General features: G+C 69.4%; 47 protein-coding genes, 1 tRNA gene and 1 pseudogene (2 of these 49 only partly in view). 20 read left to right on the top strand and 29 right to left on the bottom strand.

Annotated features, from left to right (window positions below; translation table 11 throughout):
- Both G4D86_RS01880 and G4D86_RS01885 read right to left on the bottom strand, forming a co-directional pair.
- Positions 1-166, bottom strand: partial view of a TIR domain-containing protein gene (locus G4D86_RS01880; protein WP_163988719.1) — the start only. The gene continues 1145 nt to the left of window position 1, outside the view; only the first 166 of its 1311 coding nucleotides appear in the window; the start codon lies at positions 164-166; the stop codon falls past the left edge of the window.
- Between the two features lie 351 nt (positions 167-517).
- A complete protein-coding gene (locus tag G4D86_RS01885) occupies positions 518-2110 on the bottom strand; it encodes a S8 family serine peptidase (protein WP_163988721.1) in 1593 nt (530 codons plus the stop codon).
- A gap of 555 nt (positions 2111-2665) precedes the next feature.
- Between G4D86_RS01885 and G4D86_RS01890 the strand changes: the two genes are divergently transcribed.
- From G4D86_RS01890 to G4D86_RS01900, 3 genes are all read left to right on the top strand, one after another.
- A complete protein-coding gene (locus tag G4D86_RS01890; protein ID WP_163988723.1) occupies positions 2666-5767 on the top strand; it encodes a serine/threonine-protein kinase in 3102 nt (1033 codons plus the stop codon).
- A gap of 58 nt (positions 5768-5825) precedes the next feature.
- Positions 5826-6707, top strand: coding sequence for a sigma-70 family RNA polymerase sigma factor (locus G4D86_RS01895; protein ID WP_163988725.1), 882 nt, complete (start codon positions 5826-5828; stop codon positions 6705-6707).
- Between the two features lie 91 nt (positions 6708-6798).
- Positions 6799-8085 carry a matrixin family metalloprotease gene (locus tag G4D86_RS01900; RefSeq protein WP_163988727.1) on the top strand — a complete coding sequence of 429 codons (1287 nt, stop codon included), beginning with the start codon at positions 6799-6801 and terminating at the stop codon, positions 8083-8085.
- Between the two features lie 139 nt (positions 8086-8224).
- Here the strand turns inward: G4D86_RS01900 and G4D86_RS01905 are convergent, their stop codons facing one another.
- From G4D86_RS01905 to G4D86_RS01915, 3 genes are all read right to left on the bottom strand, one after another.
- Complete coding sequence (locus G4D86_RS01905; RefSeq protein WP_163988729.1) at positions 8225-9427, bottom strand: aminotransferase-like domain-containing protein; 1203 nt, start codon at positions 9425-9427, stop codon at positions 8225-8227.
- Positions 9428-9430: 3 nt separating this feature from the next.
- On the bottom strand, positions 9431-10492 hold the full coding sequence (gene hppD, locus G4D86_RS01910; protein WP_163988731.1) for a 4-hydroxyphenylpyruvate dioxygenase: 1062 nt from the start codon (positions 10490-10492) through the stop codon (positions 9431-9433).
- Between the two features lie 122 nt (positions 10493-10614).
- Positions 10615-11394 carry an alpha/beta hydrolase gene (locus G4D86_RS01915; RefSeq protein WP_205519429.1) on the bottom strand — a complete coding sequence of 260 codons (780 nt, stop codon included), beginning with the start codon at positions 11392-11394 and terminating at the stop codon, positions 10615-10617.
- 223 nt (positions 11395-11617) lie between these two features.
- Between G4D86_RS01915 and G4D86_RS01920 the strand changes: the two genes are divergently transcribed.
- Positions 11618-13207, top strand: coding sequence for an MBL fold metallo-hydrolase (locus G4D86_RS01920; RefSeq protein WP_163988732.1), 1590 nt, complete (start codon positions 11618-11620; stop codon positions 13205-13207).
- Between the two features lie 85 nt (positions 13208-13292).
- On the opposite strand, the gene cysC is transcribed toward G4D86_RS01920, so the two are convergent.
- Genes cysC through cysD form a run of 3 tightly spaced genes read right to left on the bottom strand, consistent with a single transcriptional unit; the run spans position 13293 to position 16024 of the window.
- Positions 13293-13850 (bottom strand): adenylyl-sulfate kinase, encoded by a 558-nt coding sequence (gene cysC, locus G4D86_RS01925; RefSeq protein ID WP_163988734.1) that lies wholly within the window; start codon positions 13848-13850, stop codon positions 13293-13295.
- A 12-nt stretch (positions 13851-13862) separates the two neighbouring features.
- On the bottom strand, positions 13863-15119 hold the full coding sequence (locus G4D86_RS01930) for a sulfate adenylyltransferase subunit 1 (RefSeq protein WP_163988736.1): 1257 nt from the start codon (positions 15117-15119) through the stop codon (positions 13863-13865).
- On the bottom strand, positions 15119-16024 hold the full coding sequence (gene cysD, locus G4D86_RS01935) for a sulfate adenylyltransferase subunit CysD (RefSeq protein WP_163988738.1): 906 nt from the start codon (positions 16022-16024) through the stop codon (positions 15119-15121). The genes G4D86_RS01930 and cysD overlap by 1 nt, the downstream gene beginning before the upstream one ends.
- 168 nt (positions 16025-16192) lie before the next feature.
- On the opposite strand from cysD, the gene G4D86_RS01940 reads away from it, so the two are divergent.
- The gene (locus tag G4D86_RS01940) at positions 16193-17005 is read left to right on the top strand and encodes a GNAT family N-acetyltransferase (RefSeq protein WP_163988740.1); all 813 of its coding nucleotides are present in this window, start codon (positions 16193-16195) and stop codon (positions 17003-17005) included.
- A gap of 36 nt (positions 17006-17041) precedes the next feature.
- Positions 17042-17827 carry a thioesterase II family protein gene (locus G4D86_RS01945; protein ID WP_163988742.1) on the top strand — a complete coding sequence of 262 codons (786 nt, stop codon included), beginning with the start codon at positions 17042-17044 and terminating at the stop codon, positions 17825-17827.
- A 7-nt stretch (positions 17828-17834) separates the two neighbouring features.
- On the opposite strand, the gene G4D86_RS01950 is transcribed toward G4D86_RS01945, so the two are convergent.
- Complete coding sequence (locus G4D86_RS01950) at positions 17835-18614, bottom strand: 4'-phosphopantetheinyl transferase family protein (protein WP_163988744.1); 780 nt, start codon at positions 18612-18614, stop codon at positions 17835-17837.
- Positions 18615-18700: 86 nt separating this feature from the next.
- On the opposite strand from G4D86_RS01950, the gene G4D86_RS01955 reads away from it, so the two are divergent.
- Entirely contained in the window at positions 18701-19915 is a 1215-nt protein-coding gene (locus G4D86_RS01955) for a phosphatase domain-containing protein (RefSeq protein WP_163988746.1), read from the top strand.
- Here the strand turns inward: G4D86_RS01955 and G4D86_RS01960 are convergent.
- Entirely contained in the window at positions 19884-22637 is a 2754-nt protein-coding gene (locus tag G4D86_RS01960) for a galactose oxidase-like domain-containing protein (RefSeq protein ID WP_163988748.1), read from the bottom strand. The two genes, G4D86_RS01955 and G4D86_RS01960, sit on opposite strands and share 32 nt — an antisense overlap.
- 275 nt (positions 22638-22912) lie before the next feature.
- Between G4D86_RS01960 and G4D86_RS01965 the strand changes: the two genes are divergently transcribed.
- The 4 genes from G4D86_RS01965 to G4D86_RS01980 all read left to right on the top strand — a co-directional run bounded on the left by G4D86_RS01965 (position 22913) and on the right by G4D86_RS01980 (position 27174).
- Positions 22913-24166 (top strand): glycosyltransferase family 2 protein, encoded by a 1254-nt coding sequence (locus G4D86_RS01965; protein ID WP_163988750.1) that lies wholly within the window; start codon positions 22913-22915, stop codon positions 24164-24166.
- Positions 24163-25263: a coiled-coil domain-containing protein gene (locus tag G4D86_RS01970; protein WP_163988752.1), complete on the top strand. Its 1101-nt coding sequence runs from the start codon at positions 24163-24165 to the stop codon at positions 25261-25263. The genes G4D86_RS01965 and G4D86_RS01970 overlap by 4 nt, the downstream gene beginning before the upstream one ends.
- 37 nt (positions 25264-25300) lie before the next feature.
- The gene (locus G4D86_RS01975; RefSeq protein ID WP_240359988.1) at positions 25301-26431 is read left to right on the top strand and encodes a hypothetical protein; all 1131 of its coding nucleotides are present in this window, start codon (positions 25301-25303) and stop codon (positions 26429-26431) included.
- A 173-nt stretch (positions 26432-26604) separates the two neighbouring features.
- A complete protein-coding gene (locus G4D86_RS01980) occupies positions 26605-27174 on the top strand; it encodes a hypothetical protein (RefSeq protein WP_163988756.1) in 570 nt (189 codons plus the stop codon).
- A gap of 53 nt (positions 27175-27227) precedes the next feature.
- Here G4D86_RS01980 and G4D86_RS01985 read toward each other — a convergent pair whose 3' ends face one another.
- On the bottom strand, positions 27228-28844 hold the full coding sequence (locus G4D86_RS01985; RefSeq protein ID WP_163988758.1) for a Rieske 2Fe-2S domain-containing protein: 1617 nt from the start codon (positions 28842-28844) through the stop codon (positions 27228-27230).
- Positions 28845-29091: 247 nt separating this feature from the next.
- On the bottom strand, positions 29092-30165 hold the full coding sequence (locus G4D86_RS01990) for a carbohydrate-binding protein (protein WP_163988760.1): 1074 nt from the start codon (positions 30163-30165) through the stop codon (positions 29092-29094).
- A 353-nt stretch (positions 30166-30518) separates the two neighbouring features.
- On the opposite strand from G4D86_RS01990, the gene G4D86_RS01995 reads away from it, so the two are divergent.
- On the top strand, positions 30519-31484 hold the full coding sequence (locus tag G4D86_RS01995; RefSeq protein ID WP_163988762.1) for a TerC family protein: 966 nt from the start codon (positions 30519-30521) through the stop codon (positions 31482-31484).
- Between the two features lie 18 nt (positions 31485-31502).
- Here G4D86_RS01995 and G4D86_RS02000 read toward each other — a convergent pair whose 3' ends face one another.
- The 7 genes from G4D86_RS02000 to G4D86_RS02030 all read right to left on the bottom strand — a co-directional run bounded on the left by G4D86_RS02000 (position 31503) and on the right by G4D86_RS02030 (position 38463).
- Complete coding sequence (locus G4D86_RS02000; RefSeq protein WP_240359989.1) at positions 31503-31802, bottom strand: hypothetical protein; 300 nt, start codon at positions 31800-31802, stop codon at positions 31503-31505.
- Positions 31803-31990: 188 nt separating this feature from the next.
- Positions 31991-32062 (bottom strand) — tRNA-Val (locus G4D86_RS02005).
- Between the two features lie 89 nt (positions 32063-32151).
- Entirely contained in the window at positions 32152-32421 is a 270-nt protein-coding gene (locus G4D86_RS02010; RefSeq protein WP_163988766.1) for a hypothetical protein, read from the bottom strand.
- Between the two features lie 15 nt (positions 32422-32436).
- On the bottom strand, positions 32437-32862 hold the full coding sequence (locus G4D86_RS02015; RefSeq protein WP_163988768.1) for an SCP2 sterol-binding domain-containing protein: 426 nt from the start codon (positions 32860-32862) through the stop codon (positions 32437-32439).
- Positions 32863-32872: 10 nt separating this feature from the next.
- Complete coding sequence (locus tag G4D86_RS02020; RefSeq protein WP_163988770.1) at positions 32873-34489, bottom strand: Hsp70 family protein; 1617 nt, start codon at positions 34487-34489, stop codon at positions 32873-32875.
- A 91-nt stretch (positions 34490-34580) separates the two neighbouring features.
- Positions 34581-36701, bottom strand: a complete 2121-nt coding sequence (locus tag G4D86_RS02025) for an ATP-dependent helicase (RefSeq protein WP_163988772.1) — start codon at positions 36699-36701, stop codon at positions 34581-34583.
- Positions 36702-36768: 67 nt separating this feature from the next.
- A complete protein-coding gene (locus G4D86_RS02030; RefSeq protein ID WP_163988774.1) occupies positions 36769-38463 on the bottom strand; it encodes a serine/threonine-protein kinase in 1695 nt (564 codons plus the stop codon).
- 136 nt (positions 38464-38599) lie between these two features.
- Between G4D86_RS02030 and G4D86_RS02035 the strand changes: the two genes are divergently transcribed.
- Entirely contained in the window at positions 38600-39463 is an 864-nt protein-coding gene (locus tag G4D86_RS02035; protein ID WP_163988776.1) for a CHAP domain-containing protein, read from the top strand.
- Between the two features lie 76 nt (positions 39464-39539).
- Here the strand turns inward: G4D86_RS02035 and G4D86_RS02040 are convergent, their stop codons facing one another.
- The 5 genes and pseudogenes from G4D86_RS02040 to G4D86_RS02055 form a co-directional block, all read right to left on the bottom strand.
- Complete coding sequence (locus tag G4D86_RS02040) at positions 39540-40724, bottom strand: glycosyltransferase family 2 protein (protein ID WP_163988778.1); 1185 nt, start codon at positions 40722-40724, stop codon at positions 39540-39542.
- A gap of 168 nt (positions 40725-40892) precedes the next feature.
- Complete coding sequence (locus G4D86_RS02045) at positions 40893-42968, bottom strand: hypothetical protein (protein WP_240359990.1); 2076 nt, start codon at positions 42966-42968, stop codon at positions 40893-40895.
- Between the two features lie 6 nt (positions 42969-42974).
- A pseudogene (locus G4D86_RS54215) lies at positions 42975-43073 on the bottom strand (zinc-ribbon domain-containing protein); the annotation flags it as partial.
- Positions 43074-43082: 9 nt separating this feature from the next.
- Positions 43083-43499 (bottom strand): ComEA family DNA-binding protein, encoded by a 417-nt coding sequence (locus G4D86_RS02050; RefSeq protein WP_163988782.1) that lies wholly within the window; start codon positions 43497-43499, stop codon positions 43083-43085.
- Between the two features lie 4 nt (positions 43500-43503).
- Entirely contained in the window at positions 43504-44781 is a 1278-nt protein-coding gene (locus G4D86_RS02055; RefSeq protein ID WP_163988783.1) for an aspartate kinase, read from the bottom strand.
- A 111-nt stretch (positions 44782-44892) separates the two neighbouring features.
- Here G4D86_RS02055 and hutH point away from each other — a divergent pair, with 111 nt between their 5' ends.
- Entirely contained in the window at positions 44893-46419 is a 1527-nt protein-coding gene (gene hutH, locus G4D86_RS02060; RefSeq protein ID WP_163988793.1) for a histidine ammonia-lyase, read from the top strand.
- 183 nt (positions 46420-46602) lie between these two features.
- Here hutH and G4D86_RS02065 read toward each other — a convergent pair whose 3' ends face one another.
- Complete coding sequence (locus tag G4D86_RS02065) at positions 46603-47004, bottom strand: hypothetical protein (RefSeq protein ID WP_163988796.1); 402 nt, start codon at positions 47002-47004, stop codon at positions 46603-46605.
- Positions 47005-47245: 241 nt separating this feature from the next.
- Here G4D86_RS02065 and G4D86_RS02070 point away from each other — a divergent pair, with 241 nt between their 5' ends.
- Positions 47246-47974, top strand: a complete 729-nt coding sequence (locus G4D86_RS02070) for a hypothetical protein (RefSeq protein WP_163988798.1) — start codon at positions 47246-47248, stop codon at positions 47972-47974.
- Between the two features lie 104 nt (positions 47975-48078).
- Here G4D86_RS02070 and G4D86_RS02075 read toward each other — a convergent pair whose 3' ends face one another.
- Together G4D86_RS02075 and G4D86_RS02080 are read right to left on the bottom strand one after the other, a co-directional pair.
- A complete protein-coding gene (locus tag G4D86_RS02075; RefSeq protein ID WP_163988800.1) occupies positions 48079-49338 on the bottom strand; it encodes a hypothetical protein in 1260 nt (419 codons plus the stop codon).
- A 68-nt stretch (positions 49339-49406) separates the two neighbouring features.
- Positions 49407-50201: a hypothetical protein gene (locus G4D86_RS02080; protein ID WP_163988802.1), complete on the bottom strand. Its 795-nt coding sequence runs from the start codon at positions 50199-50201 to the stop codon at positions 49407-49409.
- Between the two features lie 131 nt (positions 50202-50332).
- Between G4D86_RS02080 and G4D86_RS02085 the strand changes: the two genes are divergently transcribed.
- The gene (locus tag G4D86_RS02085; protein WP_163988804.1) at positions 50333-51580 is read left to right on the top strand and encodes a hypothetical protein; all 1248 of its coding nucleotides are present in this window, start codon (positions 50333-50335) and stop codon (positions 51578-51580) included.
- Between the two features lie 185 nt (positions 51581-51765).
- Entirely contained in the window at positions 51766-52614 is an 849-nt protein-coding gene (locus tag G4D86_RS02090) for a serine protease (protein WP_163988806.1), read from the top strand.
- A 58-nt stretch (positions 52615-52672) separates the two neighbouring features.
- Here the strand turns inward: G4D86_RS02090 and G4D86_RS02095 are convergent, their stop codons facing one another.
- Positions 52673-53077 (bottom strand): RidA family protein, encoded by a 405-nt coding sequence (locus G4D86_RS02095; RefSeq protein ID WP_163988808.1) that lies wholly within the window; start codon positions 53075-53077, stop codon positions 52673-52675.
- A 119-nt stretch (positions 53078-53196) separates the two neighbouring features.
- Between G4D86_RS02095 and G4D86_RS02100 the strand changes: the two genes are divergently transcribed.
- Both G4D86_RS02100 and G4D86_RS52050 read left to right on the top strand, forming a co-directional pair.
- A complete protein-coding gene (locus G4D86_RS02100) occupies positions 53197-54105 on the top strand; it encodes a LysR family transcriptional regulator (protein ID WP_163988810.1) in 909 nt (302 codons plus the stop codon).
- Between the two features lie 356 nt (positions 54106-54461).
- Complete coding sequence (locus G4D86_RS52050; protein WP_205519430.1) at positions 54462-54977, top strand: hypothetical protein; 516 nt, start codon at positions 54462-54464, stop codon at positions 54975-54977.
- Between the two features lie 173 nt (positions 54978-55150).
- Here G4D86_RS52050 and G4D86_RS02110 read toward each other — a convergent pair whose 3' ends face one another.
- The gene (locus G4D86_RS02110; RefSeq protein ID WP_240359991.1) at positions 55151-56086 is read right to left on the bottom strand and encodes an aldo/keto reductase; all 936 of its coding nucleotides are present in this window, start codon (positions 56084-56086) and stop codon (positions 55151-55153) included.
- A 167-nt stretch (positions 56087-56253) separates the two neighbouring features.
- On the opposite strand from G4D86_RS02110, the gene G4D86_RS02115 reads away from it, so the two are divergent.
- On the top strand, positions 56254-56486 hold the 5' end (the start) of the coding sequence (locus tag G4D86_RS02115; protein ID WP_163988814.1) for a helix-turn-helix domain-containing protein. 550 nt of this gene lie beyond the right edge of the window; only the first 233 of its 783 coding nucleotides appear in the window; the start codon lies at positions 56254-56256; its stop codon lies beyond the right edge, outside the window.

A 56486-nucleotide genomic window follows, 5' to 3' on the forward strand; every position in this document is an offset into this window, starting at 1 on the left:
TGAGCACGTCGTAGAGCACCATCGCCCAAGCGCGATCGGAAGAGCGGTAGCTGATGAAGACGTCGTAGGTGTTGCTGCCGCGCTCCGGCGGCTTGGGGGCGAACTGCAGCCATTGCTGCTGGTGCTGCGCCTGCTGCCGTCGGCGCTCGTCCATTGCGTCATTCATGATTCCTCCCCATCGCGTGCGAGCGCGTTCTACGCCCATCGAGCAACGAAGCCATCATGCCACAACGTGACGGAGCCGGTGTGGAGGCCAACCAGCATATGATTTGAAATGACCATGAGGTACGCGCACCTGTCGCCCGAGGCGAGGAAGCGCGCGGTGCAGGAGTTGGATCGACCTGTCCCCCAGCCGCGCGCCGCTCCGGGATAGGGACGCCAGAGGGACACACTGAATGCCCATGATCACACGAGGGCAAAGAAAAAGCCCAGCAACCCGTTGAGATTGCTGGGCTTCTGAATGCGGAGGCGGCGGGAATCGAAGCCGCCGCCTCCCGGGCTATCGCCGCCCTCGATGCTACCGGCAGGCGGTGTGGGACTCCCACAACCGGGTGCCATTCGCGCGGTTCATGACGAGGTTGCAGTCGTCCCGCATCTCCAGATAGGCCCCGGGATTCCCTCCGGTGCTCGTATACCAGAGCGGGCTGCCCGTGCCCGTGTACAGCACGAGGTTCCCGTCCGTCTGCATGATGAAGGTCGAAGTGCTCGTGCTCCACGTCTGTGTATTCCAGATCGCACCCAGCCGGTCATAGACCACCACGTTCCCGTCGGTCTGGTGGGTGACCCTGACATTGCCAGCGCAGGAATAGAGCGTCCGTCCGGGGATGAGTGCCTGGCCACTGCTCAGCTTGCCGCAGGCGGTGAGCGGCGTGGTGTGGACCATGCGGGTGGGAGAGCCGCTGCCTGCGCTGGTCACCTTGCCAGCCGGGGCGTTGTAGACGACCGCCGTGTGCACGGTGGCGGGCGAAGCGCTCGGGTTGCTCTCGAGGTACAGCGCCGCCACGCCGGCCACGTGCGGAGCGGCCTGCGACGTGCCGCTCATGAACACATGAGTGCCGTCGAGCGCAGCGGAGTCGACCCACATGCCCGGGGCGAAGAGATCCACGCAGGTGCCGAAGTTTGAGAAGGAGGCTCGGGCGTCCGTGTCATCGGTTGCGCCGACGGTGATGACTGCAGGGACGCGGCCCGGTGAGTAGTTGCACGCATCTTGATTCGAGTTTCCGGCGGCCACGACGTACACGACGCCCGCGGCGATGGAGTTGCGGACCGCATCGTCCAGCGCCGCATAAGAGGGCGAAGTCACGCTGATATTTGCCACCGCGGGCTTGATGTGGTTGGCCGTCACCCAGTCCACGCCCGCGATGAGGTATGAGTACAGGGTGATTTCATCGCAGCCGGCGACGCGCACGGAGTGAAGGCGCACGTTCTTGGCCACGCCCCACTTCTGGCCCCCCACCGTGCCGGCCACGTGCGTGCCATGCCCGTTGCAGTCGCCCATCCCGTATTGATCAGTGATGGCCGTGAAGTCCCCCGTGGCCCGGCCACCGAAGTCCGGATGACTCGTCATGATGCCCGAGTCGATGATGTACGCGTGCACACCGATGCCGGTCGTCGAGTAGCCGTAGGTGCCCCACCGCGGAAAGAACCGCTCGACATCATCGATGCGGTCCAGGCTCCAGGGGGCGTCGGTCTGCGTCCCGCTCAGCGAGGCCTTGCCATCCTCCACCACGTAGTCCACCTCGGACCTGGCGGCGAGGGCGCGCGCTCCCGCCTCGTGGGTCTGTGCCACGAAGCCCCGCAGCGCGTGCGAGTAGGTCCGGATGACTCTGGCGCCGTGCTGAAGAGCGAGTGCCTGGGCGGCCTCGGGCACACTGGCGTTGCCGAGCCTGTCGTCCTTCAGCACGACGATGTATTGCCCGGGGACGGCGTCGGCGGACTTCAGGAACTTGCCCGCGGCGACGGCGGCCTGGGGCACGGCCGTGTCCGGGGCCGGCTCTCGAGACTCGGCGGTCGGAGACTCGCTACCGCAAGCAGGCAGGACGGCGAGGCTGGCGGTGAGCAAACACCACTTCAAGTGGCTGTGTGGCACGTCAGAACATTGTCTTTTCATGTCATTGCTCCTGATGGTCATCCGAGCGCCCTGCCTCTTCTGGCAGGGTGCTGACATCGGGGCGGATCCCCAGGTCACGGAGCCGACGAGGCGCAAACTGATGCACAGAATTCGTGCGCGATCCGGTAGCGCTCTCGTACCGCCTGACTTTTCCACCCAGGGGGCACGAATTGCGAAACCAGGGCCACTGCACGTCTCGCGAGGTAAATCCACCCAAAGCGAGACACATGGCAGCGCTCCACCAGGTCCACTTCAACAGGGCTTCTTTTCCTCGCGTGCCACCCCGAGCTGGACCCCAGGTCCGCGACAGCGCCTCGCGCTTCGACGCGCGTCACGACAACGCGCGCGTCCACGGGCCACGGCTCCCCTGGGCCGACACCGGGGAAACGTCGTCCCACCAACACTCGTGTGATTGAGGTCCGAGGTCCGGGGTCCACCCTGCGGGCTCCGCCACCTGGCTGCGCCTGGGCCAGGGGTGTCCCGAACGCCCCTCTTCCCAGCCGTGTATTCCGATGACGTATGTTTCCCGGGATATGCAGCCCTAGGGCTGTTTCCATGACCCCATGTCCTGACGAGAACGAGCTTCTGGAGTGGGAGCAGGGGCGCCTGTCCGCGGGCGCAGTGGCGCAGTTGGAGGCACACCTGGACGGGTGCGCGGTGTGCTGCACGGTGGTGGCGGGACTCAAGGGACAGGGGACCCTGGACTCCCTGGCTACGCCCGCCCCGGGCGCTCCTCCGCAGGCTGGAGCGCACGTGGGGCGCTACGTGCTGCTGCGCCGCGTGGGCGAGGGCGGCATGGGGGTGGTCTTCGCCGCGTATGACCCGGACCTGGACCGGGAGGTGGCGCTCAAGCTGCTCAAGCCCGGGGCCGTGGCGGACGCGGAGGCTCGCGGGCGGCTGGTGCGCGAGGCCCAGGCGCTGGCCCGGCTCTCCCACCCCAACGTCGTCATCGTGCATGACGTGGGCCTGGACGGGGACACCGTCTTCCTCGCCATGGAGCTCGTGCGAGGAAGGACGCTGCGCCACTGGCTGGCGGAGGCGCAGCGGCCATGGCGTGAGGTGCTCGCGCGCTTCCTCCATGCGGGCCAGGGGCTCGCGGCCGCGCACGCCGTGGGGCTGGTGCACCGCGACTTCAAGCCGGACAACGTGCTGCTGGGCGACGACGGACAGGTGCGCGTCACCGACTTCGGCCTCGCACGCCTCGCCCCCGCCGAGCCGGGAACTGGCGACGGGCCCACCTCGGAGTCCCCGCCAAGGGAAAGCGACACCCTCGCAGGCGTGCGGCAGGGAACGCCCGCGTACATGTCCCCGGAGCAGTGGCGAGGCCAGCGTGCGGACGCGCGCAGCGACCAGTTCAGCTTCTGCGTCGCGCTGTACGAGGCCCTCTTCGGCCAGCGGCCCTTCGCGGGAGGCACGGCGGCGGAGCGCGCCCAGGCCCTGCGCGAAGGACGGCTCACGCCGCCCCCCCGTGGCTCGCGCGTGCCCGGCACCGTGCGCGACGCCGTGCTGCGCGGCCTGTCCGTGGAGCCGGCCTCGCGCCACCCTTCCCTGGACGCACTGCTGGCCCGGCTCGAGTCCGGCACGCGCGCGCGCCGCTGGCGCCTGGCGGCCGTGGCACTGGCCACGGGCGTGGCGGCCAGCACCGCCGTGGGCTTCGCACTGGCACGGGGTGACGCCGCGCAGGTGTGCACCGGTCTGGAGGCCCGACTGGAGGGTACCTGGGACGCGACGCACCGGGCCCGGCTGGAGCAGCGCTTCCATCAGGGCGCACTGCCGGCGCCCGAAGACGCCTTCGAGTCCACCGCGCGCGCGTTGGACGCCTATGCCCAGGCGTTGGTGGCCCAGGAGCGTCAGTCCTGCGAGGACACGCGCGTGCGGCAGGCACAGTCCGAGCAACTGATGGACCTGCGCGCCGCGTGCCTGGATGGCCGGCGCCGCGCGCTGCGCGTCCTGGTGGAGCTGCTGGAGGGAGGCGAGCGCGAGGCCCTCACCCGGGCGCCCGAGGCCGCGCGGCAGCTCCCCTCCCTGGCCGCGTGCGCGGACCGCGACGCGCTCGCCCGCGTGGAACCGCTGCCGCAGGCCGCGGAAGCGCGTGAGCAACTGGCGGCGCTGGGCCGGGAGCTGGACGGTCTGCGCGTGCAGGGCGCAGCCGGATTCCATGCGCGCGTCCTGCCCCCGCTCGAGGCCGTGGTGACATCCCTTCGCGGACTGGGACACCGGCCCACGCTGGCGCGCGCCCTGCTGCTGCTGGGCGAGCTGCGGGGCACGGCCGGGAGCTTCGCGCCGGCGCGCGAAGCGCTGGAGGAGGCGGTGCGCGTCGCGGAGGCCGGGCACGACGACGAGACGGCCGCCCACGCTTGGAACCGCCTCCTCTACACGGAAGTCGAGGGCATGGGCCTGGTGAAGGAGGCCGAGCGCACCGCGCGCATGGCGGAGGCGGCCCTGGAGCGACTGGGCCCCGAGGCCTCCCTGGAGGTGGCCGCGGAGCTGCACCGCGTCCGCAGCAACCTCCGCTACCGTCAGGGCGACTACGCACGGGCGCTCGACGACGCCAGCAAGTCCCTCGCGCTGCTGGAGCGGGCGCGCGGGCCGCGGGACGTGGCGCTCGCCGACGTGCTCATCGGCATGGGCCAGGCGCTCAACGCACTGGGGCGCTACGCCGAGGCAGAGCGGCACCATGCGCGCGCCCTCGCGCTGGTGGAAGCGGTGTACGGCCTCGAGCATCCGCTGCGCGCCGCGCACCTCAACAACGTGGCCACCGCGCTGCGGCTCCAGGGGAAGGTGGCCGAGGCGGTGGCGCGCTACGGCGAGGCCCTCGCGCTAGGCGAGCGCCTCCTCGGGGCAGAGCACTCCAGCACCAGCATGATCCGGGTGAACCTGGGCGACGCGCTCTCGCGACAGGGCCAGCTCGCGGAGGCGCTGCCCAACTACGAGCGCGCCCTGGCGAGCCTGCGCAAGGAAGGGAACGGCGGGCAGCTGCGGATGGCCAACGTGCTGCTGAGCCTGGGCAATGCCCGAGCGGACCTGGGCCAGCTCGCGCAGGCGGAGGCGGCCTACCGCGAGGCGCTCGCCATCCAGGTGGCACAGCTCGGCCCCCAGCACCCGGATGTGGCCCTGTCGCGCAACAACCTGGGCTTCGTGGCGATGGACGCGGGCCGCCTCGAGGAGGCGCGCGCCCACTTCGAAGCGGCGCGCGCGCTGTGGGAGACCACGCTCGGCCCCGGCCACCCGAAGGTGGCCAGCGCGCTGTACAACCTGGGGCACGTGGAGCTGCGCCTGCGCAGGGTGGGCCCGGCGCTCGTCCACCTGCGGCGGGCGCTGGAGGTGCGCGAGCAGGCGCTCGGGGCGGAGCACCCCCGGGTGGCGCAGACGCTCGGGCTGCTGGGCGAGGCACTGCTGGAGGGCGGCCAGTTGCGCGAGGCCCGCGAGCCGCTGGAGCGCGCGGTGGCGCTCTCCGCGCGCGTGGAGCTGGCTCCGCCCGAGCGGGCCCGCGCGCACTTCGCGCTCGCCCGCGTCCTCTGGCAGTCGCGCGCGGAGCGTCCCCGGGCGCTCGCCCTGGCGCGGGAGGCCCACGAGGCCTACGCACGCGGCGCACCCGCCTACGCGCCCCGGGCGCGCGAGGTGCAGGTCTGGCTGTCCGCGCACGGCCCCTCCTGAGCGGGGCACCGTGTCTCACTCCCGTCCGCGTAGGCGGGCTCGTCGGTGGAGGTGCTTCGTGTCGTCCGAGCAGATCGAGTCCTTCCTGTCACGGGCGCCGCGAGCGCTCGTCCCGGCGTTGCGGGCCCACGCGGGCCTGGAGGAAGCGCTCGCGGCCCTGGTGCGCGACGCGCGCGAGGCGTGGCCGCGGGTGGACATGGATGCAGGGGCCTTCCTGGCGCACGTGGCCGAGCGGCTGCCCCCCACGGGCGAGGCCGGCGAGGTGCTCGCGAGCCTGCGCGCGGGGGAGCTCTTCCTCGCCTTCGCCTGCGCGCGGGGAGATGCGCGGGCGCTCGAGGCGCTCGACGCGCACGTGCTGTCACAGGTGGGGTCGTGGCTGCCGCGCGAGGCGCCCTCTGTCGTGGACGAGCTGCGGCAGGTGTTGAGCCAGCGGCTGCTCATCCCGGTGGACGGGGCGGCGCCGAAGCTGGCCTCCTATTCCGGGCGCGGTCCGCTGGCGCAGTGGGTGCGGGCGGTGGCGTTGCGGCTCCACATCGACCAGCAGCGCGCCGCGCCGCGCGAGCAGCCCGTGGGGGATGCCCCCGCGGAGCTGGCGGAGCGGCTGGGCGCCGACCCCGAGCTGGCCTTCATCCGCGAGCGGCACCAGGAGGACTTCCGCGTGGCCTTCCGCGCCGCGCTGGGCCGGCTGGAGTCCCGGGAGCGCAACCTGCTGCGGCTGCACCACGTGCACGGCCTGTCCATGGACTCGGTGGGCGCCACCTATCAGGCACCCCGCTCCACCGTCGCGCGCTGGATTGCCCGCGCCCGCGAGCAACTGCTGGCGCTCACCCGCGAGGAAATGACGGCGCGGCTGGGGCTCACGTCCAACGAGCTGGACAGCATGCTGCGCCTCGTGTGCAGCCAGCTCGACGTCAGCTTGCGTCAGCTCATGACGGACTGACGGGCGCTGAAATCGCGCCGGCCGGGTGGGACGAAATTCCCCTTTTCTCGTCAAAGGGGAGGTACCGCAGCGTTCCCCCTCGGAGACAATCATGACGAAGAGAAAGACGCGTTCCTGGGTCCTGCCGTTGGCGCTCTTGGGCGCGATGGGTTGTGCCAAGACCGGAGGCGATGAAGCGCTCCCAGTCCCTGCGGCGGACGCCGAGGTGTCGGCGTGGGTGCCCGGTACGCCGGTGCCGACCCAGGCGCACGCGGAGGGAACGGCGCACACGCTCATGGTCGACTGGATCCTCGAAGAGGACTCCGTCGATGAGCTGACCGACCACTCCGCGTTGATCATCCACGGCCAGGTGGAGTCCACGCGCTTTGATGTCATCCGCACCTGGGCGCAGTCCAAGCTGGAGGGGCACCCCACCGGAGAGGCGAGCGGCCTCTACACCGACCTTCCGGTGACCATCGCGACCGTGAGGATTGGCGACCTCGCGCGCGCTTCACAGGGGCTGAAGACGGCCTCGGGCGGCGCGCTCGCGCAGGGGGCCACCGTGGACGTCATGTTCCCCGGCGGCCTGCTCTCCGACGGCTGCACGCTCGCGCCGGAGGACAACCCGCTGCCGGAGGTGGGCGAGCAGGCGGTCTTCTTCCTCACGCCGCAAGGGGGCACCGCGTCCATGGCCGCGCGCTCCACGGCGGGCCTCTACGCCGTGACGGGCGGCCCGCGGGGCCGGGTCCAGGTGCAGGGCGGCCTCGTCCAGGGCGCGAGCGCGTCGCGTCACGCCGCCGCGATTGAAGCGTACGTGGGCCAGCCGGTCGACGCGCTGCTCAACAAGGTCGAGGCCCGCGCCCAGGCCGTCGCGTACGTGAGCCCCGAGGCGCGCCCGGTGCCCACGGTGAAAGAGGCCCCTCACGAGGGACCGACCGCCCAGAGCTGGTGCGGGCTTGCACGCTTTGGCTACAAGTGGTGCCGGAATCCCACGAACGTCACCTTCACGGACTACACGGGCACGCGTTGGCCCGTCGGTGACGCCATGAACGCGTGGATGTACACGAGCGTTTCCAACAACCTGTATCTCTACTGGCGTTCCAGCGGCGCCTCCGACGTCTACGTCTACGAGGCGTATTACGGCTACAACGGCTGGTACGGGTACGCGACGAACAACTGGTCGGGCACCTGCATGACCCGGAGCACCATCCAGCTGAACAACACGTACTACACGGGCGCGCACTACGCGAAGACCGTCGCAATCCACGAAGTCGGGCACAGCATCGGCTTCAACCACCACCCGAACTGCAACTCCATCATGTACATCGACCCCACCCAGTGTGCGGCCACCACCACGTCCTGCGACGCGCAGGCCGCGGCCGAGCTCTATCCGCAGTGAGCGCGAGCCGGGCACGGGGTGACCCGCGCCACGCACTCCGCATCAAGCCTCCGAGTCGAAAGACTCGGGGGCTTTTGTTCTTCTACACGCCGCGAAGAAGGAGGCCGCCCACACCCCACCGGGCGGCCCGTCCCCTGCCCTACCCGCGCGCCGCCAGCACCCGGCCCAGCCGCGCCACGGCCTCTTCAATCTTCGCCGGCTCGCAGTTGCTGAAGTTCAGCCGCATGCAGTGCGCCGCGGACCTTCCTCCCGCCACGGAGAACGCCTGCCCGGGCAGGTACGCCACCTTCTCCGTCTCCAGCGCGCGCGGCAGCAGCGCGGTGGTGTCCGCGCCTTCCGGCAGCTCCACCCAGACGAACATGCCGCTCGTGGGCTTCGTCCACGTCGCGCCCTTCGGCATGTGCGTCTCCAGCGCCTTCAACAGCGCGTCGCGCCGCAGCCGGTACTCCTGGCGCAGCCGCGACAGGTGTCCCTCCAGCTTCCCCGAGTCCAGGAACGACAGGACGATGCGCTGCGTGAAGGTCGCCGTGTCGATGTCGCTCGACTCCTTCACGGTGGCCAGCCGGAACACCATCTGCTCCGGCACCACCACCCAGCCCACGCGCAGGGCCGGCGCGAGAATCTTCGAGAACGAGCCCACGTAGAACACCCACTGGTCGTCCAGCGCGCGCAACGGCGGCAGCACCGTGTCCTCGTACTGGAGGAAGCCGTACGCGTCGTCCTCGATGATGGGCATCTTGTAGTCGCGCGCCAGCTTCACCAGCCGCTCGCGCGCCTCCATCGCCAGGCCCGTGCCCAGCGGGTTGTGCCCGTCGCTCATCGTGTACAGGAACGCCGGCCGCTCCCCTGCCTTCAGCATCGACTCCACCGCGTCCAGGTCGATGCCCGTGCGCGCATCCCGCCGCACCGGCAGCCGCTTCGCCTGGTACGGCTCCAGGACCTGCTGGAACCCCGAGTACACCCGGTCCTCCAGCATCACCGACTGGCCCGGCTCCAGCATCAGCCGCACCAGGAGGTTCATTCCCTGCTGCGCGCCCGTCGTGAGGAACACCTGCTGCGGCGTGCAGCGCACGCCCCGCTTCGCCATCATCGCGACGACGTGCTCGCGCAGCGGCTGCAGCGTGGCCGAGTACTGCAGCGCCCCGCCCTGCTCCGACAGGACGCGCACCGCCGCCTGCCCCATGCCTTCCGTGGGGAACAGCTCCGCGGCCGGCAGGCCCAGCGCCAGGGAGAAGACGCCCGGCTTGGTGATGTTCTGCAGCATGTCCTGCATGGCGGACGGCGCCAGCCGCCGCGCCCAGGACGCCAGGGGAAGCTCAGGGGTGTTCATCGAGGACGACATGGTTCAAGGCCTCCGGGCCTGCTCGCGCTCCACCGCTTCGAACAACGCGCGGATGTTGGCACCGCCAAAACCGCGCGCGTCCTTGCGCTGGATGACTTCGAAGAAGAGGGTGCGCCGCGAGTGCATGGAGCGGGTGAATGCCTGCAACAGCAGCCCCCAGTCATCACGGTCCACCAGGATGCCGTAGTCTCGCGTCCGGGCCACGTCCAGGTCCAGCCTCCCCAGCCGCTCCTCGAGCACCTCGTAGTAGCTCGGCGGGATATCCAGGAAATCCACTCCGCGTGAGCGCAGCGCCCGGATGGCCGCCTCGATGTCGTGGCTCAGCATGGCGAAGTGCTGCACGCCCGGGCCGCCGTGGCGCGCCAGGAAGTCGTCAATCTGCCCCGGCTTGCCGTCCCGCGTGGGCTCCATCATCGGGAAGCAGATGCGCCCGTTGTCGTTCTGCACCACCTTGGAGTTCATCCCGCTCTCCCCCGTCCGCACGTTCTCCTCGTGCGACTCGTGGAAGCCGAAGACGTCCCGGTAGAAGCGCACCATGGGCTCCAGCTGCCCCGGCTCCAGGGCAATGGCCAGGTGGTCCAACGCGGCGAAGGGCTCGAACGCGGGCAGCGGGAAGCCCTCCGTCACCGGCTGGTATACGCCGGGCAGGAAGTCCTCCGGCCCGCCCCGCGACTCGCGCTGGACGAAGGAGTGCACCACGTCCCCCATCGCCGCCACCGTCGCGCGCGTCACCCGGGCCGCGCCGTCGCCACACACCACGGGCCCGCTCACCGGCCGCGCACCCCGGCGCACCGCGTCCCGGAAGGCCGCTTCCGCGTCCGTCACGCGCAGGGCGATGTCCCGCACCGCGTCCCCATGGCGCCGCACGAAGTCCGCGGAAGGCCCCTCGCCCGAGGCCTCCGTCAGCACCAGCCGCAGGTGGCCTTGCTGCAGCAGCAGCGAGCGTTGCCCCTCCGCCCCCGCCCTCCCCACGACGCGAAACCCGAACGTGCCCACATAGAAGAGCGCCGCCGCCCCCGCGTCCTCCACCCACAGCTCCACATGGTCAATTTCCCTGAAATACATGCGTTCCCCCGAAGCAGGGGGTGCATGCTACTTCATTGAAATATGAACATTCCAGATAGGGCGGAATAGCGCAGAAGGCCGCCCTCATGGGTAGCCTCGCGCTTTCGTGCCCGCCCGCCGGCTCAGGGCGCCGTGAGGAAGTTGAAGCCGTCCTTGGCGATGCTGCTGGGAATCGCGTGGGGCCCGTCGAACTCGCGGTAGTCCACCACGTAGTCCTCCTTCAGGAGCTGCTCGTTGATGTAGCGGCCCCCGAAGTCGATGGGCAGCACCGCGTCCTGGGTGCCGTGGGACATGAACACGGTGGGCTTGCCCCGGAGCTCGGAGGCGGCGACGAAGCCCGGCGAGAAGGCGGCGATGCGGCGGAAGAACCCACCGTTGGTGAGCCCGACGGACAGCGCGTAGCTGGCCCCGTCGGAGAAGCCGCAGATGGAGACGCGCGCCGGGTCCACGGAGTACTCGCGGAACACGCGGTCCAGCCCGAGCCGGATGCGGGCCAGGTCCACGTTGTAGTGGCCCCGCTCGATCATGTCCCACGTGAAGCCCACCGCCTTGGGCGCCATCACCAGCGTGCCGTTGGCCTTGGCCTCCTCGCGCATGACGCCCAGGATGGCCTCCGGCTTGCCGCCGGCCCCGTGCAGCAGCACCACCAGCGGCGCGGGCGTGTCCGGCTGGTAGCTGTCCGGCACCAGCAACAGCCCGGCATCCGGGTTGTCCACGTCCATGGGCAGCTCCCCTCGCAGCGCCGAGGGCTCGGTGGGCGACGTCACCTGCAGGTCCATGCGCGCCGAGCCGAAGCGGGCCTCCGTCAGGTGACCCGGCTCGCTGCACCCGGCCATCGTCACCAGCAGGACCAGGAGGGCCCCTGCCGGCCCTCCCCGGAACGTCGCGCGTGCGGTCTTCATCCGTGGCTACCCCTTGTAAGTGTCCGGGTGTCTCGTCCGGGAAACGCGGCAGCCACCGGCGCCATATCGCGCTGGGGGGCCTTCACCTGCATGCAGGGGGGCACCTTCACCGCCCGTGTCACCCCGGGCCCCCACCCGTGCGTGTGGACCGAAATCCGTGTATCAACCGTGCTTCGCTGCTCGCAAGCCCCGCCGGAAAATCAAGCCTCGCCCGGAGACTGTGATGCTGGACCGCCCGATGTACCTGAAGCCGAACGTCGCCATCGAGCCGCTCTACAACCAGTGGTACACGTGGTGGTACCTGCTGTCCCCGGCAACGGCTCCGCTGTTCGTGACGAACCTGCATCAAAAGCTGATGCAGTCCTTCGTCGCCAACCCGGACGTGCACGTGGCGGCGCTGAAGAACCCGCTGCTGATGGGCGGCCCCTTCATCAACCACCCGGCCTCGCGCGTGCCGCAGGTGAAGGAGTTGCTGGAGCGCACCCAGCGCGAGCAGGCGCACATGCTGGCGTACACCAAGGCCATGGCGGAGCTGGAGCAGCTCATGGCGCCCAACAACGGTGGCTCGCTGGAGTCGCTCTACCCCAAGGTGCCGGACCTCCTGCGCGGCTACGTGGAGCTCACGTACGACCTGAGCCACCGCGCGAGCGCCCGCGTCATCGAGCCGCTGCTGTACCGCAGCAAGTTCTACCAGGAGTCCTCGCAGAGCGTGACGCTCAACATGGTGGACGGCGACTGGCGCCCGTACATCTTCAGCACGCCGCGCCTGGAGGAGGACTCGCCCGTGTGGCTGAAGGTGCCCTTCAAGCACGAGGGCCTGGATGAGCTGTTCCGCATGCGCCACACCGCCGGCTCTCCGGGCAAGGTGGCGGAGATGCTGGGCGTGTCCGCCAGCGCCGCGGGCGCCTTCGCCAACCTCTTCACGGAGACCGCGCCGCGCCGCGCGGAGCGCTACTCGGGTGAAGGCGTGCGCGTGCGCTACTTCGGCCACGCCTGCGTGCTGCTGGAGACGAAGGACGTCAGCATCCTCACGGACCCCGTCATCAGCTACGAGTTCCCCACGGAGCTGCCGCGCTTCACCCACTCGGACCTGCCCGAGAAGATCGACTACGTGGTCCTCACGCACGGCCACGCCGACCACCTGATGATGGAGACGCTGCTCCAGCTCCGGCACCGGGTGGGCACCATCATCGTCCCGCGCAACAACGGCAACTCGCTGGCGGACCCCTCGCTGCGGCTGATGCTGCACCACACCGGCTTCAAGAACGTGGTGGAGATCGACGACCTGCAGGAGATTCCCGTGCCGGGCGGCTCCATCACCGGTCTGCCCTTCATGGGCGAGCACAGCGACCTGGCCATCCAGGCGAAGACGGCGCACCTCGTCCGGCTGGGCGGCAAGTCCCTGCTGATGGCCGCGGACTCCAATGCGATCGAGCCGCGCCTGTACCAGCACCTGCGCGACATCGTCGGCTCCATCGACGTGCTCTTCCTCGGCATGGAGTGCGAGGGCGGCCCGATGAGCTGGATGTACGGCCCGCTGCTGAGCAACCCGCTGCCCCGGAAGATGGACCAGGCGCGCCGGCTCAACGGCTCGGACAGCGCCCGCGCCACCGAAATCACCAACTACCTGGCCCCCAAGGAGGTCTACGTCTACGCGATGGGCCAGGAGCCGTGGCTGCGCCACGTGATGATCCTCGTGTACGACGACAAGGCCCCGCAGATCGTCGAGTCGAACAAGTTCCTGGAGCACTGCAAGACGAAGGGCATCCAGGCCGAGCGCCCCTACGTGCGGATGGAGCGCATCCTCAAGTAGGCCCGCGAGTCGAGCCAGGAGCGGGGCCTCGCCGCACAGCGGCTGTGGGGCCCCGCCACCTTCACGCTGGACGCCTGAGACGACTTCAGGCGGCCGCGGCGGAGGCCAGCAGGCCCCGGGCGCGCAGCGTCTCCAGCACGCGCTCCAGGCCCGCCTCCACGGACTCCGCATCCGAGCGCACGGTGGCCTCGGGGGCCTCCGGCGCCTCGTACGGGTCCGACACGCCGGTGAAGTGGGGAATCTCCCCGGCGAGCGCCTTCTTGTAGAGGCCCTTCACGTCGCGGGCGATGAGCGCGTCCAGGCTGGCCTGGATGTAGACCTCGAGGAAGGGCACGCCCTTCGCCGCGGCCATGCGCCGCACCTCGTCCCGCGAGCTCCGGTAGGGAGAGATGGCGGCGACGATGACGCCCACGCCGTGGCGCGCGAGCAGCAGCGCCACGTTGCCGATGCGCCGCACGTTCTCCTCGCGGTCCTCGCGCGAGAAGCCCAGGCCGCGCGACAGCCAGGTGCGCACCTCGTCACCGTCCAGCAACTCCACCGGCCGCATCCCGTCCATGCGCGTCTGCAGCGCGCGGGACAGCGTGCTCTTGCCCGCGCCGGACATACCCGTCAGCCAGAGGATGAATCCCGTTGTCTGCCGCATCGTCAATTCACCTCAAGCCGCGGGGCCGTTGATCATCCCGGCGCCGACCGTGGCGTTGGTCGCCTCGTCGATGAGGATGAAGCTGCCGGTGTAGCGGTTGCGCTGGTACTCGTCGAAGAACAGGGGGACCGTGGTGCGCAGCGTCACCCGGCCAATCTCGTTCAGCTTCAGCTGCGTGCTGTCCCCATCCCGGTGGAGCGTATTCACGTCCAGCCGGTAGTGCAGCTGGTTGATCTTCGCCCGCGCCATGCGCGTGGTGTGCTTGATGGCCAGCCGCGCGCCGGGCTGCAGCGTCGTGGTCTCCGACAGCCAGCACACCATCGCGTCGATGTCCTGGCCCGACGTGGGCGGGTTGCCCGGGCGGCAGAGCATGTCGCCGCGGCTGATGTCCAGCTCCTCGGCCAGCGACACGTTGACGGACATGGGCGGGAAGGCCTCCGTGAGGCTCTTGCCGGCCAGGTCGATGTCGCGGATGCGGGTGGTGAAGCCGGAGGGCATCACCATCACCTCGTCGCCCGGGCGCAGCACGCCGCCCAGCACCTGCCCCGCGTAGGCGCGGTAGTCATGGTACTTCGCGGACATGGGGCGGATGACGCTCTGGACCGGGAAGCGCACGTGGATGAGGTTCCGGTCGGACGCGATGTGCACGTTCTCCAGGTGGTGCAGGAGCGTGGGGCCCTCGTACCAGGGCATCTTGTCCGAGCGCGACACCACGTTGTCCCCACCCAGCGCGGAGATGGGGATGAACGAGAGGTCCTGCACGTCCAGCTTCATGGAGAACTGGCGGAACTCCTCGCGGATGTTGTCGAAGACGGCCTGGTCGAAGCCCACCAGGTCCATCTTGTTGATGCACAACACCAGGTGCGGCACGCGCAAGAGCGACGCGATGAAGGCGTGGCGGCGCGTCTGCTCCAGCACGCCCTTGCGCGCATCCACGAGGATGAGCGCCAGGTCCGCCGTGGACGCGCCCGTCACCATGTTGCGCGTGTACTGCAGGTGTCCGGGTGTGTCCGCGATGATGAACTTGCGCTTCACCGTCGAGAAGTAGCGGTACGCCACGTCGATGGTGATGCCCTGCTCGCGCTCGGCCTTCAGGCCGTCGAGCAGGAGCGCCAGGTTGACGTACTCGTCGCCCCGGGCGCGGCTGGTGCGCTCCACGGCGGCCAATTGGTCCTCGAGGATGGACTTGGTGTCGTAGAGCAGCCGACCAATGAGAGTGCTCTTTCCGTCATCGACGGAGCCCGCGGTCGCGAAACGAAGCAGTTCCACTAGAAGTAACCCTCACGCTTGCGGTCTTCCATCGCCGTCTCGCTGAACTTGTCGTCGGCGCGGCTGGCGCCGCGCTCGGTGACGCGCGAGGCGCGAATCTCGTTGACGACCTGCTCCACGGTGGTGGCCGAGGACTCGACGCACGCGGTGCAGGTCATGTCGCCCACGGTGCGGAAGCGCACCTCGGCGGTGATGACTTCCTCTCCGGGCAGCATCTGGAGGAAGGGCGACCAGGCCATCAGCATGCCGTCGCGGCGGAACACCTCGCGCCGGTGGCTGTAGTAGATGGACGGCAGCGCCACCTTCTCCTGGTCGATGTACTGCCAGATGTCCAGCTCGGTCCAGTTGGACAGGGGGAACACGCGCAGGTGCTCACCCCGGCGGTGGCGCGCGTTGTAGAGGCTCCACAGCTCCGGGCGCTGGTTCTTCGGGTCCCACTGCCCGAACTCGTCGCGGAACGAGAAGACGCGCTCCTTCGCGCGGGCCTTCTCCTCGTCGCGCCGGGCGCCGCCGAACACGGCGTTGAACTGGTGCTTCTCGATCGCCTCCAGCAGGGGCACCGTCTGCGCGCGGTTGCGCGAGGCGCGAGGCCCCTTCTCCTCCGCCACCCGGCCACCGTCGATGGCCTCCTGCACCGACGCGACGATGAGCCGCGCCCCCAGCTCCGCCACACGTGTGTCGCGGTACTGGAGGACCTCCGGGAAGTTATGCCCGGTGTCCACGTGCATCAGCGGGAAAGGCAGCGGCGCCGGCGCGAACGCCTTCACCGCCAGGTGCAACATCACCGCCGAGTCCTTCCCTCCGGAGAACAGCAGGACGGGCCGATCCAGCTCGGCCGCCACCTCACGGATGATGAAGATGGACTCGGCTTCCAGGGCCTCGAGATGTGACAGCTCGTAACTCACGGGGCAGCAAACTAGCACAGCTCTCCGGCAGCCCTGCCAGCCCCCAATATCCGGCGACACTTGATACATCGGGTGAGTCAGGCCGGCTCCGCTACTTCCCGGGTGGGTGGAGGCGGTCCCGGGCTCACGGCCAGTGTGGGTTTGGGGCAGACTGCCTCCGAGGTGGCCATGGACGCCGAGTCATTGCCGCACCCGGAGCCCCGCCTGTTGGCGTGGCGCATCGAGCAGGCGCAGGCGGAGCAGGTGGATCAGACGCCCCTGCCCGGGCGCGTGGGGCGGCCCTCACTGTTCGTGGCGGGTGGGCGCGCCATCTACACCGGTCCCCGGGCGCTGTTCTCCGTGGCGCTGGGCGTGGGGTTGGGCGGCGCGGTGAGCGAGGAGGACATGGACCGGATGGAGGCGTTGCTGGGCCAGGGCGGCGGCGCGGCCCGCATCGAGCTGAACCCGTTCTGCGACCCATCCCTGGCCCAGTCGCTGGCGCGGCGCCGGTATGTCGTGGAGTCCTTCCAGCTCGTCTGGTGGCGCCGTCCGGGAGACGTGCCTCCGCCCCCGCCGGGCGTGACGGTGCGTCCCATGGGGACAGGCGAGGAGCGCACGTGGGCGGGGCTCTTCTTCCACGCGTACGCGGGGCGCCCCGCGGCGGCGGAGGTGGAGTTGATGGGTGGCCTCAACCTGACGCGCACGCCCTGCAATACCTGCTTCCTGGCGTGCGTGGACGGGGAGCCCCGAGGCGTGGGCGTGGTGTCCGCGACGGGCGGCGTGGCGCTGCTGTCGGGGGATGGTGTCCCCCTGCCCTACCGGGGGCGGGGGCTCCAACTGGCGCTCATCCACGCACGGCTGGCGTGGGCGGCCGAGCGTGGCTGCGACGTGGCCACCGCGTCGACGGAGCCCGCCACGGCGTCACAGCGCAGCTACGAGAAGGCAGGGTTTCGCTGCGCGTACCCGAAGCTCATCATGGTGCGTCCCGCCCCGGGGACTTGACCCGTTTTCCGTGCCCGTGCGACAGAGCCTGAAGCCATGCCCAGTCCGACCCCTCCGAGCCCGAATAGCCCCGACCGCTGGTTCCCGACGCGCAAGCCGCTGACCGAGCCGCGCATGCGGCTGTTCTGCTTCCCCTTCGCGGGCGGCAGCGCGGCCATCTACAACGCCTGGGGCGCCGGCATGCCCGTGGGCGTGGAGCTGTGCGCGGTGCAGCTCCCCGGCCGCGAGCGCCGGCTGATGGAGAAGCCCATCGACAGCCTCCCGGCGCTGGTGGACGCGCTGCTCCCCGTGCTGGCGCCGCTGCTGGACAGGCCCTTCGCCTTCTTCGGCTACAGCATGGGCTCGCGCATCTCCCTGGAGCTGACGCGCCGCCTGCACGTGCGCAACGGCCCCATGCCCAGGGGCCTCATGCTGGCCGCCGCCGGCCCGCCGCGGGAGAATGACCGCGAGCCCATCCACCACCTGCCCGAGGCCGAGTTCATCGCGAACCTGCGCAAGTACGACGGCACGCCGGAGGAAATCCTCCAGCACCGCGAGCTGCTGGAGCTGCTGCTGCCCACGCTGCGCGCGGACTTCGCGCTCGCCTGGTGGGAGAACGGCAACCACCCCGTGAAGCTGGACGTCCCCATCTCCGCCATGGGCGCGGTGGGTGACGCGCACGTCCCGGTGGCCAAGCTGGAGACGTGGCGCGAGGAGACCTCGAACGCGGACTTCCGCGTCCGTCACTTCCCCGGCGGCCACTTCTTCATCCGCCAGCACCAGGACGCCATCCTCACCGCCGTGCGCGAGGACCTCGCGCGGTGGATGGCCCCGAAGCCCTGATGTCGCTTCACGCCGCCTGATAACGGGGCGGCGTGGTGTCCCCGGCCAGCGGCACCGTGAACTGCCAGCGCACGCTCAGCGGCAGGCCCCGCGCCCGCCGCAGCGCCACCGCTGCCTGGTGCCGCTCGGACGGCTTGAGCTGCACGAACTGCCACGCCTCCGGCTCGTCCCGCATGCGCGAGTCGAAGGAGATGCGCGGCGCCTGCTCCGGCTCCAGGTGGAAGGCGAACTGCTCCAGCGGCAGCGACAGCCCGGCCCCGCGCGCCTTGATGTAGGCCTCCTTCAGCGTCCAGTACTCGAAGAAGCGCTCGCGGTGGCGCTCCTTCGGCAGGCCGCGCAGGGTGGCCACCTCGGTGGGCGCGAAGTAGTGGTCGGCGATCTCCACCGTCTCCCCTTCGCGCTGCGCGTCCTCCACGTCCGCGCCCAGCTCCGCACCCGTCCCCACCGCCACCAGGGCCATGCCGTCGGTGTGGGAGAGGTTGAAGCGCAGCTTCGTGCCCCACTCGCCCTGTATCTCCGGCCGCCCGTACGCGTTGGTCGCGAAGGTCCACGCGGCCGGGGCCACCGGCGCGTAGCGGGAGAGCGTCAGCCGCACCAGCGCGTGACTCACCAGGTACTGCCGCTGGTGCCGCTCGAAGCGGAAGCGGCGCTGCTTCTCGCGCTCCCTCGCGTCCAGCAGTCCCCAGTAGGCGTCCAGCAGCTGCCGGTCGTCGATGCGCTCCGGCTCGACAATCCAGACGTGGACCTCATCGGGCCGCAGCTCCAGGAGGTTCGAGACAGTCGACATGCCCCACATCTACCACGCCGTCACGCCGCCCGCGTAGGCTGGGGGGTGGCCCGGAGCACCGCCTTGCCGGGCCGGGGGGAAGACCCATGGACCTGATTGCCGCGACGAAGAAGCTGGAGACGCTGCGCACCCTCATGGCCGGCCACACGGACGCGGCCGAGGAGCGCCGCATCCTGGAGCTGCTCACCGGGGCCGGCGCCGCGGAGCTCAACTTCCTGTTGAGCAACGTGGATTTGGAAGCGCTGCTCGGCGACATGGATGACCGCCTCATCGGCCCGGACAACCAGACGGCCCTGCTGGAGTTGCTGTGCGTCCAGCGTGCGGCCGAGCTGTCCCTCCCCTCGCGCGCCAGCCTGGTGACCGCGCTCCAGGTGGGCGCCACCCGCCTGGAGGCCGAGCGCCGCGTACGGGACTTGTTCCTCGGGCTGCATGGCCGCGAGCTGACGTCCTTCAAGAACCTGCTCGACGCGGGCGGCAACCACCAGGATTTGGAGAAGCTCCTCTTCGACGACGTGGACGACCCGGGCGTGCGCGAGGAAATCCTTACCCACATCCGCCGCGAGGCGGAAGGCTCGCCCAGCGGGGAGAACAAGGTCCTCAGCGACATCGACGACACCTTCTACGCGAACCTCAAGGACAAGCGGTACCCGTCGAAGACGGTGTACCCGGGCGTGCTCGGCTTCTACGCCGAGCTGGACCGGGGCCCCGGCATCATCGCCGGCCGCGAGGGCGACCTCACCTTCGTCACCGCGCGCCCCATGGACGCGCTGGGCGTGGTGGAGAACATGACGCTGGACACCCTGCGCGAGCGCGGCGTCCCTCCTCCCGCCGTGCTCTCCGGCAGCTTCGCCCACCTCGTGGGCAACTCGCGCATCGCCGACAAGAAGTTCGACAACTTCCAGCGCTACCTGCGCGTCTTCCCCGAGTACGGCTTCGTCTTCGTGGGCGACAGCGGCCAGGGCGACGTGGAGTTCGGAGACCGGATGCTCGCGGCGGCCCCGCACTCGGTGCATGCGGTGTTCATCCACGACGTGGTGGACACCCCGGAGGCCACCCGGCAGGCCTGGCGGGAGAAGCGCATCTACTTCTTCGACACCTACGTGGGCGCCGCGGTGGAGGCCTTCCACGTGGGCGTCATCGCCCGGGACGGCGTGGCGCGCATCGCCCGCGCCGCCCAGGAGTCCATCGCCGGCATCGCCTTCACCACGCCCGGCCAGCGCGAGGCCCGGCAGCTCGAGCTGGAGCGGGACTTGAAGCGCGCGGCGGCCATCACCGCCCCGCCGACGACTGCGGCACGCTGAGTCCCAGCTCCAGCGACAAATCGAAGGTCAGGTCGGGCGAGGTCGCGCCCACCTGCTTCACCATGACGGCGACGGTGTTCTCTCCCTGCACGAACACGTCCGGCGCCAGCGTCACCGTGGCGCTGGCGTTCTCCGTGCCCGCGTTGGCGTACTTCGCATGCGCCGTGGCATTGGTATCCACGTTGCGATAGAGCACCGGCGCTCCGTTGACGTACACCACGAGGCCGTCGTCATAGAGCACGCTCAGCGTGGCGCTCGTCACGGTGCCGGACACGGTGACCTTCTTGCGGAAGTAGACGCTCGTCTGCGACGGTGAGGTCCGCGTGAGCACCGTCGCCTCGTCCCCGTCGCCATAGCCGAGCTGGCCCGCGCCGGACAGCCAGGCGCTGTCGTTGTACCCCGCCGACGTCCACGTCGAGCCCGGGTCCTGCCCGTTGTCGCGGAACTTCCAGGTGGAGTGCCAGGGAATGGGCGTCTCGCGCCGCACGGTGGAGATGGAGAAGACGGCATTGCTCACGTCCACGGGGGCGCCGCCTCCTGCGCGGGACACGCGCACCATCGCCTGCGTCGTCGGCAGGTTCGGCACCTGCCACGTGTACGCGCCGGTGTTCACCACCCCGGAGGCGATGGGGGCCCAGTGGGTGCCCCCGTCCACCGACAGCGCCAGGTCCACGGCGGACACGTTGCCGCTGGTGTTCCAACGGAGGGTGGCGGAGGTGCCGACGACGAGTACCTCGCCTCCGTTGGGAGACACCAGGGTGAGCGTGTCCTGCGAAGGCCCGTCGTCGCTCAGCTCCGCCTCCAGGCCCAGCGCGAAGGTGAGGTCGTCGGATGCGCCGTTCACCTGCTTCACCATGACCGAGATGACGTTGTCCCCCACCACGAAGGGGTTGCCCGACAGCGGCACCGCGGCCCGCTCGTACTCGTTGCTCACCGACGCGGAGGCGTACGCGCCAAAGCCCACGCCGTTGTCCAGGTTCCTCGCGAGGACGGGCACGCCGTTGACCCACACGCCGATGCCGTCGTCGTAGAGCACCTCCAGCTGCGCGCGGGTGACGGGCTTGTCGAGCGTGACGTGCCTGCGGAAGTACACCGTGGGCTGGGCCGGCGACGTGCGCGTCAGCAGCGTGCCCTCGTCCCCATCTCCGTAGCCGAGCTGCCCCGCACCGGACCGCCACGCCGAGTCATCGTAGTTCCGCAGCAACCAACCCGAGCCGAGGTCCACGCTGCGGTCGTTGTACTTCCACACGTCGCTGAACGACACGAGGCGCCTCGCCTTCGGCGTCACCTTCGGCACCATCACCATCTTCCCCACGGACGGCACGCCCCGCTCGTCCACGAGGAAGAGCATGTAGGGCCCCGGCGGTGCCTCCACGTTGGTGGCGGGCGCGGTGACGTTCAATCCGTCCGCCGTCGCGGTGAAGCCCAGGGTGAGGAAGCGCTGTCCCTGGTCCATGGCGTGCGTGGGCGCCCCCAGGCCGATGAGCGTCACCTTGCGGATGGACGCCGCCTGCGGTGTGGACACGCTGAAGCGCTTGCCCGGCTCGACGAGGCCTGGCGCCGAGGCGACGGTGGGACGCGTGCCCTTGAAGAGGTAGGGCGGCGAGAAGACCTCCATCGTCCGCACGTTGCGGCCGCCGCCGTGCAGCACGCGTCCGTCCGGCAGCAGCAGCGACGTGGCGTGGTAGCCGTGGAAGTCGCTCGCGGAGGCCAGCTTCGTCCACTTCGCCGTCGCGGGGTTGAAGACCTCCGCGTACTTCACCGCGCCAGAGGCGGTGTTGAAGCCGCTGGCGCTGGTGCCCCCGGTGATGAGCACCGTGCCATCGGGGAGCATGGTGGCGTTGTGCTGCCGCCGGGGCAGCGACATGGACGCGGTGTAGCGCCACGCGGGCTTGGGCGGGTTGAGGTCGATGATTTCCGTGGTGGCCGTGGGCGGATCTCCACCGCCGACAAGCATCACCTTCCCGTCGAAGTACACCGCCGGGCCGTAGCTGCGTCCCCCGAAGAGGCTGCGGCCGTACTCCCACCAGGTGCCCGTGCCGTACCAATCCAGGAACAGAGTGTCGCGCCGCGGGGCCGCGAAGAAGAGCTTGCCGTTGGGCGCCACGAACATGCGCGGGTAGTAGGGCAGGTCCCGCACCGCGGTGGACAGGTCTCGCAGCGTGTTGGCGGGACCGCTGTCCGGGCCGCCCGTCTGGTACACCTGCACGAGCTGGTTGATCATCCCCGACCCGTGCGTCTCTCCGGAGAGGATGGCCACGTCCCCGTTGGGCAGCGTGGTGTTGGTGGGGTACCAGCGGTGGTCGTTCATGTCGGGGCCGGGGAACCACGTGTTGGTGGCCCCGTCGTAGATGCTCGTCTGCGACAGCCCCACGTGCGACTCGGTGTGCCCTCCCGTCACCAGCAGTCGCCCGTCTGGGAGGAAGGAGTGCCCCGAGCAGAAGATGTTGTAGTCGGGCACCGCCGCTTGCGTCCGCGTGCCGGTGGCGGGGTTCCACAGCACCGGCGGCCCCTCGCCCTCGTCGAACTCTCCGAAGACGAACACCTTGCCGTTGGGGAGGAGGTTGGCGTGGGTGGCGGAGATGGGCCAGGTGCCCAGGTGCGTCCACTGCCCGACGTCGGAAGGTGCCTGCGCCCGGACCTCGCCACTGACCACCAGCGCACACGCCCACAGCCACACCGCGAGCCCTCGCGGTGCCCCCCATCCTGATCCTGATGACATGGCTCTCCCCAGGCGACGCGGCCGGAAGTCCGGCGGCAGAACGTGAGCGGCTCGGGGCCCCCCGTCATCCCCGGCACCAGTCGCAAGCAACGCCTGGAAGTGGACGGGATTGCCGCTCGGGAGCTGCCCACTCTTCATCAGTGGACCTGTACGCATGGGCAGTTGGCGGCGGCCCCCGTCCCGCCAACCTTCCGGTCGCTCATATCGGGGGCTGCGGAGGCACGTGTGCCTTTGCGTGGCAGGAGCTCACAGGCGTGACGGAGAGCAGGACCTAGATGGAGCTCTTTCCCATTCATCTGCTGTTCATCATGGTGTTGATGAACCGCTACATCCTCGGTCCGTTGCTGCGGCGCCTGCGCGGCCAGCAGTTCGACCGGGTGGACGACACGTACCGACCGCGGGTCGCCATCGTCATTCCCCTCTTCAACGAGGGAAAGGGCATCTTCCATGCCGTCCGCAGCCTGCTGGAGCAGGACTACCCCAGCGAGCTGCTGCAGATCGTCGTGGTGGATGACTGCTCCAAGGACGACAGCTTCGCCTGGGCGCTGAAGGCCGGCGAGGGCCACTCGAATGTCATCGTGATGCGCAACCCGGAGAACATGGGCAAGCGCAAGGGCATCAACCGGGGCGTGAAGGCCGCCGTCGACGCGGAGATCATCGTGTCGGTGGACTCGGACGTCATCGTCGACAAGTCCGCCGTGCGCCAGCTGGTGCGCCGCTTCACCAGTCCGCGCATCGCCGCCGTGGGTGGCCGCACCTACGTGACGAACCGCCATCAGAACTGGCTGACGCGGATGATTGAAATCAAGTTCCACTTCGCCCAGGAGTGGCTGAAGGATTTGGAGCGCAGCTTCCGGCAGGTGATGTGCCTGACGGGCTGCCTCACCGCGTACCGCCGCTACGTCCTGCTGGAGCTGGAGCCCATCCTCGAGGCGCGCTCCATCGCCGGCGTCCCCATCAAGTACGGCGAGGACCGCTTCCTCACGCGGCAGATCGTCAAGGCCAACTACGAAACGGTCTACACGCTGGACGCGTTCTGCTTCACCGCCGCGCCCGCCACGCTGGCCGGGTACTTCTCCCAACAGCTGCGGTGGCGGCGCTCCAACCTGGTGGACCTGCTGGGCGGCCTGTCCCACGCGTGGCGGCTGCACCCGGTGGTCACCGTCCACTACGTGTCGCAGCTCGCGCTGTTGCTCTCGTACCCGGTGGTCATCGTGCACAACGTGATCAACGGCGAGTTCTGGGACATCCTCGCCTTCCACTTCCTCGTCATCGGGCTGCTGGGCGTCATCTACCGCTTCGAGACGCGCCACCTGCCGGAGGACCGGCGGGTGCATGGCGCGAGCTTCCTGCCCATGGCGCTGCTGATGCCGGTGACGTACGCGCTCTTCACGCCGCTCGCGCTCTTCACGCTGGACTCCGGGAGCTGGGAGACACGGGGCAGTCCCAGCTCCGCTCCAGCCACGTCGCCCGCGGACAACCGCAGCGGGCTTCCGCCCACCCACGCCGGTGAGGGCTCGTCTTCATGAACCAACGCGTCGCCAATCGCATCAACTCCATCGTCGTCTCGGCCTACAAGTTCATGGGCTCGGTGCTGCTGGCGTTGATCATGCTCGGGCTCATCTCCTTCCTCGCCGTGCAGGGCTTCTTCCTGGTGAGTCGCGGCTGGGTGTCGCCCACCGTGGTGTCGCCCACGGACGAGGAGATCCTCACCCTCAGCACCCAGGTGGCGGCGCAGACCTCCGCCCGGGACCACGTGCTCACGGAGCGGCGCACGGTGGAGGACCGCATCGCGGACACCGAGCGAGTCATCGCCGCGGAGCGCTCGTTCCAGCAGCGCTTCCGGGTGGCGCTGAATGGCGAGCGCAACGCGAGGGACCGCGTATCCCGGCTGCTGACGGAGCTGCGGCGTGAGTACAGCCTCGCCCGCGCTGAAATCGTCCAGTCCAACCGGGCCTTCTCCGGCCTGACGCGCGTGCGCACGGACGCGCTGTACGGCGCGCGCCTGCTGGAGCAGGAGGACAAGCTCACCGTCAACCACCACCTGGCGCAGCTCGCGCAAAGCAACCTGTCGCTGGCGCAGAGCTCGGTGGATCTGGAGATGAAGCTGGAGTCGCTCCAGCGGGAGATGGCGGGCCTGGCGGCGGTGCAGAAGGGGCTGGGCCAGGAGGCCGCGCCGGACGGGATGACGACGGGCGTGCTGCTGCTGGAGCGCGAGTTCACCCACTCGACGCTGGAGCTGGCCCGCGCAGAGGCCACGCTCAAGAGCCTGAGGCAGGACCTGCAGGCGCTGGACGACGTCGCCCTGCGGTACGAGACGCTGATCGCCTCGCTGCGCGCGTCGCCGTACCTGCGGGCCATCGAGAAGGACCTGATGGTGGCCTTCGTGCCCTACGAGAACCTGAGCCGTGCCGAGCAGGGCACCCCGCTCTACGCCTGCGAGGCGAAGCTGTTCTGGTGTCACGAGGTGGGCGTGGTGGGCAAGGTCCTGGAGGGCGAGGTGACCCTCAAGCACCCCATCCGCCAGTACATGCTCCGCGGCGTAATGGTGGAAATCCAGCTGTCTGACACGCCCGCCGCTCGGGAGGAATTGCTCCACCTGGGCCGCCCTCCGATGCTGTTCTGATTGCGCCCTCCCCCGGAGGTGGAGACGGTCTATGCGGATGATGCTCACTGGCGGTGCGCTGCTGGCCCTGGCCGCGCGCACCGCGCTGGCGCAGTCGGAGCCCCCGGCGGAGGCAGCGCCCAGGCCCAGACTGGAAGACCGGGCCGACGGCTATTGCGAGTTCGTGCGCGGCGTGGCGGACGCGGACGCGGCGCTGGAGCTGGCCCCGGAGGTGTACGCCAGCATTGGCGTGGTGAACGCGGGCGAGGCGAGCGGTGGTGTCGGCACCACCGGGCTGGGAGAGCCGAAGCCGCGGGTGACGGCCGGCCTCAGCTACGACTTCGTGGGGCTGTACCGGGGCAGCGCCCTCCGCAAGCGCGCGGAGGCGGAGTGCCGTCGCCAGCGCGCCGTGGCCATGCTCGAGGCCGCGGTCCACCAGGGCAGCGGGCTGGGCGAGGACGCCGCGCTGGCGGCCCGTGCACGCGTGCTCGACGAGGCCCTGCCCCGCGCCGAGGAGCTCGTCACGGCCCTGCGCAATGACCTGCGCGACGGCCGGAGCACGCTGGAGGAGCTGAACGCCGTGCAAGTGCGGCTGGACGGCCTGCGCGCGCTGGCGACGACGACCGCGCTCGCCCGCGAGCGGCTGGCGGGAAGGCCCCGCGTCGCGGAGGGCCAGCGGATGGAGACGCTGCTGGAGGAGCTGCGCACCGCGGATGACACGGTGGAGTCGTACTCCGGTGGCCTGCGCCGCGCGGAGGCCTGGGAGCTGAGCCTGCGGGGTGGCTACGACAAGGTCTTCGACGTGGACCAGGGCACGCCCCTCTCCGGGCAGCTCATGCTCAGCTATGACCTGGGCGACCTGTGGCAGGGCTCCGCCAACGCGCGGGCGCGTGAGGGCCGCCGCCGGGCGACGCTCCAGGACGTTACCGGCGTGCCCCAGCGCGTCGCTGAGCTGATGGCGGAATTGCGCGCCCTGCAGCACACCGAGGAGGGCCGCCTGCGCGAGGTGTCCACCCTGGTGACGGACCTGGAGGGGCAGCTGCGCGAGGTGGAGTCGCTGCAGACGCGAGAGGTTCGCCGCTTCCGCGACTACCTCCTGCTGGAGCTGACCCGGCTGCGCGCGGAGCAGGCCTACCTGCGCGCCCATGTGGAGTCGCTCGCCACGTTCGTCGGAGCCGGGAAGCCGTGACGCCGCGGAGGGCCTCGCGGCACGTGCTCACGGCCTGTGTCGCCGTGGCCGTACTGCTGGGGCTTGGAGGCCTGGCGGTGGGTGCCTCGGACGCGGGCCCGAAGGAAGGGAAGTCCGCGTCGTCGGCGCGAGCCCCCGCGTCCCCACGAGCGCCTCGCGAAGGAGGCCCGCGCATGTCGGCGCCCATATCCCTGTCCTCGCTGGACGTGACGGAGGGCGAGCTGCGCTCCGGACCGGAGGGACACCTCACCGTCGACGGGCCTCGCATGCGCGCGGTGCTGAAGGGCGCGACGCCCTCCTCCGCCGAGCTGCGCTTCACGGTGCTGGGGCCCACGGTGCGGCAGGTGGCGCTCGCCTCGGGTGAGCAGCGCCAGCAGGTGGGCCTCAAGCTGCGCGCGCTCGACGGCTGCAACCTGGTGTACGTGATGTGGCGCATCACCCCGAAGCCGGGCGTCGTGGTGAACTACAAGCGCAACCCGGGGCAGCACAGCAGCCGGGAGTGCGGCAACGGCGGCTACACCACCGTGCGCCCCGCGCGAAGGGCGTCCGTGGACGCGCCCGCCCCGGGCACCCCGCACACGCTGCGAGCCCTGCTCGAAGGCTCCACGCTGCGCGTCTGGGCGGATGGCCAGCTCGCGTGGGAAGGCGTGCTGCCCGAAGAGGCGCTCGCCAGTGACGGGCCCGTGGGCCTGCGCTCGGACAACGTGCGCGTGGCCCTGCAGCTCTTCAGCCCCGTGCCCTGACGCGCGACTCCGGAGGGGGCCGGCCTCCCGCACCGGCCCCTACCCCGCGGCGTCTACACGCGCGGCTGGGCTTCCATCACGGGCGCGGCCGCCTTGTCGGACTTCTCCGACTCACGCTCGGACACGGGCTCCGCGCAGAGGCTGGAGTTGTTCTGGGTGCAGCGGCCGCCGTTCTGCATGTCGAACTGCCAGCGGTGCCGCGGGCACACCAGGTAGCGCCCCTCCTCCTCCCAGCCTCCGGACATGTCCGCGCCCTGGTGCGGACAGAAGCGCTGGATGGAGAAGCGCTTGCCTCCCACCTCTACCTGGGTGCGCTCGCGCTGCGCCTCCGTGGAGCGGATGCCGTCGCAGAACTCACGCATGTCCTCGATTTCCACGCCGAGGAAGCCGTGCAGCACGGGCTCGTACACGTCCGGGTTGCGGCTGAGGCGCAGGCGGAAGGACAGGAGGAAGTCCTCCCAGTTCAGCTTCCGGTCCAGCACGCGCACGATGTCCACCGCGCTCGCCTTCATGGTGTAGCGCACCGACTCGCGAATCTCCGGCACCACGTCCACCCGCCGGCCCTTGAAGTCCACGCGCAGCAGCCGCGTGGGGAGCTCCGTCAGCTCCACGTACAGCGGCATGCCCACCCGCTCGTGCAGGTCCAACAGGTCCAGCTTGCGCTGCAGCTCCACTCGCAGGCGCTCGTGGATTTCGTCCACCTCCGCGCGCATCATGTTGCGGCGCCGCTCGCGGAAGACGTGCTCCTGCATGGCCGCGTAGTCGCGCAGGTACTGCCCGAGGTTCTCCGGCGTCACGCGCTCCGGCGACAGCGAGACGAACTCCAGCGAGCGCACGTCCAGCACGTCCCCGGGCATGGGCTCCAGGTAGCGCGTGGCGGCCTCCGGCAGCCGCTTCTTCATGAACTCGAAGAGCTGCGTCGCACTCGGGAAGATGTTGACCTTCTCGAAGTTGAGGTGGAACTGCGTCGGGTCCAGGAAGCACGCCGGGCCCGCCGCGGCGATGTACGCGCGCGGCTGCACCTGCTCGAGCGCGCGGGCCACCGCCTCGAACTTGCTGTCGCGCTTCTTCAGGGAGATGGCCGCGTACGTCTCGGGCGCGTACTCGTAGCAGGTGGGGTGCCAGATGGCCCCGGAGAACTGCGCGGAGAACACGTCGATGGGCCCCTCCTCCGCGACGATTCGCACCATGCGGTCATGGAGCTTGCAGTCGTTGAGGTTGAGGAAGCACTGGTTGTCCCCGCGCACCATCACCGCCGAGTCGCGGTTGGTGCCCTGCTCGGAGACGAAGAGCTTGATGTAGCCGCCCTTGATGGGAATCTCGCGCGCGTCCTCGCAGGCGATGACGCGCTTGCAGCCGTACTTCGCGAAGACGTCCTGCAGCTCCGAGCGGTGGAACTTCGGCACCAGCACCGTGAAGTCCCGCCGCTGCACCGTGGCGAGGAACTCCGGGTCGAAGTGGTCCTTGTGCTCGTGGCTGATGTAGAGGTACCGCTCCTTGCCCGGGGTCTCCAGCTTCTCGCGCACCAGCGGTGCCAGGTGGTGGTTGCGAGGGAGCTGCATCCACGCCGAGTCGAAGGCGCCCCGCGAGGTGAGCCACGGGTCCATGACGACGATGGCCCCCGCGGTCTCCACGACGAAGCCGGCGTGGCCCAGGAAAGTAATCTGCATGGAGGTCGTCCCTACCCTTCGAGCGTGATGTGGGCCGGCGACTGGCGCGTCGGCGCCCGAAGGCTGGGAACCCTCCGACACCCCGGCCACCTGCCCTCCAGTACAATGCGGACGTCCGCCGGCGGACGCCTCCCGCGTTCGCCAGGAAACACGAAGGGCGCGAAAGGCCTCCGCCCTCCGCGCCCCCGTTGGCTTCACGACACCGGCTTCACCACGTCACACGGATGAAGCCGGCGCACACCTCTGACTACGGCTGGATTTCACGGACGGACAGCCACTTGAAGTCCACGTCGTTGGCGTTGTCCCAGCGGAACGTGGCGATGGGGCCGCCCCACGTAATCGGCATGGCGCCCACCGCGCCGCCGCAGTGCTGGGCGTCACCGCCCCAGTTCCCGGCGTCCACCATGTCGGCGACCTTCTTCCAGGTGACCTTGTCGGCGTTCTCGTTGACGTACAGCTCCAGGTGCACGGCCTCCTTGCCGTTGGCCTGGGTGTTGCGCATCACGGCCTTGAAGCCCACCCAGCGGCCCTTCAGCGCCGAGGTGGCGGGCTGGTACGGGGCCTGTTCGTAGGAGACGTGCCACGTCTCCTTCTGCCAGCGGGCGCGGCCGTCGTAGTGCAGGCCGCCCTTGTAGCTGCTGCCCTCGCAGCCGGAGTTGTCGTCGTTGTGCTTGCCGCCGCGCGCGTACCAGTCGAAGTTGTCCGAGGTGTCCTGCACCGCGTTGAGCTTCACGAAGCCCGTCATCTCGATGTTCTTCCAGTCGTTCGGCGCCTGCATGTAGCCGCGGCTGGCCATCACGTCGCGGTCGTACGTCGGAATCTTCGCGGCGCTGTAGCCCGTGGTCGTGGAGACGCCCATGCGCACCTGGCTGCTCTTCATCTTCCAGGAGCCGTCCGCGTTGCGCGTAATCGCCTGCTGCGGGTCGAAGCGCGTGTCCGCCGTGGCGTTCTCCGCGAGGAACCACTCCTCACCGCCGGCCGCGCTCGGGTACAGCATCGTCACGCCGAACTTGTCCGTGCCCGGCTGGGAAGGGGTCGGGGCGGGGGCCGGCGTGGGGGGAGGCGTCGGAGCGGGGACCGGGTCCGGAGCGGGCGTCGGGACGGGCGCGGGCGCCCCCGGAGTCGGCGTGGGGCCAGGCGCGGGAGTCGGCTCCGGCGAGGGCTCGGACGGGGTGGGGCTCGGCAGCTGGGGCTGCTCTACGGGCGGCTCGACGGCCCCTGGCGTAGTGGTTCCTTCGTTACCAGGGTTACCGCAGCCGGAGGCAGTAGCCAGCGCGAACAGCGCGCCACACGTCGAAGCGAGAAAACGGTTCCGGATCAATGCTCTGTCCTTCTTCGGGGGCCACGAGAGTGACGGGGCCGCGAGCGCCATCGCGGGCGGCCTTCAACGCCGCGCCCTCGTCCCAGAAGGCCGGAGCTGCCTTCGCGGGGGGGACGGGGACGCCTGGCTGGTCTCGATGACCCGTGACTGTTCAGTCCAACCGGGACGGGTCACAACCCATCACGCTACTGAACAGTTCCCGAGGCGGGGCCGGACGCCGGAGCGGCCCTCCGCCTGCTCCTCCGGAGGGCAGACCAGCATCCAGGCCTCGCACATCCTTCGGTTTTCTCGAAGGAGCGACGCTGGAATCCCTATTTGTGGATGGATGGGGGGCTCCTTAACTCAGAGTCCCTATGGGAAATCTAGAGAGCGTAGGCAGTCCAGCCCTGTGGGGCGGCTTCATCGCGTTCGTCATCGCGATGTTGGCGCTGGACCTGGGCGTGTTCCACCGCAAGGCGCACGTGGTGAAGGTGAAGGAGGCGCTGGGGTGGAGCGCGGTGTGGATCAGCCTGGCGCTGCTCTTCAACGCGGGCGTGTGGTGGAAGTTCGGCGCCGAGCCGGGCATGCAGTTCCTCACCGGCTACCTCATCGAGAAGTCGCTCTCCGTCGACAACATCTTCGTCTTCGTCGTCATCTTCTCCGCGCTGCGCATCCCCGCGCTCTACCAGCACCGGGTGCTCTTCTGGGGCATCCTCAGTGCGCTGGTGCTGCGCGCCATCATGATCTTCGCGGGCGTGGCGATGCTGGAGCGCTTCCACTGGCTCATCTACGTCTTCGGCGCCTTCCTCATCCTCACCGGCGTGAAGCTCTTCCTCCAGCGCAACAAGGAAGAGCACCCGGAGGACGGCTGGCTGATGCGCTTCGCCCGGCGCACCATCCCCTCCACGAGCTCCTTTGACGGGCATCACTTCTTCACGAAGGAGAACGCCCGCTGGCTGGCCACGCCGCTGTTCATGGCGCTGCTGCTGGTGGAGGCGTCGGACGTCATCTTCGCGCTCGACTCCATCCCCGCCATCTTCGCGGTGACGAGAGACCCCTTCATCGTCTTCACGTCGAACATCTTCGCCATCCTCGGCCTGCGCTCCATGTTCTTCCTGCTGGCCGGCGCGGTGGAGAAGTTCAGCTACCTGAAGGTGGGCCTGTCGGCGGTGCTCGTCTTCGTGGGCGCGAAGATGGCCGCGGTGGACTTCGTGAAGATTCCTCCCGCGCTCTCGCTGGGCATCATCGCCACCCTGCTGGGCGGCAGCATCGTCGCGTCGCTCATCAAGAGCCGGAATGCCCCGGCCGCGAAGGAGCTGCCCAAGGCGAGCGAGGCCTGAGCAGCCTCGCCCGCTGCTTCAGGAGGCGGAGGAGGCGCGTTGCAGCGCCACGAAGTCCAGCCAGGCGCGCACCGCCTCCTCGAAGTCCTCCAGGGGCAGGTGCAGCGTGCGCCCTGGAATGGCGTGCTCGGTGCGGATGGTGGCGCGCACCGGGCTGAACTCGACGCTCCAGCAGTCCCCGGGCACCTCCCAGGTGCCCATGCGGCCCGCGTGGAGCTCGTGAATCAATGCCAGCAGTCGCTCCGCCGCGCCCGAACCCGGCTGCAGCTCCTCGGAGAGGTAGTCCGCCAGCACGTCGTTCGGAGGCGTGGCTCGCACGAGCACGCTTCCCCGCGGCTCCCATGTGAATCGGAGGTTCCTCGTCGGCACGGACTCAGGGTGACATGCCACCGGGTTGCGTCACATCCGAGGACGGCGCGACGCCTCAAACAGTGAACATTCCGCGGCCGGAAAACGAAGAGGCCGTGAGCCTCGGGTTTCCCCTAAGACTCACGGCCTCTTTGAAGTGGGCGCAGCAGGGATTGAACCTGCGACCCCTGCCGTGTGAAGGCAGTGCTCTACCGCTGAGCTATACGCCCTTGCTGTGTGTCGCTGCCGCGTCGGCTTCAGCGGCGACGAACGCGGGGGTAAATGCCATCCGCCCGCGCGGGTGTCAACGCAATTTCGACTACAGCGAGTCCAGCTTCTCTTCCAGCTCACGCAGGCGGCGCTTGAGTCCTGACAGCTGCTTGCCCAGGGACTTGAACTCGCTGCGGGGCGCGAAGTGGAAGGCCTTCATCAGCTCCTCCTGGCCCCGGTCGAGCGCCTGCTTGCCCCGCTGCACCTTCCCGATGGCGGTGGCGATGGCCATGGCGCGCTTCTCGTCGGCCATGAGCTTCTCCACGGCCTTGCCGGACACGTCCAGCGCCTGCTTCTTCAAGTCGTCCCTGATGCCCATGTGGCCCCTCCCCGCTCACGGCTCGTCGATGTACTGCGTCTGCAGCTTCGCGAAGACCCGGTCGGCGATGCCCTTGTACTTCATGCGCTCGATGAGCGGCTGCAGGTCGCCCTTCATGGAGATGCGGCGCTTGAGCACCGCCTCCACGGGGTCCAGTGTGCCCTTCAGGAGCTGCTTCCAGACGGTGTACGGCGCGCGCGCCAGGTAGACGGGCTCCAGCTCGTCCAGGTCGTCCGGATCCGCGAGCACGCGAGCCTTTTCAATCCGGCACTCACCGGGGACGACGTGGACCACGAACGTCTTGGCCAGCTTGCCCGGCTCGGCCTCCACCACGGCCCCGAAGTCGCCCTTCCAGCCCTTGCCGGCGACGGCGCACTCGGGGTCCTCGTTGGTGAGCCGGACGGCCTCGTCCAACCACTCCTTCGACGGGAACTTCGGCATCGCGGACTCCCTAGCCCCTCCGGAAGATGCTCCCGATGCGAGACAGGAGCCCCCCGTTGTCGCTGGCGTTGCTCGACGAGGGCCCCTGCTGGGTATTGCGCGAGGCGGCCTCCTGCAGGGCCCGCTTGAGCTGCTCGGGCGTGTCCCGCGTGGCGAGGTCCACCTTGCGCATCCCGCTGGCCTCCTCCACCGTCACCTGGAGCAGACACTCCTCGGTGAGGCGGAAGTCGATCTTCCGGCCCGCGGCGGCGGAGGGCACGCGCACGGTGCCCAGGTACTCGTTGTCCACCAGCATGTCGCTGTCGCCCTGGTAGATGTCCAGCTCGATGAAGGGCGAGCCCGGCTCCTTCGGCGGAGGCAGGCGGAAGCTCTTCACCAGGGGGATGAGCGAGTTCTTCTCGATGATGCGCTTCACGCGGCCGTTGGGCATCGCGTAGCCGATGGGCATGGACAGCGCGTCCAGCAGCGTCACCGCGTCGATGCTGCCCAGCGAGTCGCCCAGCAGCGCCGCGCCCAGCGCCACGCACTCGTCCGGGTGGACGCCCTTGCGCGGGGCCTTGCCGAAGTGCGCCTGGATCTTCTGCTGCACCAGCGGCATGCGGCTCTGGCCGCCGACGAGGATGATCTCGTCGATCTCCGCGCGGGAGATGCCCTTCTCCTCCAGCACGCGGTCGCAGATGTCGAAGGTGCGGTCCACCAGGTCGCCGGAGAGGCTGTTGAGGAACTCGCGCGTCAGGGGGATGCGCAGATCCAACGGCTTGCCCTTGCGCTCGTCGATGAAGGGCAGGTCGATGACGACGTTGGGGATGAGCGTCAGGTCGATCTTCGCCGCTTCCGCCGCGTTCTTGATGCGCTGGAGGGCGATGGGGTTCTCCGTGAGGTCGACCTTGTTCTCCTCGCGGAAGCGCTCCAGCACGTACTCCATGATGCGGTTGTCGAAGTCCGTGCCGCCCAGGAAGGTGTCGCCGCCAGTGGCCAGCACCTCGAAGACGTTGCCGGCCAGGTGGAGCACGGACACGTCGAAGGTGCCGCCGCCCAGGTCATAGACGAGGACCTTCTGGTCCAGGCCGCGGTTGAAGCCGTAGGCCAGCGCCGCCGCGGTGGGCTCGTTGACGATGCGCTTCACGTCGAAGCCGGCCAGCCGCCCGGCCTCCTTCACCGCGTTGCGCTGGTTGTCGTTGTAGTAGGCCGGGACGGAGATGACCGCCGCGTCGATGGGGCCGCCGAGGAACTGCTCGGCGATGGTCTTCACCTGCCCGAGCACGAAGCTGGACACCTGGGGCAGCGAGTACAGCTTGCCGCCGAGCATCACCGCCGCGTCGCCGTTGGGGCCCTCGACGATGTCGGAGGGGAAGTACCCCTTCAGGTCCTCCACGGCCTTGGAGTTGTACTTGCGGCCGATGAGCCGCTTGGTCCCCCAGAGCGTGTTCCGGGGGTTGGTGACCATCTGGTCCTTGGCCACCCCGCCCACCACCAGCTCCCCGCGCGAAGACAGGGCCACGACGGACGGCAGCGTGAGGTTGCCGCGATCCGTGGGGACGATCTTCGGGATGCGGTTGCGCACGGAGGCCACCAGCGTGTTGGTGGTGCCCAGGTCAATCCCGACGATGCGAGGTCTGTCCGCCATGAAGTTCGGGGGGCGTGGGCCAGTGGAGGCGCGCCTGCCCTCCACTCTCTATCACGTCGCGGTGGCGCGTGCGCGTTTCTGGGCGTCCGGCTCAGGGCTCCGGGTCCGGGTCGCCCGGCGGGGGCTCGGCCGGTCCCTGGGGTAGGACGTCGGGCGCCGCCTCCCGGGGCGGTGCGACTGGCGGCTCCTCCACGGTGGCCAGGACGAGCCGATCATAGGGAGCCTCCTCTCCCACCGGCAGCTCCTCGATGAAGCGGGAGACGCGCAGGAGGATGCGCTCTCCGTCCCGGGGCAGCACTGTCAGGGGGTACACCAGCGCCAGCTCGTCCCGGGCCCGCGTCAGGGCGACGTAGAACAGCCGGCGCTCTTCCTCTTCCTCCTCGGGCAGGCGGGAGGCCAGCGACAGGGGGAAGCGACCGTCGGCCAGCCAGAGGACGAAGACGGCCCGCCATTCCAGCCCCTTGGCCTGGTGGACGGTGGACAGCGTCAGGTACTCGTCCGGAGTGTCCGTCTGCGCGTCGCCCGCCAGGGCCTGGTCGGCGGCGAACTCCGCGACGAGGGCGATTTCGGACAGGAAGCGCGGCAGGTCCTCGAAGCGGGCGGCGAACTCCGCGAGCTGGCGGATGTCCTCCTCCCGCTGCTCCTCCACGGCGAACTCGGCCTTGAGGTACTCCGCGTACCCACCGGCCAGGACGTCCTCGATCAACACTCCCGGTGTGCGTGCCGCCTCCGGCCGGGTGAGCCGCCCCATCAGGTCGGAGAAGGCCTGGAAGCCCTTCTGGGCCTTGCGCGGCAGGTGGGCCCGGACGTCGGCGTGGACCAGCCCCTCCGCCAGGGGCGTGCCGTCGGGGAGCGCGCGCAGGGTCGTCCACAGGTGCTCCGTCGTCGCGGGGCCCACGCCGGGCACGCGCCGCACCACCCGCTTGAAGGCGAGCTCATCCGCGGGGTTGTTCACCAGCCGCAGGTGGGCGAGCACGTCCTTGATGTGGGCCTGTTCGAAGAAGCGCACTCCGGAGCGCACGCGGAAGGGGATGCCGCGGCGGGCCAGCTCCAGCTGCAGCTCCAGGGAGTGGCTGTGGGCGCGGTAGAGGACGGCCATGGCCTCCAGTGACAGGCCCTCGTCGCGCAGCTCGAGGATGCGCTGGGCCACGAAGATGGCCTGCTCTGCGGCGTCCTTCGTGGGGACGACGACGGGCATGGCGCCCGGGGGCCGCGCCGCCGTCAGCTCCTTGGGGAACTGGCGCTCGTTGCGGGAGATGGACGCGTTGGCGAGCCGGAGGATTTCGGGGGTGGAGCGGTAGTTGCGCGTGAGCGTGAAGACGGCGCAGCCGGGGTAGCGCTCGGGGAAGCCGATGATGTTGGTGAAGTCCGCGCCTCGGAAGCTGTAGATGGACTGACAGTCGTCGCCCACCACCGTGAGGTCCTTGCGCTCCCCGGCGAGCAGGTCCACGAGGTCGCCCTGGAGCCGGTTGGTGTCCTGGTACTCGTCCACGAGGACGCAGCGGAAGCGCTCGGTGAGCTGCGCGCGGATGCCGGCGTGCTGGGTGAGCAGCCGCTTCAGGTGGAGCAGCAGGTCATCGAAGTCCATCAGGTGCATCTGCGCCTTGCGCTGCTGGTAGCGCGCGGCGGTGGCGAGCACCTCGGGGGCCAGGGGGAGGAACTGGGGGCGGCGGTCCACCAGCACCTGGGACACGGGCTGCTGGAGGTTGGTGGCCATGGACACCAGGTCCAGCACCAGCTCCGGCCGGGGGAAGCGCTTGTCGCTCTTGAGCTTGCGCTCGGCGATGCACGTCACCATGAGGTCTCGCGCGTCCTCGCGGTCCAGCACGGTGAAGTTGGTGGAGAAGCCCAGCACGCCCGCGTGCTGGCGCAGCAGCACGTGCGCGGCGTGGTGGAAGGTGCCGCCGAGGATGCGCTTCACGTCCGCGAAGGAGCCGGCCAGCTCCTCCACCCGCCGCGTCATCTCGCGCGCGGCCTTGTTGGTGAAGGTGAGCAGGAGGATGCCCTCCGGCGGCACGCCTCGCTCCAGCAAACGGGCCACGCGGAAGGTGAGCGTGCGCGTCTTGCCGGAGCCCGCGCCGGCGATGACGAGCACCGGCCCCTCCTCCGCCTCCACGGCCGCGAGCTGCTCCTCGTTGAGGAGGGCGGCGTAGTCGATCCGCGACGACGGCTTCGCGGGGGCGACCTTGAGCGTGTACGTGCGCGTGGCCATGGGGCGGGGAACTCTAACCGCCCCGCCCTTCGCGGACACTTTGATCAGAGCGTTTGATCAGAGCGGATCAGGGCACGGGCTTCAGGGCCGTCAGCCGGGCCCCCGCGGCGGCGCGGACCTGGGGGGATGGATCCCGCTCCCTCGCCAGCTCGAGCAGCAGTCGCCCCACCTGCTGGGGCAGCTTCGTGGTCACCGCGTCCAGCGCGGCGGTGCGCTCCTTCACCGCGCCGTCCAGCCGCTCGCGCACGCCCTGGTCGGAGCAGGTGCGAGCCCCGGGCGACTGCTCGCGGAGGATCAGTTCGGCATCCGCCAGCCGGGCCTCGGCCAGCCGCTTCGCCTCGGCCGCCCTGCGCTCGAACTCGGCCAGGTCCTCGGCGAACTCGGGGGTGGCCGCGCGAGCGCGGGCGATGGCCTCCGTGGCGAAGCGCGCGTTGACGGCCGCCGCGCAGAGCTGCCGCACCGAGCCCACGGGGATGCGTCCCTCGGTCGTCACGGTCTCCTCGTTCGCGACCTCCAGCGACCACAGCGCGAGCTGCCGCGCCGCCACCGCCGCGGAGAAGGACTGCTTGCGCTCCTCGCGGATCTGCACCCAGCGGCGCAGCACCACCGGATCCGGCGCGCCGCCGTCGAAGGCGCGCTGGTACTCCGTGGACGCCTGGACGAGCTGGCCGGAGAGGTCCAGCAGCACCGCCACCTGGAGGTACAGCTCCGCGCTCGTCGCCCGCTCGCGCAGCGACTCCAGGCGCGAGGCCACCTCGTACTCCGCCACTGGGCGCGGCAGCGCGGAGAGCACGGTGCGCAAGGACTCCAGCGCGTACTGGCGCACCAGCGGGTTGCGCGCGGAGCGCAGCGCGTCCAGCAGCGGATCCAACGCGCGCACGGAGACGTGCTGGCCCATTTCCTCGGCGGCCTGCCAGCGGTCCAACGCGTCCGGCGCCACCAGCGCGCGCTTCAGGTCCTCCAGGTCGCGCAGGTAGTGCGCCACGTGCGCGGCCTGGGCCAGCGGCTCGGGGCGCGCCAGGGCGGCGCGCTCGGCGCGGGCCCGGGTGAGGCGCTCGGGGAAGCCGGTCAGCTTCGGTCCCAGCGGGTGCGCCTTCACGCGCGCCTCGGCCTCGTCCACCAGTCCGGAGACGAGCAGCCCCTCCACCTCCAGCTCCAGCAGCAGGACGCGCGCCTCCTCGCGGTGCGCGCCGGCCGGGAAGTCCTTCAGGTACGCGAAGAGCTTCGTCGCGCCGGAGGCCTTGGCCTCCGCGAAGGCCTGGCCGTCCAGCCGTGACTCCACCTCCTGGCGACGGGGATCATCCGGCGAGGCCTTCAGGTAGTCCGCCAGCTTCCGCGGGTCGTCGGTGCTGGCCAGCTCGCGGGCCTCGGCCTCGGCCAGCAGGCGCTTCGCCTCGTCGCGCTGCGCGCCGGCCGGGTGCTCCTGGAAGAACTGCTTCCAGGCGCCCACCGTGCCGGCCTCCTTCGCGGCGTTGAAGCGCAGCCCCTCCAGCAGCGTCTTCGCGGTGCGAGACGGCCCGGCGTCCGGGTACGCCTCCAGGTAGCGCTTGTAGCCAATCACCGTGTGCAGCCGCTTCGCCTCCTCGAACTCCAGCTCCGCCAGCCGCGACTCGGCGGCGTCGACGTCCGGGTGCGTGGGGTGCTCGCGGAGGAACGTCTGGTACGCCTCCACCGTGTCGGCGCTCGCGGCCCGCTCATAGGGCGACGGGATGCAGCCGGTGGCCAGCAACAGGACGGCGAGGGCTCGACGGAGGGAGGCCATTCACCCCCAGCAATACCGCACCCACGCTCACCCGGAAACCCGAGCCGCGACGGCCGGTTGCCTGGGTGGGTTTTTTGACGACACCCGAACTCGGGTCGAGCATGGCTGCCTCAGGACGCTACAGGGAGGTCGCTCCATGAGGTCGGTTGCGCTGATGGGAATCCTCGCGGTGATGGCGACGGGGTGTGCCGCCACCCGCGCGCCGCTGGAGCCCTGGCTGGACTCCTACAGCCTGCGCTACCGCTCCGCCTCCCCGCCCGCCTTCCCGCGCGAGTCGCTCTCCAGCCCCGTCGTCGCCGAGCAGCCGGCACGCGCGCCCTCGCGCATGACGGTGTCCTCGGGCAAGACCCGGACGAAGCCGGTGGCCTCCCGCGCTCCGAAACCGGTGGCCACGAAGCCCGCCGTCACCCCGGCCCGCGCCACGGAGTCCGCCACTCCCCGCGAGACGGTCCTCGCCACGGCGCGCGCACTGGTGGGCAAGTCCCAGGTGGTCCTCAACGGGCGCAAGTACCCCGCCGACTGCACCGGCCTCATCGAGGGCGTCTATGCCCAGGCCGGCGTCAACTTCCGCGGCACGCTCAAGCCCGGCGACAACGGCGTCACCGCCCTCTACCGCCATGCCCGTGCGCGCGGCCGCGTGTACACGGAAGGCCGGCCCGTGCCCGGCGACCTCGTGTTCTTCCGCGAGACGTATGACCAGAACCGGGATGGCCGTCGCAACGACGGGCTCACCCACGTGGGAATCGTGGACGCCGTGGACACCGACGGCACCGTCACCGTCATCCACCGCGTGCGCCGGGGCGTCGTGCGCTACCAGATGAACCTCGCCCGCCCCCACCTGCCGCGGAATCCGAAGACGGGCGAGGTGCTCAACGACTACCTGCGCCACCCCGGTCCCAACCGCGAGCCCGTGCTCACCGGCCAGCTCTTCGCGTCCTTCGGCAGCGTGCTGCCCGCAGTGCCCGCAAAGACGAAGCCGGTGCCGGTGGCGCTCCGCTAGAGCCCCACCGCACCGGCTGTCACTCGCGTCCCGGGGCCGTGACGAACAGGCTCCCGGGCGCGATGTTCATGTCACCTCACGCTCGCGCGGTGCGGTCCCACGCGGCGCGCTGCGTGTTGCGCAGGAAGCGCCAGAAGCCCACGACGATGGCCAGATTCATGGTCACGAAGTAGTAGGCCACGGAGGCCACCCGCTTCGACGTGCCCCGCTTCAGCACCCCCGTCTTGCCCAGGTACGCCAGCGCGTAGAACAGCGCCTGGCCGAAGAGGGTGAAGCGGTAGAACATGCTGTCGAGCAGGAACACGTTGGCCAGCAGCGCCACGCCCATCAGCGCGGGCGCGCACCAGCGCAGCAGCTTGTGGGACCAGAACGCGAAGGCGGGGAAGCCAGCCGTCGGCAGGAGCAGCCCCGGCACCATGCGCAGGCTCTGGAAGTTGCCCGCGGCGATGCGCGCCCGGCGGCCGAACTCCTTGCCGTAGTCCTCGGTCGTCTCCTCGTGAGCAACTGCCTGCTCCTCGTAGACGACCTTGTAGCCCTTCTCCAGGATGCGCAGCGGAATCACGAAGTCGTCGACGATGGTGGACGGCGGCAGCTCCGTGAACAGGGTGCGCCGGATGGCGTACAGGCCGCCGTTGGCCCCCACCACCGCGCCCCGCCGCCCCTCGTACATCTTGATGAGCGACTCGTAGCTCCAGTACGCGCTCTCCTCGTAGTCCTGCTTCGTCGGATTGTAGAGCTTGAGCTTGCCGCAGACGGCCCCCACCTCCGGGTCGTCGAAGTGGCGCACGAGCCGTTCAATGGCCTCCGGTTCGATCATCGTGTTCGCGTCCGAGAGGACCACGATGTCGCCCTTCGCCATGGGGATGCAGCGGTTGAGCACCGTCGTCTTGCCCGCGCGCGGCGCCGGAGACAGCCGCACCCGAGCGTCCGGGCACTTGCGGACGATGTCATCCGTGCCGTCCGACGAGCCGTCCGAGCCGATCACCACCTCGAACTTCTCGGTGGGGTACTGAAGCGCGAGGCTGTTCTCCAGCTTCTGCTGGATGCAGGACGCTTCGTTGTACGCCGCCACCACCAGGCTGACCGAGCTCTTCGGCCCTCCCCTGCGCGCTACCTGTCGGCCCGCTCCAGCTCCGCCCCGCATCGCCCGCATGTTCTGGACGACCTGCGCCCCTCCATCCAGTACGAACAGGATGAGTGGGTAGAGAAAGTACGTGTGCGCGAGCAGCAGCGCGGCACACCAGAAGAAGACCTCCGCCATCGACCATGCCTCCCGTAACCCAGTCCCCGAATCTGCATGGGGTCTAGCAATACTTGAGCCAGTCTCTTTGCGGCGGAATCTGCCCGGGAGTGCTCGGGCTGGCGGTGGATCAGCCCGTGAGGGACTGGACTTTCTCCAGCCCACGGGCGCCACCGGACGGTTGTCGTTTCAGGGCTTCTCGGCGCCCGCGTCGAGTTGCTCGAGCAGCCTGCTCGCCAGCTGGTGGTTGGGGTTGAGGGCGAGCACGTCGTCCAGCAGCGAACGAGCCGCGGCCGGATCATTCAGGCGCAGGGCCAGGCGAGCGCCCAGGACATAGGCGCGCAGCAGGGTGCGGTCCTCCTGGCGCAGCGTCTCCAGCTCCTTGGAGACCTCCATCAGCGAGTCCGGCGGTGAGCCGGAGCTGAGCGCGTACTCGGCCCGGGCCAGCGTGCTCCACGTCTTGGACGAGCCCTCCACGTTGCGCAGCCGCTCGGCCAGGGCCAGCGCTTCTGGGGCCACCGTCACGCCGGCATGGATGGCGCGCGCCTTCAACCGGGCCACCAGCGCCGGGGCGGGCTCCACCTCGGGCCCCATGGCCAGGACGGAGAGCTGCGTGTACAGGTCCTTGCGCAGCGTGTCCGCGTCGCTCCGGAGCGGGGCCAGCGCGCCGGCGATCTCCGCCAGCTCCTTGTCCACCGCCTCCCCTCCCCCGGCCTCCTGCTTCTCCCGCCTCAGCTTTTCGGAGCGCAGCTGGAGCCGCTCGGTCTCCGCCTGCAGGTCGGACAGTCGCAGCGACTGGGCCACGGCCAGCTCGGCCTGGGCCTCGATGTACTTCGGGTGCGCGGCGTTCAGGGTGCGCAGGCGCTGGATGGCCTGCTCGCGCGAGGCGGAGTCATCCCGGCGCAGCAGCGCCGCCGCGCGGTCCTTGTCCTCCACCGCCGCCGCCGGCATGTCCGTGTCCCGGTCGCGCCACGCCGGGTAGGCCAGCACGGCCGTCAGCACGAGCCCCGCCGCCACGGCCAGCGCAATCCACAGTCGCTCACGGCCGCTGGACGCACTTCCGGAGTCGAAGGGCGGCCTCGACGAAGCAGGTGCCCGAGTCGCCGCGAGCAGCTCCGGAGGCAACTCCACCTGGGCGCGGCGCGCGGTGCTCCCCGCCCCGGAGACGGGCTCGACGGCCGCGGGCCCCTGCGACGTCGGGCCGAAGGGCAGCAGCGTCTCGGAGCCCACGGGCTCGGGAGGCAGCTGGATGCCGGTGTCCTCGCCGGGAGCGGAGGCCACCGCGCCGAAGAGGTTCGTGCGACCACTGGTGGCGCCCTGCCCCGGCGGCTCGGGAGACACCGCGCCGAAGGCCTGGGTCGTCACCGGTCCGCGAGCCTCCTCGGGAGGTATCGCCGGCACCGCGCCAAACGCCTGGGTCTGGCCCATGGGGGTATGCGAGCCGCGGGCCGGGAAGATGCCGGAGGTCGACCTCGGGGGAATACCTGACTCGGGCGGCGACACCGGCGCCTGGCCCGTGACGCGCTCCGAGCCGACAGGCGTCTCGTGCGCGGGGACGGCACCGAATGTCTGCGTCCTCCCGATGGGCGAGGACGCGTCGTGCGCGGGCACGGCGCCGAACGCCTGGGTGTGGCCCTGCGACGGGGAGCCTCGCGCTGGGACAGCGCCGAACGTCTGGGTGGTGTTGCCAGGAGAGGAGCCGCTCTGGGCAGGCACCGCGCCGAAGGTCTGCGTCGCATTGCCAGGTGCGGCGGCCTGCGCAGACACCGCACCAAACGTCTGCGTCGCATTGCCCGGAGCAGCAGCGCCCTGCGCCGGCACCGCACCGAAGGTCTGCGTCGCATTGCCCGGGGCCGTCGAGCCCTGGGCCCGCACGGCCCCGAAGGTCTGCGTTGCATTGCCAGGCGTGCTGCCCTGCGCGGGCACCGCGCCAAACGTCTGCGTCGCGTTCCCCGGCTGCGCCGCCACCGCCCCGAACGTCCGGGTCACACCCACGGGCGCAACGGAGGGCGGAGGAGGAACGGCCGGGCCCGACCTGTCAGCCGCCTGCACCGCGCCAAAGGTCTGCGTCGTATTCGGCACCGGCGTGGAGGCCGCCCCGTCCAGCTGAGGCTTCGGATGCGGCCCCGAGCCGAAGATCTGCGTGGACGTCATCTGCGAGCGGCCCGCGCCAAAAATCTGCGTGGAGCTCGGGACCGGCGTCGCACCGCCCGGCGTCGTCGAAGCGGGCCGAGGGGCCGGCGCCTGTCCGTTGGGAGAGGCCATGAACACATGGCCACAGCGCGTACACTGGACCGACGCGCCTCCCGGGGGAAGCAGGCGGGGGTCGAGCACGTACTGCATGGAGCACTGAGGGCAGGAGATCTGCACGCACCGTGCTTACCACACGGGCCCGGCGTCCGGAGCGGCTCCCAATGACGTGGCCGCCTGGAGGGTCTGCAACTTGGCAGCACCCACGCCCGGGACGTCATCCACCGCATCCCAGCTCGCGAAACCACCGCCGTCCTCGCGGGCCTCCACGAGGCGCCGGGCCAACGCGGGCCCCACGCCCGGCAGGAGGGCAAGCTCGTCCTCGGTGGCGGTGTTGAGGTCCAACCGGCGGCCCAGCGCCAGGGCCTGCGCCCCCGACGGCGCGAGCCCCGCGCCGCAGGTGGCCACCCCGTCCGCGCCAATCCGCACCGCCTCCGGCGCGCAGTCCAGCGCCGGAGCGGAGTCGGGCCACTGCAGGCGAGCCACTGCGCCCAGCCCGATCACCCCCAGCGCGGCGACGGCGAGCGCGGCGGTGCGACCCGCCACGGACTCAGACCTTCTCGCCCTTGAGGGCGGCTGTCTCGGAGACGGCGGAGACGCCCTCGGGAGGCATGGGCTGATCCAACCCGAACGCGGTGTGCAGCGCGCGCACGGCCAGCTCCGTGTACTTGGAGTGGACCACGCACGACACCTTGATCTCCGACGTGGAGATCATCTGGATGTTGATGCCCTCCGACGACAGCGCCTGGAACATTCGCGCCGCCACGCCCGAGTGGTTGCGCATGCCCACGCCGACGATGGACACCTTGGCGATGTTGTCGTCCGTCTCGATGCCCGCGGCCTGGATGTCCTGGGCGACTTCCTTCACCACCTCCTGAGCCTTGGCGAAGTCCGTCTTGCCCACCGTGAAGGTCAGGTCCGTCCGGCCATCCCGCGCCGGGTTCTGGACGATGAGGTCCACCACGATGTGCTTCTCGTCGAGCGCGCCGAAGATCTTCGCCGCCGCGCCCGGAACGTCCGGCACGCCGCACACGGTGATCTTCGCCTCGTTCCGGTCGTAGGCGACTCCGCGGACCAGCACGTCCTCCATGGACTTGTCCTCCTCACACACGAGAGTGCCGGGGTCATCGGTGAAGGACGACTTCACCCAGAGCGGCACCTTGTACTTCATGGCGAATTCGACGGAGCGGATCTGCAGCACCTTGGCCCCCACGCTGGCCAGCTCGAGCATCTCCTCGTAGGTGATGCGGTCCAGCTTGCGCGCGGCGGGGACCATGTTCGGGTCGGTGGTGTAGACGCCGTCCACGTCCGTATAGATTTCACACGCATCGGCCTGGAGCGCCGCGGCCACCGCCACCGCCGTGGTGTCCGAGCCTCCACGTCCCAGCGTGGTGACGCTCCCCTCCTCGTCCACACCCTGGAAGCCGGCGACCACGACGATGTGGCCCTTGGCCAGGGCGGCGCGGATGGGCTGCGCGTCGATGCTCTTGATGCGTGCTTTGGAGAAGGTGCTGTCGGTGACGATGCGCACCTGGTGGCCGAGGAAGCTGGTCGCCTTCCCCTGCTGGGCCTGGATGGCCAGCGCCACGAGGCCGATGGAGACCTGCTCACCGGTGGCGACAATCACGTCCTGCTCGCGCTCGTCGGGCCGGTCGGTGATCTGCGCCACGAGTTTGAGCAGGCGGTTCGTCTCACCCGACATCGCCGAGACGACGACCACGACGTCATGTCCTGCTTCCTGGGCGGCCAGGCAGCGGAGGGCGACGTTCTTGATGCGGTCGACGTTTCCCACCGAGGTACCGCCATACTTCTGGACGATCAATGCCACGGCGCCTGCGACCTCCCTCTTCAGTCGGGCCGGAGCTATACGAGCAGCGCCCTCGGGTGTAAAGCGCCCGCAGCCGGCATTCTGGCGTTTACGCACCCCTTTGGAGCCCCAATGTCTCGCGCTCGCATCCTCATCGACGGTGACACCCTCAAGCTGGAGGAAATCCTCCAGGTGGCCCGGAACGAGGCCACCGTGGAGCTGGCCCCGCAAGCGGCCACCCGCGTCCGCGCCTCGCGCGCCCTGGTGGACCGGGTCGCCGCCGGGGACACCCCGTCCTACGGCATCAACACGGGCTTCGGCACGCTGGCCGAGGTCCGCATCGACAAGAAGGACCTTCGGGACCTTCAGCGCAACCTCATCCTCTCGCATGCATGCGGCGTGGGCACGCCCCTGCCCCTGCCGGAGGCCCGGGCGCTGCTGCTGCTGCGGTGCAACGTGCTGGCCAAGGGCTACTCCGGCATCCGCCCGGAGACGCTGGGCCTGGCGCTGGACATGCTGAACCGGGACGTGGTGCCGGTGGTGCCCGAGCGAGGCAGCGTGGGCGCCTCGGGTGACCTGGCGCCGCTGGCGCACCTGGCGTTGGTGTTCATCGGCGAGGGCGAGGCCTTCCACCAGGGCCAGCGGATGCCGGCGCGTCAGGCATTGGAGAAGGCCGGACTGCAGCCGGTGGTGCTGGAGGCCAAGGAGGGCCTCGCGCTGGTGAATGGCACGCAGGCCATGTGCGCGGTGGGCACGCTGCTCCAGCTCCGCGCGGAGACGCTGGCGGACATCGCGGACGTGGCGGGGGCGATGACGCTGGAGGGCCTGCTGGGCAGCCACAAGCCGTTCATCCCGGAGATTCACGACGTGCGCGCGCACCCGGGCCAGAAGGCCTGCGCGGCGCACCTGCGGCGGATCCTGGTGGGCAGTGAGCTGGTGGAGACGCACGTCAACTGCAGCAAGGTGCAGGACCCCTACTCGCTGCGCTGCATGCCGCAGGTGCACGGCGCGGCGCGCGAGGGCATGGCCTTCGCGCGGCGCATCCTGGAGGTGGAGGTGAACAGCGCGACGGACAACCCGCTGGTGTTCACGGAGACGGAGCGGATTGTCTCGGGCGGCAACTTCCACGGGCAGCCCATCTCCCTGGCGATGGACGTGGTGGCGATGGCGCTGACGCAGCTGTCGTCCATCAGCGAGCGGCGCGTGGAGCAGCTGGTGAACCCGTCGCTGTCGGGGCTGCCGGCGTTCCTGGCGAAGAACTCGGGGTTGAACTCGGGCTTCATGATTGCGCAGGTGACGAGCGCGGCGCTGGTGGCCGAGTCCCGAGTGCTGAGCCACCCGGCGTCGGTGGACTCGATTCCGTCCTCCGCGGGCCGCGAGGACCACGTGTCCATGGGCATGACGGCGGCGCTCAAGGGCAGACAGGTGAGTGAATTCACGCGTTCGTGTCTGGCCATTGAGGTGCTGTGCGCGGCGCAGGCGCTGGACTTCCGGCTGCCGGTGAAGCCCGGCAAGGGCGCGCTGGCGGCGTATGAGCTGGTGCGCAGCAAGGTGCCGCACATGGACAGGGATCGTGAGCTGCACAAGGACATCGAGGCGGTGAGCCAGCTCATCGACTCGGGCGCGCTGCACGCGGCGGTGAAGTCCGCCACGGCCTGAGGCCACGGGTTCGATTCCCGTACTCCTCGCCATTCCAAGCCCAGCAATCCTCAGGGGTTGCTGGGCTTTTCTCCGTCCCCTCAACTCCCCATGCCGCAGCCCCGTCTTGAGCGCCAACAGAACCAATGCGCGCCATGGCCTATCGCTCCGAGGACGTAGCCCACGCCCCGGCCACTCGTCACGTCAGGGAGGCGTGCCGGAGGCCTCGCCTCGCAGGGCCGCCAGCCGGGAGCGGGCCTCAGCGTCCACCACGGAGTTCGGGTACTCGAGGAGGAAGCCCTCCAGGCTGGAGATGGAGCCGGAGGCCTCCTGGAGCGCCGCTCGCGGCAGCCGCTCCGCGCGCACCTGCTGACGCAGGGGCGAGTCGCTCCAGCGGCGCAGGAACCCGCGCCAGCACAGCCTGGTGTCGCTCTTCTCGCACTCCCGGTAGTTCGCCTGGACTCCGAGCTCGCGGGCCTCTTCCACGTGGCGCCCGCCCTTCTCGGCGTACTCGAAGTACGCCTGCGCCGTCCCCTCCTGCTGGGCCCCCTGGAACCGGACGTTGTCCGCGTACACATTGAGGAGCCACGCACTCGGGGACAGCACGAGGCCGCGCGTCGAAGAAGAGGTTGTAGTGCCGCAGGCTCTCGGTGTGCCCCTGCTGCGCGGCCCGGGCATAGATGCCGCGGAGCCGCTGCAGCTCACTCACGCCGGCTTCGGCCCCGGCCTTGTCGCGCATCAGGATGGACTGAAGCGTGCCCTCCCAGAACGTGAAGATGCAGCCCGTCCCGTGGCACAGCCGGAGCCGTGCGTCTGGCCTGTTGAACAACTGCGGTATGGTCGCGTCATGACCCGACTCCTGTCCGCGCTGACGTTCATACTGCTCACCGGCTGCGCGGCCACACCTCCGACCGCCAGACCCACTGCCCCGGAAGCAACGCCTGCCACGGCCAGCGCGCCCGAGGAGTCACAGGCTCCAACCTCCGAGAACGCCACGCCCTCCGTGGAGGCAACGCCTGCCGCGGCCAGCGCGCCCGAGGAGTCACAGGCTCCAACCTCCGAGAACGCCACGCCCTCCGTGGAGGTAACTGCCGCCGCACCGAGCGTTCCCGGAGATTGGCAGGTCTTCACCCTCGAGGACGGAGGTTTCCAGGCCGCCTTCCCGTCCGAACCCGAAGAGGAGTCCAGCACGGAATTGGACCCCTCCATGGGACGCCTGGAGATTCGCTCCTACGTCAGCATGACAGAAGAGAAGGAGAGCTTCCTGTACGTCACTGTCATCAAGCGTCTGAAAGGGAGATTCAGCCGGCCGGAGGCCAATGACATCCTGAGGGGAATTCGTGACGGCGCGCGCGTCCGCCTCAACGGACGCCTGGTGCGCGACACGGTGGTTGTCGTGAAACGTTCCGGGCACAGCTGCCCGGGTCGCGATTTCGAGTTCACCAGTCCCAGCGGGAAGCGGATGTCCCAGAGAGCCTTCGTTGCCGGTGACACCATCTACCAGCTCATCTACCTGAGACCGTCGGAGGCGGACGAGCCATTCAAGAAGCTCGTCGGCTCCTTCTCCTTCCTCTAGCCGGAAGCGTCTCCCACTCCTCCTGGAGCGGCGCCGGACGGTGACGGCGCGCTACCTCCGCTTCACAGTCGGCGGAATGGGGGCCCTGTTGGGGGCGGGCTGGTCTACGGAAGCCGACGGAGGACGAACACGGCGCCGCTGGCCTTCGTGCCTCCGATGAAGAGCCCGGCTGCGCTCGTCGACGCCGCGTTTCCGATCTCCGACCAGCTCTCATCCGGCTCGAGCGTCACCGGTCCCGACCAGGTCCCCGCCGACGAACGCTCGACCGCGACCAGCGAGCTCTCGTCGAAGTCGTTCCCCGGGTTGACCCAGTCCTCGAAGTGATACTGGCGCGCCGCGATCAACACCAGTCCGCTCCCTGGCCGCTGCGCGACCACGGGCAGATAATGATCGATTGATTCAATCGACGACTCCGTCTCCTCGTAATAGGAGGTCAGACCCGAGATCGGCTCCTGGATGAACGACCCGCTGCTGCTCATCCGATACAGGCGCAGCGGACTCTCCGTGGTCACCCACAAGGTACCGTCGACCCAGGCCGACATCTGCCCGGACGGGAATCCCAGCTGCACCGAGAGCCGCGGCCCGAGCGGGCCTGCGCCCTGATTGGCGAGCCGCCGCGCGTAGATTCCATCCGGAGCCCGGTACGTCACCCAGATCGCATCCGGAGCAATCACCAGACTCGTGCTGCGCCAGGTCAGGGTCCGCGACGCGGTGTCGAGCGTATGGACCGCGCCGGAGCAAGCGGTCGCGGGATCATACGAGGACAGTCGATATTGCCCATTGGCGCGGTTGTCGCCGTCGTTCCAGGTGTACCAGACCCGCCCCTGGCCATCGACGTCAGCGCTGACGTCATTGACGATCCCCACAGGCGTGATGCGCGTCCACCCGCTCCACGCAAATCCATTCCAGCGCTTCATGAAGAGCGCGTACATCAGACCGTCGGCGTCGAGGATCGTGCGCGAATACCGCGCGGTGATGACCACTGTCACCGGCGCCGCGCCGAGCGAGGCCTTGTTGGCGGACCCCACGAAAACCCGCCCCATCACCTCCGCGGTGCGGCCGTTGTAGGTCGGCAGTCCTCCGTCGATGCGCTCCGGCGCGGACCAGGAGCCGCCCTGCAGCTTGCGGAAGAAGACTCCGGCTCCCGTATTTCCCGGCAGGTAGTCTCGGGAAACGAGCGCCGCGCTGCCGTCGTCAAACGCTGTCATGTGGCTCCATGACGCGAGCGAGGCAGTATCATCGAGCAGCGTCTGCCAGGTCTGCGCCCCGGCCTCGCCGGGCAGGATCGCCGCCAGCCCGAGCAGGAGCGCGACGAGCGAGTTTCGCGCGGACGATCGTTGGATTCGACCCATCGAAGAGAACATGTTTCCTCCGTGTAATCTCAAGCGCCGGATCTCCCCCCAAACGGGGAATCGACGAGCGCGGAAACCTATCAGGCCTTGGGCATGACGAACGTCAACTTCCGGTTGCCCTGCTGATAGGTCATCCGCATGCGTCCGGCACCCGTGGGTCCCTGCGCGGTGGGAGGCCCCTGCCATAGCTCGGCTCGCAGGAGGCGGCCCAGGGCGTCGAGCTCGGGCTCGACGGCTTCCGTCCTGGCGATGAGCGACAGTGCGGCCTCCACTGGAAAGCGGGCCCGGTGGGTCCGGCGTGTGACCCCCAGCACGAGCCCCGTCAGCGCGGCGCCCGCCTCCGCGGCGACGTTCGCGGTGGACTCCGCCGGGTAGAACCGAACGCCATCCGGCTGAATCACCACCGCGCCGGGCTGGAGCTGGAAGCCAGACACGAGCCACGCCGAGACCACCCGCAGTGCCGGGGTTGAAGACGTCGAGGCGGGCGGCGTCCAGCGCTGGAGCAAGGCCAGGCCGCCCCAGAGCTGCTTGTACTTCCACAGCAGGGGCATCGAGACCTTCCGCGCGCCGCCCAGGCTCACGCTCCGCAAGCGAGGCCCGATGTCGACGTCCAGGGTCCGAAGCTCCTCGCGGGGAACGATGACCGCCTTGCCCAGGTTCGGCCTCCAGATGAGGCGATGGCTGGTGAGCAGGAACTTCCCGGACCGCCCCCAGAAGAACCAGATGCCCAGCAGGGGAAACACCACGGTCGGAAGCAGCGTCAGGGCCACCATGAACGCGAGGAAATACGCCATGAACCACGGACCACCGCTCTCCAGCACATGCTCGCCTTCCTCGGGCGGGAGGTTCTTCGCCCATGAGGGCCAGTCAGACATCCGGGGGGCAGAGCTCATGGCGTGGACCGGAACGCACAACCCGCTCCGAAGTCAAGCCGACGCGGCAGAACCGAGCCCTCCCATGGTATAGGGGCCGCCCCGCAGGCTGAGACCCGGAGGTGGAAGCACAGATGTCGGAGCGGCACATTGAGATGTTCTGGCGGTGCACGAGCTGTCATCACCGCAACCTCGGCCGTCACATGGTGTGTCAGGGCTGCAAGAACGCCAAGGACGGCAGCGAGCAGTACGAGATGCCCGAGGACACCGCCTCCGCGGTAACGGTGACGGACGAGGCGCTCCTGCGAATGGCCACCGCCGGCCCGAACTGGCGCTGCGCCTACTGCGACAGCGACCAGCGAGCCCTGGATGGCGGCTGCAAGAACTGCGGCGCCTCGCCCCAGGGAGGCACGAACAGTTCCGACGAGCCCCCTGCTTCGACCGAGAAGAAGAAGGCGGGCCAGACACCCCCACGCGGCTGCAGCATCCTGGCCCTCATCGTGGCGTTCTTCGGCTGCTGCTGCCCCGTGTGGATGAACCTGGGCAAGTCGAAGACGGAACCCGCGCAGACACCACCCGCGCAGGGACAAGCCAGCTCCGGGTGGACGAGGACGCTCCAGGTCAAGGAGGTCGCCTGGGAGCACACCGTCAGCATCGAGCGCCACCACCAGGTCGAGAACGAGGGCTTCGCCGAGGACCGACCCAAGAACGCCCTCCAGGTGAAGGCCCTCGGGAAGCGCCACCACCACGACGACCAGGTGCCGGATGGCTACGAGACTGTCTACTTCACGGAGCGCAAGCAGTCCGGGTACACCACCGAGACCTACCGCGACAAAGAAGCCTGCGGCGAGGACTGCTCCACCACGCCCAGGAAGTGCGAGGAGGACTGCAAGAGCAACAAGAATGGCTTCGCCACGTGCAAGACCACGTGCACCGGTGGGGAGAAGCGCTGCACCACCCGCTATTGCTCGGTGACCAGGACGCGCAAGGAGCCGCGCTACGTCGAAGAGCGCCGCTCACGCAAGGAGCCGCGCTATCGAAGCGTGTCTCGCGAGGCACCGTGGTTCGCGTGGAAGGAGTGGACCTGGAGCCATGACCGGGACGTGAAGGCGAGCGGGAAGACGCTCGAGACCCGCTGGCCCGCCGCCGCCGAGCTGCGCCCCGCCAAGGCGCTGCCCAAGGGCGAGCAGGAGCGGAACACGCGCGGCGCGAGCTACACCGTGGTCTTCCAGGGCGAAGGACAGCCGCCCATCACGTACTCGCCAGAGACGCTGGAGGAGTTCCAGCGCTTCGCCATCGGCAGCACCCACACGCTCCAGCAGGAGAACGGCGAGGTCTCCGTCGTCCCTCCGAAACCACCGCCGCCCGCTCCAGCGAAATGAAGTGAACGTCACCAGGGCTTCGCCGAGGAGACGTGACATGTCAGGTGGGCCCTCCGGACGAGGCCTGACACGTCAACGGCTCGCTTCAAGGCGGGGTCCGTGCACTGGCGCCCTCGCGGCGTTCCACGCGCGCGTGTGGCTTTCGGTTTGCACAAAGCGCATCGAACTTGAACTTCGAGGGGTCGATGCGCTTCGTGCTGGGAGTCGTTGTCGCGGTGGGGCTGCTGGGCTGTGGTGGTTCGGAGGTGGAGGGTGTCGATGCGGTGGAGAGCCTCGGCCAGGAGATTGTCGGAGGGGTGGAGGCGCGACCGGGGAGCCACCCCTGGATCATCAGCTTGCAGCAGTACGGGAGCCACTTCTGCGGAGGCTCGCTGATTCGGACAGGCACGAAAGAGGAGTCCGACATCGTGGTCACGGCCGCGCACTGCGTCTACGACGGCACGTCGGGTTTGACGGCCTCCGCGGGTGCTCACGATCTCCGGAATCCAGGGGCGGGTGTCCAGACCGTCCAGGGAGTGACGACGAAGTACCATCCGGCATACGACCCGGACACGACGATGAACGACATCGCCATCATCAAGCTCGCCAAGCCCATCAAGTTCAGCACCACGGTCCAGCCCATTGCGCTCCCGCTCTCCGGGGAGACCGTCCCGGACGGTGCTGACGCGACCGTGGCCGGCTGGGGCCTCCTGCGCGAGGGCGGAGTTGATGGTTCCAATCGCCTGATGCAGGTGTCGGTCCCCATTGTCGGGAGCCGAGACCTGGCGGCGGCCTACCGACCTCAGGGGATCAGGATCAACGCTCATGCGATGATCGGGGCTGGGTATGAGCAGGGGGGCAAGGACGCTTGTCAGGGCGACAGCGGGGGGCCGCTCTTCGTTCGCGGAGCGGACAAAAAACCCGTGCTCCAGGGAGTCGTGAGCTTTGGCGTTGGCTGTGCGAGGCCAGGCCTGCCCGGCGTCTATGCCCGGGTCTCCAGCTATATCCCTTGGATCAAGAATCAGATTCGCATCCTGAGCAGTACGTCGAAGTAGCAACCCGAACAAGCCTCGCCAGGGCGCCCGCGAACTCGCGAATCCAGTGCACGACGCCTCAGTCCACGACCGCGGTGGCTTCGATCTCGACGAGAACGCCCGGCTCGTAGAGCATAGAGACCCCGATCAGCGATGCCGGCGCCGGCACGATCTGCAACTCCGCGGCGACCTGCTCGATGCCGGCAAGGAAGTCGGACATCCTCTCGCGCTTCCAGTCGACCACATAGAATGTCAGTCGGACGACGTCGCTGAACGTCGCCCCGGCAGCCGCAAGGGCGATGGCGACGTTGCGGTAGGCCTGCGCCACCTGTCCAGCCAGGTCACCCCGCGCGACGAGCTGACCATCCGCGTCATACGCAACCTGCCCTGCGATGTGCACCTGCCGGGTGCCGGTGGCAATCGCCACCTGTCGGTACACGTCGGTCTTCAGGATTCCGTCGGGGTTGATCAGGGTTACGGGCATGGGTGAGCTCCAGTTGGAAGTATCGGGTGAAGGGGTGATTCCCGAACTCGTATACCGAGCCCATTGACGAACGGCGTTCCCCTCTCCGGCGACGCGGGAGCTACAGTGGAAAGCCATCGATGAAACGCGCCCATCTGGATGAGATCTTCGCCTTCATGTCCGTCGTGGACGCGGGCAGCTTCGTGGCCGGCGGCCGGGCCCTCGGCCTGACGCGCTCGGCGGCTGGCAAGGCATTGGCCCGGTTGGAATCCCGCCTCGGGGTGCGCCTGCTCAATCGCACGACGCGCCACCTGAGTCTCACCGACGATGGCCGTGTCTTTCATGAGCATTGCCTGGAAGTCCTGGCGGCCCTGGACAAAGCGGAAGCCAGCGTCGGCCAGCGCACGGGCACCCCCCGGGGAGTTTTGCGGCTCACCCTGCCCGCCGCATTCGGCAGACTGCATGTCCTTCCCTTGCTGCGGGACTATCTGCGGACCTGGCCCCAGGTGCAGGCGGAGGTGAGCTTCACCGATCGCGTCGCGGATATCATCGAGGAGGGTTACGACCTGGCGGTGCGCATCAATGCGTCATCCAACAGCGATACGCGCCTGGTTTCCCGGATCGTGGCTCAACACCGGGTGATCGTCTGCGCCGCGCCCTCCTACCTCGAGGCGCGCGGCGAACCCGACACGCTGGAGGAACTCGCAGTGCATGATTGTCTGATATTCAGTAGCCAGACGCGACGACAGCACTGGCTTCTGCGCCAGAAGGGCGGCTCCTCGGTGGAGGTGGAGGGACGAAGCCGCCTTCGTCTCGACAGTGGCGAGGCGATCCGGGACGCGGCCGTCGCGGGACTGGGCATCGCCTATCTTCCCGGCTTTCTGATCGACGAAGACCTGGCGAGTGGGCGGCTCAAGGCGCTGCTGCCGTCTTGCGAGACGGAGTACGTCCCGATCATGGCGATCTACCCGAGCAAACGTCACCTGCCGGCAAAGGTGCGGCGCTTCATCGACCTGATGGTCGAGCAATGGAGCGCGAAGTCGACCTGATGCCAACTGTCGCCCAACTGTAGCTGCGCGAGTCGAGCAGCGCGTTGCACGGTGTGCACCGCGCGGCGCGCACGGAGCCTCACGCCTTCACGGCAGGACCCCGGCCTCGAGAGAGCAGCCGGGCGGAGCACGGCGCTTGCAGTCGCGGCGCCGCGGCCGGCACGGCGCCTCCGTTCTCGTCCCCACCTGGGCGAGCCACGGGCGCCGTGAGTCAAACGAATGAAGGTGGTCTCGAGACCCGAGCATGCGTGGAACCATCATGATGCGTGGAAGCGTGTGCGTAGCGTTGTTGTCGCTGGTGGGGTGCGACGCCGCAAAGGAGGGCCCCCCCAGGCCCGCAGGGCGAGCGCGGCCCGGTGGGCGCTCCTGGAGAGCCCGGCCCGGCGGGCCTACAGGGAGTTCCCGGCGAGCCGGGCAAGTGCAACGACCTGTTCTATGTCGATGCGGCGGGGCGGGTGGTCGCGCCCGTCTGCGCGCCGTATCTCATCGATGCACAGGGCTACACCTGGAGGGTCGACCGCGAGACGGGCCAGTTCACCCACGAAGCCACCGTCGAGGGCCATTCCACCAGCCTCACCGACATGGCGTTCAACATCTACTTCGAGACCGGTGACTGCTCGGGCCAGGCGTACATGACGTTCCTGCTGGCTCCGCGCGTGCCGTTCCCCGTGCTCGGGAAGTACCGGGTGCGCACGGATGACGCCGCGTCCTCCGTCAGGGAGTTCCGCTCCAAGTGGAGGGAGGATGGGACGTGCGACGAATTTCAGGGGCGTCCCCCGTTCCAGTCAGAGGCTTTTCCGCTCGCGCTCGGACAGGAGCTGACCCCGCCGCCCGCGTTCCAGGGCCCGCTCCACATCGAGCGGCGTCCCTGAGCGTGTGACGAGTACGCCTTGAAGCAAGAGGGGCGGAAGGCACCTCAGCGCCTCCGCCCCTCGCGTTTCCGCCGGACGCGCCTTCTGCCAGCCTGCAGTGTCGGGTCGGGATTGCCCTCATGTGGGGCGGCCTACCGGGTAGGAGCCCCTCAGGACGAGTCGAGCTGGAACGGTTAGCGCTTCTCGCTATCGAGCACGGTCATTTGCGCGGCTGGGTAGCGGGTGCCCGCGATCGCACCGCGCGGCGCGATCGCCTCGACCTCGGCAAGTTGCTCCGCGGTCAACGGCTTCGCAGTGAGCGCTTCGTCAAGTTGCTGGATCGTGCGCATGCCGAGCGTCGGCACGAACCTCGGCTGCTTGCCGAGTACCCAACCGATCGCGAGCTGACTCGGCGTGGTACCCCAACGCTTCGCGAGGCCCTGGAGACCGGCGACGATCTTGGCGTTCGCTTCGCGATTCGCCCCGGTGAACCGCGGCATGTGGGCACGCGCGTCGTCGGCGCCGATCTGGCTGGCCGAGAGCAGCCCGCGCGACAACACGCCGTACAGCGTCGCGCCGATGCCGAGCTCCGCGAGCACTGGAAAAATCGCGTCCTCCGGATCACGACTCGCGATCGAGTACTCGATCTGGAGATCGGCGATCGGATGGACCTTCGCCGCGCGCCGGATCGTCTCGGGGCCGACTTCGGACAGCCCGATCGATCGCACGTAGCCGGCTTTCACCAGGTCGGCAATCGCGCCGATCGTGTCTTCGATCGGCACCGACGGGTCCAAGCGCGCCGGGCGATACACGTCGACGTATTCCGTGCCGAGCCGAACCAGCGAGTACGCGAGGAAGGTCTTCACCGCTGCGGGTCGCGCGTCGATGCCACCCCAGCTTTTGTCGGCGCCGCGTAGCGCGCCGAACTTGACCGAGAGCTGGACCTGGTCACGGCGGCCGGCGATTGCCTTGCCGATGAGGAGCTCGTTATGACCCGAGCCGTAGAAGTCGCCGGTATCGAGAAATGTCACGCCGCGCTCGATCGCGGCGTGAATGATGGCGGTGCTCTGCGCGTCGTCCGTCTTGCCGTAGGCGCCGGACAGCCCCATGCAGCCGAGTGCGATTCTCATGGGTGCGGTCCGAGCCGCGGCTGCTGACGTCGAGTTGGAGTCGGTTTGTTTATCGTGCATGGACCCGTTCTACGGTTGGGCGACCGCATGCACTTGTCGATTCTTGGCGTAATTCTTCCGCCAAGAATCGACAAGCGCCGACGCGCTCGAGGCACTATCCTGAGAGGATGGATCGCTTCACCGAGCTTCCCGTCTCGCTGCCGGGTCTCCACGTGGTGCGCGGGACGACCACATCGCTGCATACAGGGGTGAAGGACCGTTATGGCGTCGGGCGCATCGAGCACGGCGATACCGAGTGGTGGGGCAGCGGCAGGGTCTGGCGCTCCGCGCCCGGATGCATCCTGGTCAAGCAGCCTGGCGACGTGGTTCGCCATCTCGCCCACCGCGGACCGACGACGTT

Source organism: Pyxidicoccus caerfyrddinensis, assembly GCF_010894405.1.
Taxonomy (GTDB): domain Bacteria; phylum Myxococcota; class Myxococcia; order Myxococcales; family Myxococcaceae; genus Myxococcus; species Myxococcus caerfyrddinensis.

Bases quoted from the DNA above. Each gene is read 5' to 3' on its own strand.
- G4D86_RS01940 (WP_163988740.1), top strand. From the start codon at position 16,193: ATGGACGCCGAGTCATTGCCGCACCCGGAGCCCCGCCTGTTGGCGTGG.
- G4D86_RS02020 (WP_163988770.1), bottom strand. From the start codon at position 34,489: ATGGCGGACAGACCTCGCATCGTCGGGATTGACCTGGGCACCACCAAC.
- G4D86_RS01960 (WP_163988748.1), bottom strand. From the start codon at position 22,637: ATGTCATCAGGATCAGGATGGGGGGCACCGCGAGGGCTCGCGGTGTGG.
- G4D86_RS02010 (WP_163988766.1), bottom strand. From the start codon at position 32,421: ATGGGCATCAGGGACGACTTGAAGAAGCAGGCGCTGGACGTGTCCGGC.
- G4D86_RS02095 (WP_163988808.1), bottom strand. From the start codon at position 53,077: ATGCCCGTAACCCTGATCAACCCCGACGGAATCCTGAAGACCGACGTG.
- G4D86_RS01985 (WP_163988758.1), bottom strand. From the start codon at position 28,844: ATGCAGATTACTTTCCTGGGCCACGCCGGCTTCGTCGTGGAGACCGCG.
- G4D86_RS02045 (WP_240359990.1), bottom strand. From the start codon at position 42,968: ATGGCCTCTCCCAACGGACAGGCGCCGGCCCCTCGGCCCGCTTCGACG.
- G4D86_RS01945 (WP_163988742.1), top strand. From the start codon at position 17,042: ATGCCCAGTCCGACCCCTCCGAGCCCGAATAGCCCCGACCGCTGGTTC.
- hutH (WP_163988793.1), top strand. From the start codon at position 44,893: ATGTCTCGCGCTCGCATCCTCATCGACGGTGACACCCTCAAGCTGGAG.
- G4D86_RS02025 (WP_163988772.1), bottom strand. From the start codon at position 36,701: ATGGCCACGCGCACGTACACGCTCAAGGTCGCCCCCGCGAAGCCGTCG.
- G4D86_RS01900 (WP_163988727.1), top strand. From the start codon at position 6,799: ATGACGAAGAGAAAGACGCGTTCCTGGGTCCTGCCGTTGGCGCTCTTG.
- G4D86_RS01995 (WP_163988762.1), top strand. From the start codon at position 30,519: ATGGGAAATCTAGAGAGCGTAGGCAGTCCAGCCCTGTGGGGCGGCTTC.
- cysC (WP_163988734.1), bottom strand. From the start codon at position 13,850: ATGCGGCAGACAACGGGATTCATCCTCTGGCTGACGGGTATGTCCGGC.
- G4D86_RS01950 (WP_163988744.1), bottom strand. From the start codon at position 18,614: ATGTCGACTGTCTCGAACCTCCTGGAGCTGCGGCCCGATGAGGTCCAC.
- G4D86_RS01885 (WP_163988721.1), bottom strand. From the start codon at position 2,110: ATGAAAAGACAATGTTCTGACGTGCCACACAGCCACTTGAAGTGGTGT.
- G4D86_RS02110 (WP_240359991.1), bottom strand. From the start codon at position 56,086: ATGAGAATCGCACTCGGCTGCATGGGGCTGTCCGGCGCCTACGGCAAG.
- hppD (WP_163988731.1), bottom strand. From the start codon at position 10,492: ATGTATTTCAGGGAAATTGACCATGTGGAGCTGTGGGTGGAGGACGCG.
- G4D86_RS02015 (WP_163988768.1), bottom strand. From the start codon at position 32,862: ATGCCGAAGTTCCCGTCGAAGGAGTGGTTGGACGAGGCCGTCCGGCTC.
- G4D86_RS01965 (WP_163988750.1), top strand. From the start codon at position 22,913: ATGGAGCTCTTTCCCATTCATCTGCTGTTCATCATGGTGTTGATGAAC.
- G4D86_RS02030 (WP_163988774.1), bottom strand. From the start codon at position 38,463: ATGGCCTCCCTCCGTCGAGCCCTCGCCGTCCTGTTGCTGGCCACCGGC.
- G4D86_RS01890 (WP_163988723.1), top strand. From the start codon at position 2,666: ATGACCCCATGTCCTGACGAGAACGAGCTTCTGGAGTGGGAGCAGGGG.
- G4D86_RS01970 (WP_163988752.1), top strand. From the start codon at position 24,163: ATGAACCAACGCGTCGCCAATCGCATCAACTCCATCGTCGTCTCGGCC.
- G4D86_RS02070 (WP_163988798.1), top strand. From the start codon at position 47,246: ATGACCCGACTCCTGTCCGCGCTGACGTTCATACTGCTCACCGGCTGC.
- G4D86_RS02075 (WP_163988800.1), bottom strand. From the start codon at position 49,338: ATGTTCTCTTCGATGGGTCGAATCCAACGATCGTCCGCGCGAAACTCG.
- G4D86_RS02040 (WP_163988778.1), bottom strand. From the start codon at position 40,724: ATGGCGGAGGTCTTCTTCTGGTGTGCCGCGCTGCTGCTCGCGCACACG.
- G4D86_RS01980 (WP_163988756.1), top strand. From the start codon at position 26,605: ATGTCGGCGCCCATATCCCTGTCCTCGCTGGACGTGACGGAGGGCGAG.
- G4D86_RS02080 (WP_163988802.1), bottom strand. From the start codon at position 50,201: ATGTCTGACTGGCCCTCATGGGCGAAGAACCTCCCGCCCGAGGAAGGC.
- G4D86_RS02085 (WP_163988804.1), top strand. From the start codon at position 50,333: ATGTCGGAGCGGCACATTGAGATGTTCTGGCGGTGCACGAGCTGTCAT.
- G4D86_RS02090 (WP_163988806.1), top strand. From the start codon at position 51,766: ATGCGCTTCGTGCTGGGAGTCGTTGTCGCGGTGGGGCTGCTGGGCTGT.
- G4D86_RS02035 (WP_163988776.1), top strand. From the start codon at position 38,600: ATGAGGTCGGTTGCGCTGATGGGAATCCTCGCGGTGATGGCGACGGGG.
- G4D86_RS01920 (WP_163988732.1), top strand. From the start codon at position 11,618: ATGCTGGACCGCCCGATGTACCTGAAGCCGAACGTCGCCATCGAGCCG.
- G4D86_RS01975 (WP_240359988.1), top strand. From the start codon at position 25,301: ATGATGCTCACTGGCGGTGCGCTGCTGGCCCTGGCCGCGCGCACCGCG.
- G4D86_RS02100 (WP_163988810.1), top strand. From the start codon at position 53,197: ATGAAACGCGCCCATCTGGATGAGATCTTCGCCTTCATGTCCGTCGTG.
- G4D86_RS01955 (WP_163988746.1), top strand. From the start codon at position 18,701: ATGGACCTGATTGCCGCGACGAAGAAGCTGGAGACGCTGCGCACCCTC.
- G4D86_RS01905 (WP_163988729.1), bottom strand. From the start codon at position 9,427: ATGTCGTCCTCGATGAACACCCCTGAGCTTCCCCTGGCGTCCTGGGCG.
- G4D86_RS01915 (WP_205519429.1), bottom strand. From the start codon at position 11,394: ATGAAGACCGCACGCGCGACGTTCCGGGGAGGGCCGGCAGGGGCCCTC.